This window comes from Serratia sp. PL7 (assembly GCF_945957435.1).
In genome coordinates this window covers 228,769-277,339 of sequence record NZ_CAMFLB010000011.1, presented here as the reverse complement: position 1 = coordinate 277,339, position 48,571 = coordinate 228,769, and the positions used below count along the sequence as shown (strand labels likewise).

Sequence of the window (48,571 nt, the reverse complement as noted above, 5' to 3'; positions counted from 1 at the left end):
GAAGGCGCAGGCGCTGCTGAAGTAAGCGGCCTGGCGCAAGCCGATAAAAAAGCCGGTCATCGTGACCGGCTTTTTTTATGCCATCACCCGATGAATCTGCAAATATTGCAGCAGCATGATGGTCTTGCCGTCTTTAATGCGGCCGTCGGCGATCATCGCCACCGCTTCACTGAACGGCAGTTCGATCACTTCGATATCTTCATCTTCAATGCCGCCGCCGGCCGCGCGCCGCTCATCGTCATGGTATTCGGCGATAAAGAAGTGCACGATTTCAGTCACGCCGCCCGGCGACATGTACGCTTCGAAGATTTTCTTCACCTCGCTGACCTGAAAACCGGTCTCCTCCACCGCTTCGCGGCGCGCGCATTGCTCCGGAGAGTCGGCGTCCAGCAGGCCGGCGCAGGCCTCGAGCAGCATGCCGCTCTCGTTGCCGTTGACGTAGGTCGGCATGCGGAACTGATTGGTCAGCACCACCGTGCCCTTGGCGCGGTTGTACAGCAAAATGGTAGCGCCGTTGCCACGATCGTAGACCTCGCGCACCTGTTGCACCGAACCGCCGTTTTTGCGTTTCAGATCGAACGTGTACTTGTGCAGCACATACCAGTTGTCCGACAGCAGCTCTTTCTTCACATTCTCAATTTTCGACGACATAACCCTTTTCCCTTGCGTGACAACGTGAAGATCATACCGCGATTAGGCCGCGCCGCGGCAGACGATTTGCAACAAAAATCACATCGTCTCTCCGGGTAAACCAGGATTTAAAATACATCGTGGGCAGACGCAGACTCTGACAGACGAGTCAGGACGAATCGCATCCGCAAAGGCAAATCATCAGTGGAAACCGGGCCGCGGCTGAAAATCGGTGGGCATTTCGCTATTCATTTGATTACACAACGACAATTGTTCCCGTTTTGTTGACAACTTGATACAAATCGCGGTGCAATTTAGTTGCAAAAGTTATAGTTTTGCTTTCGAATGAAACTGGCGAAGCGCCTCACCTGAGAGAAAAGGATTCCGTGATTGCTTGTTAAACGTTCCGTGACCGGCAGCCTGGCCAGAGCGCTGTTCGGCATCGTGATCCTGTCGGTGCTCGCCACCGGGTTGGCGTTGACGACCGTCGCCGGCAGCCAGAGCGATGCCGAGGCGATCAACATCGCCGGTTCGCTGCGCATGCAAAGCTACCGCTTGGCCTTTGACCTCGACCGGCAGAACCCGGAGCTGGAGCTGCACCTGCAGCAATACCGGCAATCTTTGCAGGCACCCGCGCTGCAAAAGCTGGCGCGTTTTTACGTCCCGGCCGAGGTACGCAACCACTATCTGGCGTTGCAACGAACATGGCAAACGATGGAGCAGCAGATCCGCGACGGGCAGGCGGCCGCCTACCGGGCAGAGGTTGCCGGCTACGTCAACCGCGTCGATCATTTCGTTTCCGCTCTACAGCGTTATTCAGAGTTGAAACTCACCCTGGTGGCCGCCATCAGCGTACTGGGCTACGCCGCCATCATCGGTCTGGTGCTGTTCTGCATCCGCTTTATGCGCCGCCAGGTGGTCACGCCGCTGCAGCATCTGGTCGACGCCAGCCAGCGCGTGCAACAGCGCGACTTTCGCCACCCGCAGCTGGACGTGGCGCTGCCGAACGAACTCGGCGTGCTGTCGCAAACCTTCAGCGCCATGTCGGACGAGCTGGCCCGGCTCTATCAGTCGCTGGAGCTGAAAGTGCAGGAAAAGACCCAGCGCCTGCAGCAGGCCAACGAAACGCTGGAGGTGCTGTATCGCTGCTCGCAGGCGCTGAGCGTGCGCCAGATCGATCAGCAGGCGTTTGAAAATGTGCTGCGCATCGTGCGCCAAAGTGAACGACTGCGCTGCATCCGGTTGAACGTGGCGGACGACCATGGCCAGTGGCAACTGAACGAAGGAGAGCCGGCGCCGGCGCAAGCCTGGAGCGCGCTGTCGATCACTCAAGGCGATAAACTGCTGGGCGAATTGCGTTGGCAGCCCGAGGCGCAGCCGCCGCATCCTCACCTGATGCAGAGCCTGGCCAATATGTTGGGCCGCGGCGTCTACTTCAACCGCGCGCAAAAGCAGCACCAATATCTGTTGCTGATGGAAGAGCGTGGGACCATCGCCCGCGAGCTGCACGATTCGCTGGCGCAGACGCTGTCGTTCCTGCGCATCCAGCTGACGCTGCTCCGGCGCGCCGCCGACGATCCGGCGGCGCAGACGATTATCGATGATTTCGATCGCACGCTGGCCGATGCCTATCGCCAGCTGAGAGAATTACTGGCCACCTTCCGCCTCAACATTCAGGAGGCGGATCTGAATGCCGCGCTGGAGCAACTGTTGCAGCCATTAAAGGCGCTAACCCCCGCGCGGATTCAGTTACACTGTCGGCTGCCCTCGCAGGCGCTCAACGCCCAACAGCAGGTGCACGCGCTGCAGATCGTGCGCGAAGCGGTACTCAATGCCGTCAAGCACGCCGGAGCGAACGAGATCGCGGTGTGTTGCGAGGTCAATGCCGCAGGCGACAACGTATTCAGCATTACCGACGACGGTTGCGGCATCGCCAGTCTGGAAGAACCGGAAGGGCATTACGGCTTGACCATCATGAGCGAACGCGCGGCGCGACTGGGAGGAACGCTGCGCATCCGGCGCAGAGGCGGCGGCGGCACGGCGGTCTGCCTGACATTCTCGCCCTGACCTTGCGGCTGTTCACTCGGCGTTACGGTTGCCGCCGGGCAGAAGGCTGCCCAGAGAGGTTTGCGGTGCAGAATGCCGCTATTTTTGAAGAGACAGTCCCACTGTGAAGCACGCCTCCGGGCGCGTTTGAGTGGCTTTACTTGCTACAGGGAGCATATTTCATGGTGATGAAGCAATACCGAGTCATGATCGTTGACGATCATCCGTTGATGCGGCGCGGCATCAAACAGCTGCTGGGACTGGATGCGCGATTTGGCGTGGTAGCGGAGGCCGGCAACGGCAGCGAGGCGGTTGCGCTGGCACTGCAGCACGCGCCGGACGTGATCTTGTTGGATCTGAACATGAAGGGCATGTCCGGGCTGGATACGCTGCGGGCCCTGCGCGACGAAGGCGTGGACGCGCGCATCATCGTGCTGACGGTCTCCGATGCGCGCAGCGATCTGTATGCGCTGATCGACGCCGGCGCCGACGGCTATCTGCTGAAAGACAGTGAACCGGAACAGCTGCTGGAACACATCAGCGCCGCCGCCGAAGGGCAGAACGTGATCAGCGACGCCATGGCCGACTATTTGCTGGCGCGCGGCGAGCAACGCGATCCCTTCGCCGCCTTGACCGAACGCGAACTGGACGTCTTGCAAGAGGTGGCGCGCGGCCTGTCCAACAAACAGGTGGCGGCGCAGCTGCATATCTCTGAAGAAACCGTGAAGGTGCACATCCGCAATATACTGCGCAAGCTGGACGTGCGTTCTCGCGTGGCGGCGACGGTGATGTACCTGGAGTACAAAAGCCACTGATCGCCCCGCCCCGGCCAATACGCCGGGGCCGCTTACTCGATGGCGCTGAGCAGCGCCTGATGGTGCTGATGCACCCAGCTCTTGTTGAACGGCCCCCAGCTTTCCAACTGATAGAAACCGTCGTTGTTGCGCACGCCCTGCTGCACGAACTGCAGCTCGACGCCCATGCCGGGCAGCGCCTTCAGCACATCCTGCAACGTGCGGCGCGGCCAACCGGTCAGCGCCATCAACCGCGGCACATTGGGCCGCTCACTGTGGCTGATCAGCCAGCATAAATAAAGCCGACGGGCAAATACCGGGTTAATTCCCATGCCAAGCTCCTGCTGTAAGGTGAGTCCAGTTTTTACTTTCGGTTGCCTGCGGCGAAGACATGCGCAAGGCCTTTGATAGTAATAAAAATGTCTTAATAGCGTACAATTATCGGCGTCGGTGCATCCACGCCGTTTTCCGCTACCGTTATTTACACTATCTCCTTTTTTTCTCCACGCTTTCCTCGACTATCCCGAGTAAAGTGCAATAGCGCCGGAATCCTTCCCTGCCGCTGAAATGCATATTTCCGATGCGTTTTAAAGATAGAACAAGTCATAACGAGGTTCGCGCTGCATGGCCAATTTTTTTATTGATCGCCCGATTTTCGCCTGGGTGCTGGCAATTATTCTTTGCCTGACCGGGGCATTGGCGATTTTTTCTTTACCGGTAGAACAATACCCGAATCTGGCGCCGCCGAACGTGCGCATTAGCGCAACTTACCCAGGTGCTTCGGCGCAAACGCTGGAAAACACCGTCACGCAGATCATTGAACAGAATATGACCGGCCTCGACAACATGATGTATATGTCGTCGCAGAGCACCAATACCGGCCAGGCAACCGTCACGCTGACGTTCGAAGCCGGCACCGATCCCAACGAAGCGATGCAGCAGGTGCAAAACCAGCTGCAGGCGGCGATCAAACGTTTGCCGCAGGCGGTGCAGAATCAGGGGGTCACGGTGTCGAAATCCGGCGACACCACGCTGATGATGGTAGCGTTCGTCTCCACCGACAACAGCATGGACAAGCAGGACATCGCCGATTACATCGTCTCCAACCTGCAGGATCCGCTCAGCCGCATCAACGGCGTCGGCAGCATGGACGTGTACGGCTCGCAATACGCCATGCGTATCTGGCTCGATCCCAACAAGCTCAACAGTTACCAGCTCACGACCCAGGACGTGGTCAAGGCCATTCAATCGCAGAACGCCCAAGTGGCGGTCGGCCAGTTGGGCGGCACGCCATCGGTCGATAAACAGGCGTTGAACGCCACCATCAACGCCCAGTCGCAGCTCCAGACGCCAGAACAATTCCGCCAGATCACCCTGCGGGTCAATCAGGACGGCTCGCTGGTGACGCTGGGCAACGTCGCCACCGTCGAACTGGGCGGCGAGAACTACAACTACCTCAGCCGCTACAACGGGATGCAGGCCGCGGGCATGAACATCAAGCTGGCCTCCGGCGCCAACGAACTGCAGACCGACCAGTTGGTGAAGGACAAGATCGCCGAACTGTCGCAGTACTTCCCGCGCGGGCTGGAGGCCAAAGTGGCCTATGAAACCACCCCGTTCGTCAAAGCCTCGATCAAGGACGTGGTGAAAACGCTGCTGGAAGCCATCCTGCTGGTGTTCCTGGTGATGTACCTGTTCCTGCAGAATTTCCGCGCCACGCTGATCCCCACCATCGCCGTGCCGGTGGTGCTAATGGGCACCTTCGCCATCCTGTCCGCCTGCGGCTTCAGCATCAACACCCTCACCATGTTCGCCATGGTGTTGGCGATCGGCCTGCTGGTGGACGACGCCATCGTGGTGGTGGAAAACGTCGAACGCGTGATGAGCGAAGAAGGCCTGCCGCCGCGTGAAGCCACGCGCAAATCCATGGGGCAAATCCAGAGCGCGCTGGTCGGCATCGCCCTGGTGCTGTCGGCGGTGTTCGTACCGATGGCGTTCTTCGGCGGCACCACTGGCGCCATCTATCGACAGTTCTCCATCACCATCGTCTCCGCCATGGTGCTGTCGGTGCTGGTGGCAATGATCCTGACCCCTGCCCTGTGCGCCACGCTGCTCAAACCGATCGCCAAGGGCCACCACCACGGTAAGCGCGGCTTCTTCGGCTGGTTCAACCGCATGTTCAACCGCAACACCGAACGCTATGAGCGCGGCGTGGGGCGCATCCTGCACGCCAGCGGCCGCTACATGGTGATTTATCTGCTGTTGCTCGGCGGCATGGCGTTGCTGTTCATCAAGCTGCCGACCTCCTTCCTGCCGCAGGAAGACCGTGGCATCTTCACCGTACAGGTGCAGCTGCCGGCAGGCTCGACCCTGCAGCAAACGTCCAAAGTGGTGGAAAAGGTCGAGCGGTACTTCCTCACCGAAGAGAAACAGGATGTGTTGTCGGTGTTCGCCATCATCGGCTCCGGGCCGGGGGGGAACGGCCAAAACGTGGCGCGTCTGTTCATTCGGCTAAAAGACTGGGATCTGCGCACCTCGGGCGCCAACAGCTCGTTCGACATCATCGATCGCGCCACCCTGGCGTTCAACAAGATTAACGAAGCGCGGGTGATCGCCAGCAGCCCGCCGGCTATCACCGGCCTCGGCAACTCTTCCGGCTTCGATATGGAGTTGGAAGACCACGCCGGCCTCGGCCACGCCAAGCTGATGGCAGCGCGCGATCAGCTGCTACAGCTGGCCGGGCAAAACCCGCTGCTGTCGCGCGTGCGCCACAACGGCCTGGACGACAGCCCGCAGTTGCAAATCGATATCGATCAACGCAAGGCTCAGGCACTGGGCGTGTCTATCGACGACATCAACAATACCCTCTCCACCGCCTGGGGCTCGACCTACGTCAACGACTTCGTCGACCGCGGCCGGGTGAAAAAAGTCTACGTGCAGGCCGCAGCGCCGTTCCGCATGCTGCCGGATGACATCAACAAATGGTATGTACGCAACAGCGCGGGCGGCATGGTGCCGTTCTCGGCCTTCGCCAGCTCGCACTGGGAGTACGGTTCGCCGCGGCTGGAGCGCTATAACGGCAGCTCGGCGCTGGAGATCGTCGGCGAAGCGGCCAACGGCGTCAGCACCGGCACCGCGATGGCGGAAATGGAAAAACTGGTCAGCCAACTGCCGACCGGCTTCGGGCTGGAATGGACGGCGATGTCCTATCAGGAACGGCTGTCCGGCTCGCAGGCGCCGGCGCTGTACGCCATCTCGCTGCTGGTAGTGTTCCTGTGCCTGGCGGCGCTGTACGAGAGCTGGTCGATACCGTTCTCTGTGATGCTGGTGGTGCCACTGGGGGTGATCGGCGCGGTCGCCGCCACCTGGCTGCGCGGTCTGGAGAACGACGTCTATTTCCAGGTTGGCCTGTTGACCATCATTGGGCTGTCGGCGAAAAACGCCATTCTTATCGTCGAGTTCGCTAATGAGCTGAACCATAAAGGCCAGGATCTGATGTCGGCGACGCTCGACGCGTCCCGCATGCGTCTGCGGCCGATCCTGATGACCTCGCTGGCGTTCATCTTCGGCGTGCTGCCGATGGCCACCAGCAGCGGCGCCGGTTCCGGTAGCCAGCATGCGGTCGGCACCGGGGTGATGGGCGGCATGATCTCCGCCACCCTGCTGGCGATTTTCTTCGTGCCGCTGTTCTTCGTGCTGGTGCGGCGCCGTTTCCCGGGTAAAGCGCATCCGGCAACCACGCCGACCACTGAGGAGTAACAGGCAGCGCATAAAAAAAGCAGCGTCGGGTAACCGATGCTGCTTTTTTTCGAACGATAATCTCGTTCCCAAGGTGTTTCAGTGACGTTCCAATGACTCAACCTTGCCATCTGCTTCAACGCTGTGTCAGTTGCCCAACATCTCATCAATGAAGTCTTTCCAGTTTCCTAATTCACGATCAACCATAATACTTTACAACCTCAATTATTTGACGAAGCGGATTCTACGCTTGTTTTTTGACCATGTGAAGGGAAACGGGAACGATGCCGGGCCCGGAAATCGGGCTTAGCGCACATTTTCGTATTTATCTGATCAATGTGCAGTACAGCTATTCCCTTGTGATATCAATTTCTCCACGGTAGCGTGTAAAAGGTATAAAAATACGCCAAGGGAGCGCCGATCATGTCCACTTCTTTGTCTCTCTCGCAGTTGAAAACGCAGGGCCGCTATCAGGAAGCGACTGCGCTGGCGTTACGGCAACTGGCGGCCGAGCCGGAAGCGGCGATGTTACACTTTCAGCTGGCCTGCCTGTATGACGTTCAGGGCCTGGAGCAACAGGCCATTCCCTGCTACCTCGCGGCATTGGCTCGCGATTTGCCGCCCGCCCAGCGCCGTGAAGCCTGGCTGGGCCTCGGCAGCACTTACCGCGCCCTGGGGAAATACCCGGCTTCGCTGCGCGCTTTCGACGATGGCCTGACCGAATTCCCGCAGGCCAACGAACTAATGCTGTTTCGCGCCATGACGCTGTACAACCTGGGTGAAAATAAACGCGCCGTGGCCGATCTGTTATTGTTGCTGGCGGACACCTCGTCAGACCCCGGCATCCACGGCTATCAGCGCGCCATTCGGCACTATGCCGTCGATCTCAATCATATTGATTAGAGGAAAACCATGGAAATCATCACCGATATGAGCCGCCGCGCCATCGACTGGCAGCAGCTGTGTGAATTGCTGCAGGCCGCCGGGCTGGGCGAACGCGATCCGCATACGCTGCAACGCGTTTACCAACACAGCCAGTTTTGCTATTGGGGGTTTATCGGCGATGAGCTGATCGCCACCGCGCATGCCATCAGCGATTTGACCTCGGTTGCCTACCTGGCCGACGTGGCGATCGATCCGCGCTTTCAGGGACAGGGGTTGGGGCGCAGGTTGATGGACCGGGTGATGCAAGATCTGGCGCCGCTCGGCAAGATTTTCATCTATTCGGTGCCGGAAAAACTGGCCTTCTATAAAAAGTACGGCTTTCACGATTTGACCACCGGCATGGTGTTCGCTGAGGGCGCCGCCCTGCGGCGTTTGCAACAGGGAGGCTACGTACGTTAATCGCGCATTACAAGGTTTTGCTCATAAAGATACGGCAGGTCCCCGGCGGCAGGCACGCCACCTCCCCCATACGCTGCCAGCCATGTCGTTGATAAAAGTCCGGCGCCTGAAAGCTGATGGTGTACAACACGGCGGAAAGGCAACCGCGCCGGCGGCCTTCCTGCTCGAAACGGCGCAACAATTCGCTGCCCAGCCCCGCCCCGCGCAACGCTTCCGGCAGATAAAAGAGATCGAGAAACAGCAGCCCTAATGATGAGCGCCCGGTAATCCCCCCGAGAACCTCCCCACTATCGGGATCTTTTACCACCACGGCCAACGGCAGACGATCGCCGTAGCCGATATGTTGATCATTAAAACGGTCCAACCCCTCCGCGATACAGGACGTTATTTCCTGCGTTACCCGATCGGAAATTTCGATATGACATTCTTTCACGCCAGCTCTCCGTATCAATCATCCACGTTCGCACTCTGCTCACAGCTTAAAACATCGCATTTTCTTTGTTTAGAATTATCTTTGTCTCAATTTCCACGTTAATTTTCGCATGACTTCAGCGCCGACTTTACTGTCGCTCCAAGTAAAGCTTCTCATCGTGATAAAACCAAGAAAAATCTTAGTTTTTAACTCGTTAAACGCAATCTTCCGTCATTTAATGATCGTCAAAAACGATCGTTTTGATAATTTTGATAGTCAATATCTATGTTAATTCCTTTCAATTACCGAGGTATTAATAGAAGATGTCTATTCTATTAGCCTTACCTTGCTTAAAAATTCGGTTGAAAAAAAGATTTACTCTTTATAAATCATGCTAGTATATAACCTTCCCTTCAAAGCTCGCGCCCAGATAACGCTCATTCGTTTGCGGTGCAAGATAAGTTCAACATGAAATTATTTAGATTATTTCTTTTTTTATGTTTTAAGATATCAATCCTCACCGGGAAATAGAAAGTAAAGGACTATAATAAAATGGAAATTGATATTTTCAGCGAGTGTGCCTATACCACCGTCGGCATTCGACAACTCATTAACCAAACATGGGCGGAAAAACGCGCGCCGGCCGGCTTTAGCCGTAAAAGGGTCTGCTTTATCGATGTCACTATCGCCAATTTTGAAGCACGTTACCGCGATGAATATGCCAACCCCAATACCTACAAAATAATCATTATCACCGACTGCCTGCATGAGGTGGTGATTGTCGACAATAAGACCATTATATTATCAAACCTTATATCATTGAGTCGCTTCAGCCACCTGATCGGTGACTTATATAAGCGTTACAGTCACTATACCGAACCGCCGCAACTCTCCCAGCGCGAGTCCCTTTTCCTTTCGGAGTGGTCGACGGGAAAATCGCTGGCCGATATCAGCAATGCCATGAATATCAGAAATAAAACCGCCAATCATTACAAGTCGCGAATAATGAAAAAGCTCGGCGCCAGCAGGATAAAACCGCTGTTGCATATTACCCGCGTACGGTGTTTGACCGATCGTTTAAACATAAGAATCAATAAAGAGTAGTGACCGCCCCCCAGCTCCGCATTGGCGGCTGAATGCGTTCGCCGGCGTCTTTTAAAAGCACCGCTGGCGAAGGTCGCCGTTTCATCGCTTTGCCAACCTCTCTCTCCCTGGCGCCCAATCGTCTCTCGCGCGCATCGTTGTCTGGATCTCGCCGCCGCTTTACTGGCATTATCTCTGCTATCGCCGGGCGGCGAGAAGGCCTAAGACCGCGCCCGCCGCTCAGTATCGACTCGACGAGACAGGTAGCTTTACGCCATGGCAAATAAACCGCAACAGACAACGCTGACGATGTACGGCATCAAAAACTGCGACACCATCAAAAAAGCCCGCCGCTGGCTGGAAGATCAGGGCATAGCCTATCATTTTCACGACTACCGCGCCGACGGCCTGACCGAACAGCAACTGCGCGGTTTCGTCGCGCAGCTGGGTTGGGAGCCGCTGCTCAATACCCGCGGTACCACCTGGCGCAAGCTGGATGAAGCGCAGCGCAACGCCTGTGATAATGCCGACGCCGCCATCGCGCTGATGTTGGCGCAGCCGGCAATCATTAAACGTCCGCTGCTGGACGACGGCAACGGCCACGCCCTGCTCGGTTTTAACGCCGACACTTACCAACAATTTATCACCGAGGTTGCCGTATGACTTGCCCGGTTATCGAACTGGCCCAGCAGTTGATCAAACGCCCTTCCCTCAGCCCGAATGACGAAGGCTGCCAGCAGCTGATGATCGATCGCCTGCAGGCGATCGGCTTCACCGTCGAAGCAATGGACTTCGAAGATACCCAAAACTTCTGGGCCTGGCGCGGTGAAGGGCAAACCCTGGCGTTTGCCGGGCACACCGACGTGGTGCCGACCGGTGATGAAAAACGCTGGGACAACCCGCCGTTTGAACCGGCAATCCGTGACGGCATGCTCTATGGCCGCGGCGCGGCGGACATGAAAGGCTCATTGGCCGCGATGGTGGTGGCCGCGGAACGCTTTGTCGCCGCCAACCCGAATCACCGGGGTCGTCTGGCATTCCTGATCACTTCGGATGAAGAAGCCAGCGCCACTCACGGCACGGTTAAAGTGGTCGAAGCGCTGATGGCGCGCAACGAGCGGCTGGATTACTGCCTGGTCGGCGAGCCGTCCAGCACCGAGCGCGTCGGCGACGTGGTGAAAAACGGCCGTCGTGGCTCCATCACCGCCAACCTGCATATCCACGGCGTACAGGGGCACGTTGCCTATCCGCATCTGGCGGACAATCCGGTGCACCGCGCCATGCCGGCACTGAATGAACTGGTGGCGATCGAATGGGATCGCGGCAACGAGTTCTTCCCGCCGACCAGTATGCAGATCGCCAACGTGCAGGCCGGCACCGGCAGCAACAACGTGATCCCGGGCGATCTCTACGTGCAGTTCAACTTCCGTTTCAGCACCGAACTGACCGACGCGATGATCAAGCAGCGCGTGGAAGAGCTGCTGGAACGCCATCAGTTGAATTACAGCATCGAATGGCGGCTGTCCGGTCAACCGTTCCTCACCTCGCGCGGCGCGCTGGTGGATGCGGTGGTCAACGCGGTCGAGCACTATTCTGAATTGACGCCGCAGTTGCTGACCACCGGCGGCACCTCCGACGGCCGCTTCATCGCGCAGATGGGCGCGCAGGTGGTGGAACTGGGGCCGGTCAACGCCACCATCCACAAGGTCAACGAATGTGTCAACGCCGCGGATCTGCAGCTGCTGAGCCGCATGTATCAACGCATCATGGAGCAATTGGTCGCATGATCAACGCAGAGATGCTCACCGGCCGCTCAACCGAACACCTGGCGCCGCTGAGCGGGAACCACCGCCTGCAGCCGCAGGCGGTCAACGCCTTCCTGGCGATGCAGCAGGCGGCGCATGAGGCGGGATTCGATCTCCAGCCCGCCAGCACCTTCCGCGATTTCGACCGCCAGTTGGCGATTTGGAATGGCAAATTCTGCGGCCAGCGGCCAGTATTAGATAAGGACAGCCGCCCGATCGACGTCGCGACGCTATCGGCCGCCGAGCGCTGTGAGGCGATCCTGCGCTGGTCGGCCCTGCCGGGCGCCAGCCGCCATCACTGGGGCAGCGATCTGGACGTGTACGATCCGTCGCTGTTGCCGGAAGGGCAAAAGCTGCAGCTGGAGCCGTGGGAATATGAGGAAGGCGGTTACTTTGCGCCGCTCAACCAGTGGCTGACCGCGCATATGGCCGAATTCGGTTTCTACCGCCCCTTTACCGAAGACTGCGGCGGCGTGGCGGTGGAGCCGTGGCATCTGAGCTACCGGCCGCTGGCACAAGAGGCCGAACATTTGCTGACCCCGGCGCTGTTGCTGGCGGCCTGGCATGATAAGGAGGTCGCCGGTGCCGAATGGCTCGAACGCCATCTGCCCTCGATTTTTTCGCGTTTTATACGCAGTGAAGGAAAGGAGTAGCTATGCAATGGTTAGCTGATTACTGGTGGATTATCCTGCTGGTTCTGGTGGGGATGGTCGTCAGCGGCATCAAGGAACTGCGCCGCGTCGACGTTAAAAGCTATTTGGCCAACAAGCCGGAGATACCGCCGCACCGCGACAACAATGCCCAGTGGGATGACGAAGACGACTGGCCGAAAAAGAAATGACATCAGGGCGCTCATCGGCGCCCTGAATTTTTAGCGAAAGGCGATCAGCTCGCCGCGCTTGCCGGACAAGGCTTCGTCCCAGTAGCGCTGCGGCACATAATAATGCAGCCTTTCCAACGCGGCGTTCATCATGCCCTGGTTGATTGCGTGCCCGACGTTTTCCTCCACGTCCAGCGTGAAATCGGCGCCGTTGGTCCGCAACGCCTCCGCCGCCGCGTGAGCGTGTTGCACCGCGATCACCGCGTCCTCTTCACCGTGGATCAAATGCACCACGCTGTCGCCGAAAGCCCGCTCAGGCAGTTGCTCGAAACGCCCGCTGAACGCGACCACGCGCCCGGCCAGCCGGGTTTCTGCTTTCAACGCTTCCAGCGCCATGATCGCCCCCTGCGAGAACCCCACCAGCGCCGTGCCGGCATAGCCTACGCCGCTCAACTGCTGCCAATGACGCACCACGGCCACAAACTGCGGCATCACGTCTGCGATGCGGGCCGCGCGGTTCTCTTCGGTCACGTCCTGCACCGAAAACCACTGGCGCCCGGCGCCGTTGCCGAACGCTTCGGGGCCACCGATGCTCACCACCTGTGCCTGAGGAAAGTCTTTGGCGAAGTAGCTGCCGATCTCCCCCATCGCCACCGGGTTGTCGCCGACACCGTGAAACAGCAAGATCAGCTGCGCCGCCGGGGTCGCCGGGGTTTGGACAACGAAATGCTCATGTTTCATCGATGACTCCTTAATAGTAACCAAACCTGGTGCGGCGACAGTCGCCGCCGCACCGCTGACAGTGACTATACGCCGTTGAGAAATCGGGAAAATCGGGTTTTATTGAGCGAGTTATTCAATTTATTGCAACGACTGCGCCCAGTCGCGCCAGTAACGGCAGTGCTGCGCATTCAACTGTTCCAGCGCCTGCGCCGTTTCGTGCCGCCAGTGCCGCAGCAAGGCTTTCTGGCCACTTACGCCCGCCTGCTCCGCGCAGGCCGCCGGGGATTGCCGCCGTTGCAGATGGCCGCGCAGCGCGGGCAGAGGCAAATTGCTGGCCAACAGCAAACGCTGCAATGCCCCCAGGCTGGCCTCCAGCGGCCGATGGGCGAAAGCGAATCCGGCCAGCTCGCGCCAGTCCTCTTCGCCAAGCGGCGTGTCGCCGTCGTCGCCCGGGATCGCCAGCGCGAGTTCAATACGCTGCCGCAGCCAGGGCCAGTCGCGCGCCAGATGCTTGTGCGCCGCGTGCCGCAGCGCCTCTCCTTGCTCGCTCAGGGGCAAGATAGCCATCGCGGTATAGCAGCCGCTGCTGGCCTCCGGCTTGCTGCCGATGCGCACCAGCTCGAAACCGCAGGATTGCCAAAAGCGCCACAGCGGCTCGGTATAGCCGAAGCTGACCGACAGGAAGTCCAGACCCTGAGCCTGGCAGCGTTGCCGCTCGACCAGCTGACGCGCGATACCCTGCCGCCGCAACGCAGGCAGCGTCGCGATGCGGGTAATGCGCCGTGATCGCAGCGTCGGCGCCCACCACTGGCCGCCATGCGCCGCCAGCGACTGCGCCACCAGGTTGCCGCGCGGTCGGCGGCGGCCGGCCCACACGTCGTGCGCCAACTCGGCGCTCAACCCGCCTTCGTCCACCAGCCACACGGCGCCCACCACCTCCTGTTCGGCCTGCGCCAGCCCGAAATGCATACCGGGCGCATCCATCAACCTGCGCAAATCCAGCGGCGAGGTGCGGTAATGCGCGCTGCTTAGCAGAGCATAGAAACGCGCCAGCCGCTGCGGATCGGCGCACAGTTCACGCTGCTCCGCCTGGCTGTAATCGATCGCCTGGCCGTCCGCCGGCCAGGCGGGCAGCTCGTTGAACAACAGCGCATTGTCCGTTATCCGTTCCAACGCGTCCCCCTGTGCCCAACGCATCGGCTGTTGCAGGCTCAGCGCCTGATAGGACGGCAGCCCGGCGCAAAACTTCAGCAGAAAACCGCGGCCGGTGCCTTCATAGCCCTGCACCGTGGTGGTCAACAGCACGCGAGGAAAATAACCGATCAACTGCTGCAACAGTGGCGCGGGGATCGCCGCCGCCTCATCCACCAGCAGCCACCCCACGGCGCTGACGTCACCCTCACGACACTGCGCCAGCAAGGCATCGGGCGCCCAAAACTGCGCGCGCCCCTGCGCCCATTCCCCGGCCACCTCAGTGGCGGCGCGGCTCGGCCCGGTGATCCAGCAGGTCAGCGGCGACTGCGCCACCAGCATACCTGCCAGCGTCGATTTGCCACGGCCGCGGGCGGCGGTCAGCACCCACACGCCGGACTCGGCCTGCAGCAGCGCCGTCAAGATCGCCTGTTGTTCCTCGGTCGGGCGGCCATCCGGCGGCTGCCACCCTTCACGCGCCGGCAGCGCGGCCAGCATCAGGGGCTCTCCCTGCCGCCAGATCGTCACTTCGCTGTCATCGGCCAGATGCTGCTGCAGATGATGAATGAAATGCGGAGTGGTGATCGGCTGCGGACAATCGCTCCAGCGCAGGCTGTCGCCGTCCGGCTGCTGAGGCCATTGTCGCCAGGGGGGCGTCAACAGCAGCAGCCAGCTGCCGGCGCGCAAGGCGCCACTCAACGCCGCCAGCGCCTCTACGTCCAGCGAGTGACAGGCGTCGAACACCGCGTGCAGCCGCTCCTGCCCCAGCAATTGGCGCATCGCGCCGCTTGCTAAAGCCACCTGGCCGGGCGGCGGATTTTCCCCGACCCACGGCCAGTCGCCTGGCAACGTAGCCGCCAGCCGCTGCGCCTGTTCGCGGCACCAGTCAGGTTCACCGCTGAGCACCAGCAGGCGTCGGATGCCCTGCCGCCGCATAAGTTGTTGCGCTGCCTGTAACATAACGCTGTGTCTCAATCCGAAAAAATGCCGGAGTCAGGCTCCGGCACTTGAGGCGTTAACGGGATGCAAAGGTGTTGCAGGTATTGGGATCGCCGCTGTCGAAGCCCTGTTTAAACCAGGTATAGCGCTGCTGCGAGGTGCCGTGAGTGAAGCTGTCCGGCACAACGCGGCCCTGGCTCTGCTGCTGCAACCGATCGTCGCCAATCGCCTGTGCGGCGTTCAGCGCCGCCTGCAGGTCGCCCTCTTCCAGCATCTGCTGCTTCTCAGCGTATTTGCCCCACACGCCGGCAAAGCAGTCCGCCTGCAGCTCCATTTTCACCGACAGGCGGTTTACTTCCGCTTGGCTGGCGCCCTGCTGCATCTGGCGGACCTTCGGCTCGATGCCCAACAGGTTCTGCACGTGGTGGCCGACTTCGTGCGCCACCACATAGGCCTGGGCGAAATCACCGCCGGCACCCAGCTTGGTTTTCATATCCTGGTAGAAAGACAAATCGATATACACCGTTCTGTCACCCGGGCAGTAGAACGGCCCCATAGCCGCCTGACCGGTGCCGCAGCTGGTGCGCGTCACGCCGCGATACATCACCAGCTTCGGCGGTTGATAGGTTTTGCCCATGCGCTGGAAAATCTCTTTCCAGTTATCCTCGGTTGAGGCCAGCACCACCGAGGTAAATTTGGCCAATTCATCGTCTTTCGGGCTGATGTTGGCGCTCTGCTGTTGACCCTGCGGTGCGACGTTACCGCCGTTCAATAGCGGCGACAGATCGATACCGTAATAGCCGGCCACCAGCACCACCACCAGAATGACAATGCCGCCCTTGCCGCGCGGCACACGGAAGCCGCCGCCACCACCGCCCAAACCTGAAGATTGCCCGCGACGATCCTCAACATTGTCACTTTCCCGACGCCCTTGCCAACGCATAAATACACTCCAGATATTTCCCCTGCTCGTTGAAGTTGCACCGCGATCGTAAGCGCAAAGGCAGCTTCAAGCCTGAGTGGGATAGGTTTTAGTCATCTCGCATCCATCATTATAAATGGTCTGCCGCGGAGGAAATGTAGAAATTTTCTGGAAAAACGCAGAATAGCGGGACGATCCGGCCGGATCGCCCCGAATGGCGGTGCCAACGCTTAGTCGAGCTTCACGCCGATGCGGCGCGCCACTTCTTCGTAGGCTTCGATCAGGCCGCCCAGGCTTTGACGGAAACGGTCTTTGTCCATCTTGTCCAGGGTGTTTTTGTCCCACAGGCGGCTGCCGTCTGGCGAAAACTCATCGCCCAGCACCACTTCGCCGTTGAACAGGCCGAACTCCAGCTTGAAGTCGACCAGGATCAGGCCGGCGTCGTCGAACAGCTGGGTCAAGACCTCGTTGGCGCGGTAGCTCAGCTCACGCATGCGCGCCAGATGTTCCTTGCTCACCCAGCCGAAGGTTTCGCAGTAGGATTCGTTCACCATCGGATCGTGCATGGCGTCGTTTTTCAGGAACAGATCGAACAGCGGCGGGTTCAGCACCAGACCTTCTTCGATGCCCAGACGCTTCACCAGCGAACCGGCGGCGCGGTTGCGGATCACGCATTCCACCGGCACCATGTCCAGCTTCTTCACCAGCACTTCGTTGTCGGACAGCAGACGCTCCATCTGGGTCGGGATGCCGGCTTCTTCCAGTTTGCTCATGATGAAATGGTTGAACTTGTTGTTCACCATGCCTTTGCGATCGAACTGCTCAATGCGCTGACCATCCAGTGCTGACGTATCGTTGCGGAACTCCAACACCAACAGATCGGGATTCTCGGTGGTGTAAACGGTTTTTGCCTTTCCGCGATACAGCTCAGCTAGCTTTTGCATCTTACTTACTCCAGTGATGTATCCCCGTTGTCTCCCGAGCGCGGCCCGAAATTAGGGGGTATAGAATTGACCTAATGAATTCTTTGGCGTGCCGGACACTATTGTGCCAAACCTGCGACGCAAACGATACCGTATAGACAAAACAAAAAGGGGCCGAGGCCCCTTTTTGATTAGTTAACGCTGGTTTTACTGAAGGCAGACTGGAATGCCGCCACCAGTGCATCGTTTTTCGACTGGGTGAGCGGTTTGCCTTTCGGATCGATGAATTGCAGGCTGGTGCGGTTGTTGAGATCGCCGACCTGCAGCTTGTAATCCCCTTCCGCCAGTTCAGGATCCTTAACGCCCAACGCATCCCAATCGCTGCTGCTCAGGGACTTGTAGGTCACGGCGACGGTGCCCTGCGGACGGCTGCGGTCACCCACTTTCATCCCCAGTTTTTCGAGCGCCGGCGGCAGGCGATCCCACACAACGGTGTACGGGCCACGCACGACCAGCATCGGCAGGCCGGTGTCATCGGCGCCGCTCTGCACGTCCAGTGCGCCGAAGCGGCTGGCGGTCTGGCTGCTCGCCAGGTTGTCCTGCTTGTCCAGGCCTTCGATCAGGGTGTTGATCATCATGCCGTTGTAGCGCTGAATCTCAGATTGGTCGGTCACCTGCTCGCTCTTGCCCTGCTGCTGCAGGCCAACGCTTTTCACCACCAGCGCCTGCTGGTAGCCCTGCTGCTGCACGCTGATCTGATAACGGCCTTCGTACTGGTTGTCTTCGTCCAGACGGTTCCACTTCACCCAGTCGGTGGTCAGGGTCTGACCGGCGTCCTGGCGGGAAGCGATCGCGATGTTCTTCGCCTGCAGCAGGCTGACGACGCGCGACCACAGGTTCTGGTTCTGCGGGCTGTTTTCCAGCAGCAGCGTGCCGCTGTCGCCGGCGTATTGCGCGCGTGAACCGCTCAGCAGCGCCAACGGCTGCACCGGCGGACGAATGTCCAGCTGCTTGCCGACGTTGCCTTGCAGCTTCGTGGCGGGAACGTCATAGTTGCCGCTCTGCACCGGCAGGATCATGCCGGACGGCGCGTTCAGCGCCTTGAGCGGAGCCGCGTCGAGGTAGGCCTCGTCGCCGCTGACCTGGCGCTTGTAGCGCTGATCGCTGCTGCAGGCTGCCAGCATCATCACCAAAGAGATGCCCACTACTTTTGCTACCGTCGACTTTTGCAATGAATAAGCCATCAAATTTCCCTTAGAGTTACAGCAAACCGACGCTTTTCAGCGCGCGCTCCACCACCGGGCGGGCGGTTTCACTCAACGGCGTCATCGGCAGACGCAGCGTATCGGTTGCCATCAATCCCAACGCCTTACAGGCCCACTTCACCGGAATTGGGTTTGCTTCTACAAATAGATCCTGATGCAACGGCATCAAGCGCTGATTTAAGCGGCGCGCTTCGGCAAACTTGCCCTGCGCCGCCAGCGCGCAAAGTTCCGCCATCTCGCGCGCGGCCACGTTGGCCGTCACGGAAATCACCCCTTTGCCGCCCAGTTGCATGAAGTCCAGTCCGCTGGCGTCGTCGCCGCTCAGCAAAATGAAATCTTCATCGTCAACCAGCACTTGGATCTGACTAACGCGACTTAAGTTCCCCGTCGCTTCTTTTACAGCAACAATATTCTTGATTTTCGCCAGCCGAGCGATGGTCGGCGGCAGCATGTCGCAACCGGTGCGCGAAGGCACGTTGTACAGGATCTGCGGCAGCTCGGTGCTCTCGGCGATCGCCTTGAAGTGCTGATACAGCCCTTCCTGCGTCGGCTTATTGTAGTACGGCGTCACCGTCAGACACCCCACCACGCCGGTGTTGGCGAAGCGGGTGGTGAGCGCGATGGCTTCGGCGGTAGCGTTGGCGCCAGTGCCGGCGATCACCGGGATGCGGCCGTCGGCCAGCTCCAGCGTCTGCAGCACCACGTCAACGTGCTCGTCATGGGCAAGCGTTGCGGACTCGCCGGTGGTCCCTACGGAAACGATCGCCGCGGTGCCACTGGCTACATGATAATCGATCAATTTTTTCAGGCTCGCGCGATCGACAGCACCTTTGTCGTCCATCGGCGTAACCAGTGCAACAATACTTCCCGTAAACATTGGCCGTCCCCTCCACAAACAAGTCACTCATGGTACTTTTGCTGCCTATCCAAAAGCAAGCGCACAACCGCGTTGTAAGCGCTTGGCAGGCGGTTTTTTTTATGTTTACCATGGTAACCCCATTAAGCACGACAGGAAGCGCTATTTTGCCTCAGTCAGACGAACACTATCTCGTGATTACCGCGCTCGGCGCCGACCGCCCCGGAATCGTCAATACCATCACCCGCCACGTCAGCAGTTGCGGATGCAATATCGAAGATAGCCGTCTGGCCATGCTGGGGGAGGAGTTCACGTTCATCATGCTGCTGTCCGGCAGCTGGAACGCCATCACCCTGATCGAATCCACCCTGCCGCAAAAAGGCGCGGAGCTGGATCTGCTGATCGTGATGAAGCGCACAAACTCGCACGAAAGGCCGCCGATGCCGGCCACGGTATGGGTGCAGGTGGAAGTCAAGGACTCGCCACATATCATCGAACGCTTTACCGATTTGTTCGACTCCAGCCAGATGAATATCGCCGAGCTGGTCTCGCGCACGCAGCCGGCGGACGGCGACCTGCCACCGCAGCTGTATATCCAAATCACCGCCCACAGCTCCGGCGATCGGGATGCCTCAAATATTGAGCAAGCCTTCCATCGCCTATGTACAGAATTGAACGCGCAAGGCAGTATTAGCGTGGTGAACTATCCACAGCATGATGAGAAAGATGGAGAGTAGTGATGAGCCCATTGAAAGCCGGTGACACAGCGCCGAAATTTAGTTTGCCTGACCAGGACGGTGAGGAAATTAATTTGGCCGACTTCCAGGGACAGCGAGTATTGGTCTATTTCTATCCGAAGGCGATGACGCCGGGCTGCACCGTGCAAGCCTGCGGCCTGCGGGACAACATGGACGAATTGAAAAAGGTCGGCGTCGAAGTGCTGGGCATCAGCACCGACAAACCGGAAAAACTGTCGCGCTTCGCCGAAAAGGAGCTGCTCAACTTCACGCTGTTGTCTGATGAAGATCATCAGGTATCGCAACAGTTTGGCGTGTGGGGCGAGAAAACCTTCATGGGCAAGACCTACGACGGTATTCACCGCATCAGCTTCCTGATCGACGCCAACGGCAAGATTGAAAAAGTGTTTGATGATTTCAAAACCACCAATCACCACGACATCGTTCTGAGCTACCTGCAGCAGTAATTCTCACGAAGCGCAGCGGCCTGCTGCGCTTCGTTTCTTCCCTGTCAGCCGGCCTTGTCTTCCACCTCGACCCGCAGTTCATCGGGCCAGGCGTGAATCACCGCCTTCACCAGCGTCGCCAGCGGTATGGCGAAAAACACGCCCCAAAAGCCCCACATCCCGCCGAACACGATCACCGCCAGGATAATCACTAGCGGATGCAGGTTGACCGCTTCGGAGAACAAAATGGGCACCAACAGGTTGCCGTCCAACCCCTGTACCACCAGATAGGCGACGATCAGCGTCCAGAAATCGGCGCCGACGCCCCACTGGAACAGCGCCACCACCACCACCGGTATGGTGACCAGCACCGCGCCGATGTAGGGGATCAGCACCGAAAAGCCCACCAGCACCGCCAGCAGCAGCGAGTAGCGCATGTCCAGCACGGCGAACACCAGGTAGGTCGCCACACCGACAATCACCATCTCCAGCACCTTGCCGCGGATATAGTTGGTGATCTGCTGATTCATTTCGTTCCAGACCTGCCCCGCCAGGCCGCGATTGCGCGGCAGCACGCGGCGCACCGCGTTCAACAGTTGATCTTTGTCCTTCAGCAGGAAGAACATCATCATCGGCACCAGGATCAGGTAGATAGCCAACGTCAGCAGGCCGACCAGCGACGCCAGCGAGAATTTCACCACCGATTCGCCCATGCCGGACAGCCGGCTGCGCAGGTTTTCCGCCATCATGTCGATGATGCCGGCATCCACCAGCGCTGGATAACGCTTCGGCAGCGTCGCGGCGAAGTTATAGAACTGGTTGAGCATGCCCGGCAGATCGCTCATCAGATTGATGCCCTGCTGCCAAGCGGTCGGCGCGACGACAAACACCAGCAGCATGGCAACGCCCGCGAACACCAACAGCATGATGCTCGCCGCCCAGGTGCGCGAACAGCCGATGCGCTGCAGGCGCGCGGTCGGCCACTCCAGCAGGTACGCCAGCACGATGGCGACCAGCAACGGGGTCAGAATGCCGTGCAGAAAATAGAGAATGAGGAACCCGGCGACCAGGATCACCAGCAGCGCGATAGCCTGCGGATCGGTGAAGCGGCGGCGGTACCACTGTAATAACATCTCCAGCATCAGAGCGGGCTCCTCGAGATTTGGCGGGCGGGCATGGCGATTCCTGTGATGGGCCTGATTAAAGCATAGATAGAACGGGCGCACGCGAGGTGTGCAAAGCACTCAGAGTACTCAAAGTTCACCATACATCAACAGCGATTTGGCTGATTTTATCGCGCGGGCAGGCGATCGGCGCAAAAATCCGCAGACGCGGCGACAGGTTCGGTGAGCGGCCCCGAACGGGGCCGCGGAAGATTACAGCGAGGTACCGATAGAAAGGGGCGAACCGACTGCCAATGCGAACAACAACACACAGCCAATCGCGATCGCCGCCGCCAGATCATTTTTCATAGTCCCGTCCCCTGATACTTAAACTGGTTATCGTCACGAACTCTGTCGGTTCTTGCGTTGCGGCCTTTTCTGATGCACGTCATTAAAAACCCCCGCCGCAGCGGGGGAGAAAACGTTCTGGTGCATCAAGTGTTACAAGGAGGTCATGAGGGATTGCTAACCCTAAATGACTATTTCAAGCTAGGATTATTCTCAGAGCATGGCAAGCGATCGCGTCGAGGTTATCCGCACTTTGAGATAAACCTCATAAAAAAATCCCGCACGGCAGCGGGATGAAGGGATGATAACGTCATGAATTTTTTATGCGGACAATGAGGCGGTATTGTCGTCATTTGGCGACAATACCGCGCCGGCACGGTGGTCACAAGGGAAATTTGACCACGGTGAGGAAATCAGAATTTCGCCAATGCCCGCGGTCGTGCGCCAGTCAGCATCAACGAAAAAATGGGATTTTCATCAGACAGCCGTCGGGAAAAAACCGGTAGCATGGCCGATATCATCCCAAACGCCGTAGGGGGAAAGATGAACAGCAAACCGTGTGAATTTGATGAAGCCATCTGTCTGGCGATCGGGCGTGGCGTTTGCGAAGTCGTGAAGATAGGGGATGAAATCAGCGTCTTCTCCCTGTTGGAAGCGATCGAGAGCTTCATCGAACGGCAAGCGCTCAGCGAAAGCGAAATCGCGGCGGCGGACGACGCGCTGGATTTGATCACCGGTTTGGTCCGCCGCCAGTGCTGACACCCGTTACGAGGCGCAGCCGATGAGCCGTTGCTCTACCGTGACGCCGGGCATCATTTGCCGTAAACCGGCAATCAATTCGTCGCCCGCCTCGTGCAGCGCCGCCAACGGCATCGCCGGCAGGCTCTCCAGGATGAACCACATCCGCTCGGCCTCGGCGCTCAACCGGGTTCTGACCCCCTGGCGCCAGTTCCAGCGGCGGCAGGTCACGCCGCGATCGTCGCACCAAACCACCTCCCCCGCCTCCGGCGATTCATGGATCACCGCCCCCTCCTTGACGGTATCGAACAGTTCGCTGCCATCCGCGACGATCAGCCGCGGCTCGCCGACATAGGCCGCGATATTCTCACCCCCCACCGGCACCGCATAACGGATGCTGACGGCGTTATAGAGATCGACGACCGGATCGATGCTGGGCATCGTGCCGTCGCGCAGCGCGCGCTTGCGCAGGGCGTCGGCGGAACAGGGCGTACGCTTGGGTTTGGCGCCAAACTGCATGAAAACCTCGCGCCAGGCCGTGAGATGCGCCTCTGCCCAGGGTGCGTCTTCCTCGCCGAGGGCGCGACAGGCTTGCGCCAACGCTAACGCCCCCACGTCCGGATGGGCTATGGGAGCCGCAACCGCGGTAATGCTTAACGCCCGGAAACCGGGTGCCAGCGCAGCGACGGCCGGATCGATTGACGGATCGACTAAAATCATTAAATAATCCTATATTGACCATTTTATTGCATAATATTGACCGATGAACAAAAAAGTCAACAGACCGACCGAGTTTGGCGCCGACGTGCAAACCGTCAGCGAAGCGGTGTCACATCGCATCAAGCAACAGAGAAAAAGCCAAAAGCTATCACTGGACGAACTGTCGCGCCGGGCGGGCGTCAGCAAAGGCATGCTGGTAGAGATCGAGAAAGGCGCCGCCAATCCCAGCATCGCCATCCTGTGCAAGCTCGCGGCGGCGCTGGGTCTCTCGGTGGCGGACATCGTCAACGTCACCCGCGCGCCCGCCGCCTACCTGATTGAAAGCCAAGATATTCCCACGCTGTGGCATGGCGATAGCGGCGGCTCGGCCCGTTTGCTGGCGGGCACCCAAGGCCCGAACATGATAGAACTGTGGCGGTGGGAAATGGCGCCCGGGGAATCCTATGCATCGGGCGGCCACCCGACGGGCACGTTTGAGCTGCTGCACGTTGAGCAAGGCGTCTTAAGCCTTGCCGTCGAACAAACCAAGCTCAGAATTGCGCCGGGCTGTTCGGCGGTCGCCAGAACGGACGGCCCGCACCGGTACGCCAACGAGGGCGAAGACACGCTGATTTTCACCATGACGGTCGCCGAACTGCACGCCTGAACGGCGGCCCTGACCTGAACGCTTTCACAGGAGAAGAATCATCATGACAACCCCTGCCCCACTTGTCTGGCAGCGTGCGGACTATCTCGTCAGCACCGATCCCGCCCTGCTTGATCTCGATGCCATCCACGCTTTTCTGACCCGTTCGTCATGGGCGGAGGGAATCGATAAAGAAACCGTCCGCCAGTCCCTCACCCACAGCCTGTGCTTCGGTTTGTATCACGAGGCCAGGCAGATCGGTTTCGCCCGGCTGGTCACCGATTACGCCACTTTCGGCTATCTGTGCGACGTGTACGTGTTGGAGACGCATCAAAAAAGCGGGCTGGGCCTGTGGCTGGCGGAATGCTGCCAGGCCCATCCGCTGATGGCGAAGCTGAGGCGAATCATGCTGGTCACCAGCACCGCCCCCTGGCTCTATGAGAAAGTGGGCTATTCGGCCATCAACCACCCCGACTTTGTCTGGCAGATCGCCCGGCCGGACATCTATCGACGGTAATGCTATTTCAGCGCCTGCTCGGCCAGCAGCCCGAGCGCGATGACGATCATCGCCGCGCCGGAGATGCGCCCCACTATCTTCGCAGCCTGCGGGCGCGTGCGCAGTACCGACTGCGAACCGAATCCCACCAGCAGATACACCAGGCCGCAGCTGATCAAATGCACGACGCCCAACGCCAGCATCTGCATCGGCACCGACCATTCGGCTCGGGCGTCGGTAAACTGCGGCAGCAGCGCCAGAAACAGCAGAAACACCTTGGGGTTCAAGCCGCTGACGCACACGCCCTTGCCGGCCCAGCGCAGCCAGGAATCGGAACGCTGATCTTCACCGGCGCCGGGCACTGGCGGGTGCAGCAGCATGTTGAAACCGATCCACAACAGATAAGCCGCCCCCAACAGGGTGAGCGCCGTCAGCGCCAGCGGGTTGCCGACCAGCAGCGCGCCGACGCCCGCCACCACAATCGCAATCATCAGCAGATGGCCGAACAGCAAGCCGGCGACGGCGGGCACCACCACCCGGCCGCGAATGCCCGCCGAGATCACATAGGCCCAATCCATACCCGGCGTGATCACCAATAAAATCGACACCGCCCAAAAAGCGGCGAACAGAGCGAGCGTCATGCCGGCGCCCTCTCAGACGCGCCACGCCACACCAAACAGAGAACCATTGCCTTTCCTCGTGGAAGAAGAACGGCCTCCGCCTGCCGCGGTGGCCGTCAAAACCGTTCAACAGATGGCAAGAATATCCTCAAGGCGTTAAAATGTGCTTTCAATTACTTGCCTGAAATCGGCATAAGCGGGGAAATTTTTCCAAATGGATAAGATTGATCGCAAGATTCTTGCTGAACTGCAGGTCGATGGCCGTTTGTCGGTAACCGAGCTGGCCGAGCGGATCGGTTTGAGCGTGTCTCCCTGCCACCGCCGGGTGCGGGCATTAGAGGAGTCCGGGGTGATCAGGGGTTACCGCGCCCAGCTCGACCCCGGCAGCCTGGGCTATAACTTTTCCGCCCTGGTGTTCGTCACCATGCGCGAAGGCGATCGCCGCGCCGTTGAAACCTTCGAAAACGCCATGGTGGACATTCCGCAGGTGGTGCAGGCACAGCGGCTGTTTGGCGATCCCGACTATCTGCTGCACGTGATCGCCCGCGATCTGCCCGCCTTCCAGCAGCTTTACGACGAGAAACTCTCCGCTCTGCCGGGCGTGCAGCGCCTGAGCTCCACGCTGGTGATGAAAACCGTGGTGCCGGAGCGCTCGTTCCTGCCGCTGGGCAAATGACGACGGGAGCGTTACCGCTCCCGTTTTCTCTTTTCTTTAAGGCACAATCACGAAATCCGGATTGGCGACGGCAAACAGCGCCTCGCGATCCGCCGCCGGTGGGTAAATCCACTGCGTGTTGATCTCCTGCTTAATCTTTTTGCCTTCCTCACGGGTAAAGCGCACCTGGCGCTCCCAGCCTTCGGTATACAGCGCGCCCCAGGGGCCCAGATCCAGACAGGTCACATACTTCGGCTGGCTGTAAGGGTGCGCCGGCAAGCCCGTCAGCTCCGCCGCCGCATTGTGGCCGGCCACGCGGCCAAGGCTCAGCGCATGCTGGCAGGTCATCAGGTTGTGGTTACCGAGATCGTCTGTCGCCGCCTTCACCGTATCGCCGGTCACGAAAATGCCCGCCGCCGCCGGCGCGCGCAGGAAGGCATCGCCGATCACCCGTCCGCTGCCGTCGCGCTCGCCGGGGATCTGCTCGGTCAGCGGATGCGCTCGCACGCCCGCCGCCAGGATCACCGTGTTGGCGGCGATGCGCTCACCGTTCGACAGCATCACCCCCTCGGCGTCGATGGCCGAGACGCGCAGGCCGGCCCGCGCTTCCACGCCGCACTCCGCCAACGCCTGGCGTATCACCGCCCCCGGCTCCGCCCCCATCCCGGCGCCCACTTCCGGGGCGGTATCGACGATCACAACGCGCACGTTCTCGTCTTTGCCCAGCGCATCGCGTAGCCGCTGCGGCATCTCCGCCGCGCTCTCCAGCCCGGTCAGCCCCGCGCCCACCACCACGGCGGTGTTGCGCGCCGGCGTCGAGGGTTTGGCCGCCAGCGCGTTGATATGGGCGCCCAAACGCTGTGCGCTTTCCAGCGTATCGACGTTGAAGCCGTATTCGGCAAAGCCCGGCACCGCAGGCACGGACAGCCGGCTGCCGGTGGCCCACACCAAACGATCGTAGGCCAACTCAAGGGGTTCCCCCGTCGCCTGCGCCACCGTGAGCGTTTTAGCAGCGGCATCGATACGCTCTACCATCCCGGCCAGGTGGCGCACACCGACGACGGCGAGCTGCGCGGAAATGTCCGGGTTCATGTTTTCCAGCACGGCCTCATACAGGCGTGGCCGGATGGTAACGGTTGGCGTCGGTGAAACCATGAGCACCTCGATATCGTCATGCTTACCGGCAAGGGTAATGGCGCGCATGGCGGACACGGCGGCCCAAAAACCGGCAAAACCGGAACCGGCAATCACTATTTTCTGCGTCATGGGATGACTCCTTCATACAGGGTTAACCGGGCGACAAGGCTGCCCGCAGTTTTTTCGGATGAACGATGCCGTCCCGCTCCCGTAACAGGGTGCAGAAGGCCCGCCCGCCCCTTCCGAAGAGGCGGGAAAAAGTGTGTTTCGTTTTAAGGAAAGGCGGTGGTTAGGTCTTGGCGCGCGCCGTTTTGCCGCTGCGCGCGGTGCGTTCCGTCATGCGCTCGTCGAGCCAGAGGTTGACCTCGCCGAAGAAGCCTTGCGGCGCTTTGCGGCCAAAACGGGCGGCGACGGCGCCGAGAGTCTGCGCCGCCAGCGCATCGCGCATCGCCTTCTCCGCCTGCAGCATCACCGCATGGATAGCGCATTTGCCGGAGACCGCCCAATCCGGCGGGGAGTCATCGAACACCGCGCAGCGCCCGCGCACCTCCTGGCAATCGAACAGCGGCTTGTGCCCCTCGATAGCGTCGATGATCGCCAGAAAGCTGATCTCGTCCGCCGGGCGGGCCAGCCGGTAGCCGCCGCGCACCCCTTCGCTGGCGGCGACGATCCCCGCCTTTTCCAGCTTGGGGAAAATCTTGGCCAGAAAGCTGGGTGAGATCCCTTGCAGCTCGGCGAGTTCGCGGCTGCTGAGCGCCCGCTGGTTATCGCCGACCAGCCACAGCAGGCAGTGGATGCCATATTCAACGCTGGTTGTGATGTACGCCATATGTCCGTTTTCAACCGTCAATGAATCTTCAATAACGCAGACTATATGAGTCTGCGTTTATCTTGTCAATAAAACGCGGATCAACTTTATCCGTGTTTTATTGACAATGCAGGCCACCGGCGACGCAGAAAACGCCCTTCGAAATGAAAAATAAAACTTTTTTGCCCGATTCGCGCCCGGCTAACGTTTCCTTGTTGCCAACGGCTGACTATGATGTGATGGGCACCGCCGCCGCGGTTTGTGAGCCGCCGCACTTTCACGCGGATTGCGCCGTGGGAATAAAGAACTCTTGTCTGCTGCTGACGTCTTAGAAATGATTATTTAAGGGAAACGCCTGACTATGACCAACCGGTTGACCAAAACCGCGTTAGCGGTGCTGCTGCTCGGCACGCTGAACGCCACCGCCCTGGCGCCAGCACAGGCGGAAAGCCAGGACCAGTTGCCGGATATGGGCACCTCCGCCGGCGGCACCCTGAGCATCGGACAAGAACTGGCGATGGGCGATTTTTACGTGCGCCAACTGCGCGCCAGCGCCCCGCTGATCAACGATCCGCTGCTAATCCAATACATCAATCAGCTGGGCAACCGGCTGGTGGCCAGCGCCTATTCGGTGCGCACGCCGTTCCATTTCTATCTGGTGCGCAACGACGAAATCAACGCCTTCGCCTTCTTCGGCGGCAACGTGGTGCTGCATTCCGCCCTGTTCCGCGTCAGCGACAACGAAAGCCAGCTGGCTTCGGTGCTAGCGCACGAAATCTCGCACGTCACCCAGCGCCACCTGGCGCGCGCCATGGAAGATCAGCAGCGCAACGCCCCGTTGACCTGGGTGGGCGCGCTTGGTTCCATCCTGCTGGCGATGGCCAACCCGACCATGGGCATGGCGGCGCTGAGCGGCACCATGGCCGGCACCCAGCAAGGCATGATCAGCTTTACCCAATCGAACGAACAGGAAGCCGATCGCATCGGCATTCAGGTGCTGCAGCGCGCCGGTTTCGATCCGGAAGCGATGCCCGACTTCCTGCAGAAACTCTCGGATCAGTCGCGCTACGCCTCCAAACCGCCGGAAATGCTGCTAACGCACCCGTTGCCGGACAGCCGCCTCTCCGACGCACGCAACCGCGCCAACCAGATGCCGAAACACATCGTGCAGTCCTCGCAGGATTACCTGATGGCCAAGGTGCGCGCACTGGGCATGTACAGTTCGGAAGGCTATGGCCTGAACGAAGAACTGCTCGGCTCGCTCAGCAAGGGCAACGTGCGCGAACAGGCGGCCGCCAAATACGGCCGCGCCATCCTGTTCTATGAAGCGAAAAAATACGACGACGCGCGCAATATCATTCAACCGATGCTGGCGCAGGATGCGAAAAACGTCTGGCTGATCGACCTGATGACCGACATCGATCTCGGCCAGAAACGCGCGCCGCAGGCCATCGCCCGCCTGCAGGCGGCCAACGCCGCCCAAAGCAACAATCCGGTGCTGCAGCTCAACCTGGCCAACGCCTATGTCGAAGGCAACCAGCCGGCGCAGGCGTCGAAGATCCTGAACCGCTACACCTTTGCCCATCCGGACGATCCGAACGGCTGGGATCTGCTGGCGCAGGCCAGCGCCGCACAAGGGCTGCGCGATGAAGAGCTGTCGGCCCGTGCCGAAAGCCTGGCGCTGAACGGCCGGCTCGATCAGGCCATCGGCCTGCTCAGCAATGCCAGCTCGCTGCAAAAACTCGGCAGCCTAAAACAGGCGCGCTACGATGCGCGCATCGACCAGCTGCGCCAACTGCAACAGCGCTTCCGCCAATACCAACGCAGCTGATTCAACAAGGAATGAACGCCATGAAAAACGTCACGATTTACCACAACCCGCGCTGCTCCAAGAGCCGTGAAACCCTGGCGCTGCTGGAACAGCACGGCGTCGATCCCAAGGTGGTGCTGTACCTCGAAACGCCCCCTACGGTCGATGAGCTGAAAAAGCTGTTGAAGGAACTGGGCTTCACATCCGCGCGCGAGCTGATGCGCAAAAAAGAAGATCTGTACAAGGAATTGAAGCTGGCGGACGACAGCCTGAGCGAAGAGCAGCTGCTGGCGGCAATGACGACGAACCCGAAACTGATCGAACGCCCGATCGTGGTAAAAGGCAGCAAGGCGCGCATCGGCCGACCGCCGGAGCAGGTGCTGGAGATTTTGTAATCGTCCGGAAAGTCTGTTATTGAACCGCAAAATACCAATAGCCCTGAACAGGGCTATTTTTAATTGTTTGTTATATAAATACTTTTCATCATCCCAGTCTTCTTCTACTGCTATGCTGCGCAAACGCCAAATCTCTCGGTGAAACAGCCGTTGACAATCGTCAACACCCCACCTACCCTGAGCGCATCACTGGACGAGCGATGAAAAAACACCCAGACAAGCACATTCAGGCGGCATTAGCTTACGCCCTTTCTCAGGGTTGGTATTTTCGGCCCAGTAAGGGGCACGCATTTGGTCGGCTACATTGCGCCTTTGTCGGGCACCAAGAACATATGATGAGCATCTGGAGCACGCCAAAAAACCCAGAGGTACATGCCAAACAGATTCGGCGCAAGGTCGATCACTGCCTGGCGCTGTCGCAGAAAAAATAACCGGAGAATCACCATGACGCTTTATCATTTCGCATTGACGCTGGGCGGGGTCACTGCCGATACCGCCGGGCTGGAGGATGCGCTGTATGCGGCGGGATGCGATGACGCGCTGATCTGTTTCTACGGTAAAGCCGTTTACCTGGAATTCGATCGAGAAAGCGATAACTTTGCGCACGCGATTTGCAGCGCCATCAGCGATATCGAGTCTGCAACTATTGGCGCCAAGGTGATATCGGTGGACTCCAGCCTGGTAGGGTTAAGCGATATTGCCGAGCTCACTGAACTGTCACGTCAGGCGATCGCCATGCTAAAAGACGGGACTCGCGGCCCCGGCGGCTTCCCTTCCCCCATTCAACGGCTCGGCGGAGCCTCACCGCTATGGCGCTGGGCTGACGTGGCGGCCTGGTTGGCACAGCAGGGGAAAATCGACCCACGGCTTGCAGACAATGCGCAGTGTCTGGAATACATCAATCTCGCTTTGCAACTGCGAAGCGATCGGCAACGCCAGCAGGTTGAGCATTATTGCACCCTGCTGGAACATGCAGAAAAACAGGCTTGATGGCTCGTTACAGCCCCAGGATCTCTTTAACGAACGGGATGGTCAGCTTGCGCTGGGCGGTGATCGAGGCGCGATCGAGCTGATCGAGAGTCATAAACAGCGTGCGCATCTCGCGATCCAGCCGTTTCAACAGGAAGCGGCCCACGTCTTCCGGCAGCTCGAAGCCGCGCAGTTTGCCGCGCAGCTGCAGCGCCAGCAGTTTCTCTTCGTCCGACAGTGGCTGCAGCTTGTAGATCTGCCCCCAGTCCAGGCGCGAAGCCAGATCCGGCAAACGCAGGTTCAGCTGACGCGGCGGGCGATCCCCGGTGATGAACAACCGGGTGCGGCCGGTTTCCAGGATGCGGTTGTAGAGGTTGAAGATCGCCATCTCCCACTCTTCGTCGCCGGCGATGCATTCGATATTGTCGATGCAGACCAGCGCCAGCTGCTCCATGCCGTCCAACACTTCAGGCACGAAGTAAGCGCGCTTGTCGAGCGGCACATAGCCCACCGCTTCGCCTTTCTGCGAAAGCTCGGCGCAGGCCGCATGCAGCAGATGGCTGCGCCCGCCGCCTTCACGCGACCAGAAATAGATATAGCTGCCATGTTCCTGACGGACGGCGGATTGGATCGCGGCTAATAGGGATGGGTTCTCGCCCGGATAAAAACTGGCGAAAGTTTCATCATCGGGAAGATAAAGTGGCAGTGAAAGCTGTGCCGGCGTATTCAGAGAAGCACCTCAACCAAAACTGGCAGAAAAACGTGGGCAGTTTAACACAGAAAACGGGCGCTGTTGAACCGGCAGGATCTTATGCCGCAATAGTGAACAATGCCTAAGCGCCGCTTGATCGGCGGCGGCACCCGTCGAGGCAAGAATTATCCGATATCATTCCCTAACTCCATGCCTGCGCAGGTTAAATTTGTAATTTAAGTAAAATCTGACCTAGTATAGGTAGGCTAAATGCAATCACCATCAACAAGGTTTCTGCAAGGATATAGACGATGAAAGTATGGAATAAAGTGCTGTTGGCCTCCTTTATCGGGTTGTTGGTTGCCGGCTGTGATGACTCGTCCAAGGTTGACGCCAACCTGGATAAAGCCAAAGACAGCGCCGAGCAGATGAAAGACGCCGCCCAGAAAAAAGCGGACGATCTGACGGACAAAGCGAAAGCGACGGCGGATGAAATCAAAAAAGAGGCCGCCACTCAGGCGGATCAGCTGAAAGACAAAGCTTCGGCGATTAAAGAAGACGCCGCCAAGCAGGCGGACGCCATCACCAACGACGCCAAGGCCAAAGCCGCCGCGATCAAAGACGACGCAGGTAAACAGAGCCAGCAGTTGGTGGATCAGGCCAAGGCCATCAAAAACGACGCCATCAACGGCGCCAACGATCTGACCGAGCAGGCCAAGGCGAAGACCGAAGCCATCAAGAACAGCGCCGAAAACAAAGCGCAAGAGTTGAAACAAGAGACCGATGCGGCGGTGAACGGCAATACTCAGCCGGCCACCCAGCAGTAAGCTATTCTCAGCCACCAAAGAAAGGAGCAGTAAATGGGGATTATTTCCTGGATTATCTTCGGCCTGATCGCCGGTATTTTGGCTAAGTGGATCATGCCCGGCAAAGACGGCGGCGGCTTTATTCTGACCGTCGTGCTGGGGATCATCGGCGCCGTGGTCGGCGGCTATATCAGCACCTTCTTCGGCTACGGCAAGGTTGACGGCTTCAACTTCGGCAGCTTCGTGGTGGCGGTTATCGGCGCCATCGTGGTGTTGTTCGTGTACCGCAAAATTCGCAGCTAAGGCGAATGCCATAAGTCAAAAGGGCAGCCCCTGGGCTGCCCTTTTCGTTACTTCTGCTCCGCCGATTCGTCCGGCGCGTCAAGCACCTCTTCTTCCTTGCGGAACAGGCTGATGACCTTGAACAGTAGGCTCAGGCCGATCCCCACGATGGTCGCCAGCGCCATGCCTTTCAGCTCCGCCGCGCCGATGTGCACCTTGGCGCCGCTCACGCCGATGATCAGGATCACCGAGGTTAAAATCAGGTTTTGCGCTTTGTTGTAATCCACTTTGGACTCGATCAGCACGCGAATGCCCGAAGCGCCGATCACACCGTACAGCAGCAGGGAAACGCCGCCCATCACCGGCACCGGCACCGCCTGGATCGCCGCCGCCAGCTTACCGATGCAGGACAACAGGATCGCCAGCACCGCCGCGCCGCCGATCACCCAGGTGCTGTAGACCTTGGTGATGGCCATCACGCCGATGTTCTCGCCATAGGTGGTGTTCGGCGTGGAGCCGAAGAAGCCGGAGAACACCGTCGAGATGCCGTTTGCGAACATCGAGCGGTGCAGGCCCGGATCGCGGATCAGGTCTTTTTTCACGATGTTGGCGGTCACCACCAGGTGGCCGACGTGCTCGGCGATCACCACCAGCGCCGCCGGCAGAATGGTGAAGATGGCGAACCACTCAAAGCGCGGGGTGTAGAAGGTCGGCAGCGCGAACCAGTGCGCCTCGCGGATCGGGGTCAAATCCACCACGCCCATGAAGAACGACAGCGCATAGCCCACCAGCACGCCGATCAGGATCGGGATAATCGCCAGGAAGCCGCGGAACAGCACTGAACCGAGCACCGTGACCGCCAGCGTCACCAGCGAAATGGTGATGGTGGTCGAGTCGGCGCTGGTGCCTTCCGCCGGCAGCAGCCCCGCCATGTTGGCCGCTACGCCCGCCAGCTCCAGCCCGATGACGGCGACGATCGCCCCCATCGCCGCCGGCGGGAACATCACGTCCAGCCAGCCGGTGCCGGCCTTTTTCACGATCAGCGCCACCAGGCAGAACAGCACGCCGCACATGATGAAACCGCCCAACGCCACTTCGTAACCGAGCGGCAACAGCAGCAGCACCGGCGAGATAAACGCGAAGCTGGAGCCGAGGTAGGCCGGGATCTTGCCTTTACAGATGAACAGATACAGCAGCGTGCCTATGCCGTTGAACAACAGCACGGTCGCCGGGTTGATCTTGAACAGGATAGGCACCAGCACGGTGGCGCCGAACATGGCGAACAGGTGCTGGAAGCTGAGCGGAATGGTCTGGAGCAGCGGCGGGCGCTCGCTGACGCCGATGGCGCGACGGGTCATGTGTGCTTTTCCTCGGTTTATTGGTTTTATAGGTTTTAGTCAAAAAAAAGCCGACTCGTTAAGTCGGCTCAAATGTTTACTTAGTACCAAATATCTTGTCGCCCGCATCGCCCAGGCCAGGCACGATGTAGCCCTTGTCGTTCAGACACTGATCGATGGAGGCAGTATACAGCTCAACGTCCGGATGCGCTTTCTCCAGCGCGGCGATGCCTTCCGGCGCCGCGACCAGGACCAGCACCTTGATGCTGTGGCAGCCGGCTTTCTTCAGCAGATCGATAGTGGCGATCATCGAACCGCCGGTGGCCAGCATCGGGTCGACGACCAGCGCCATGCGCTCTTCGATGTTGGAAACCAGCTTCTGGAAGTACGGCACCGGCTCCAGGGTTTCTTCGTCGCGGTATACGCCCACCACGCTGATGCGCGCGCTCGGCACGTGCTCCAGCACCCCTTCCATCATGCCCAGACCTGCGCGCAGGATTGGCACTACGGTAATCTTTTTCCCTTTGATCTGATCCACTTCAACTGGCCCGCACCAGCCTTCGATGGTGACTTTTTCCGTCTCCAGATCGGCGGTCGCTTCATAGGTCAGTAAACTACCCACTTCTGAGGCCAGCTCACGGAAGCGTTTGGTGCTGATGTCATTTTCGCGCATCAGGCCAAGCTTGTGTTTTACCAGCGGGTGTTTCACCTCAACGATCTTCATCATTTTTCTCCTATTAAGGTGGTTGCGGCCAAAAAAATCGCGGGATTATACCTCCTTTTTTTCGCCGCGCCACCCACAATAGCCCGATCGGGATCAACAAAAGTTTGAATATCAGTATAGATGACGAAAAAGCGGAGCCGGTTCACAAGCCGCTCGCAAACGTTTGCCTGCGCTGTTAGAATTGCCGCGCCTTATTCCGGAATCAACATCGGAAGCACAGTTTTCAAACCGCAAATCGTCGTGGGGAATCGCGCAGTGACCGACAAAACCTCTCTCAGCTATAAAGACGCAGGTGTCGATATCGATGCAGGCAACGCATTGGTAGATCGCATCAAAGGTGTAGTTAAACAGACCCGTCGCCCGGAAGTGATGGGCGGTCTGGGCGGGTTTGGCGCCCTGTGTGCGTTGCCGCAGAAATACCGCGAGCCGGTGCTGGTTTCCGGTACCGACGGCGTGGGCACCAAGCTGCGTCTGGCGATGGATCTGAAACGCCACGACACCATCGGCATCGATCTGGTGGCGATGTGCGTCAACGATCTGGTGGTTCAGGGCGCCGAGCCACTGTTCTTCCTCGACTACTACGCGACCGGCAAGCTGGACGTGGACACCGCAGCCAGCGTGATCACCGGCATCGCCGAGGGCTGCAAACAGTCCGGCTGTGCGCTGGTGGGCGGCGAAACCGCTGAAATGCCGGGCATGTACCACGGCGAAGACTACGACGTGGCCGGTTTCTGCGTCGGCGTGGTCGAAAAAGCCGAGATCATCGACGGCAGCAAAGTGCAGTCCGGCGACGCGCTGATCGCCCTGGGCGCTTCCGGCCCACACTCCAACGGCTACTCGCTGGTGCGCAAAATCCTGGAAGTGAGCAACACCGATCCGACCGCCACTCAGCTGGAAGGCAAACCGCTGGCCGACCACCTGCTGGCGCCGACCAAGATTTACGTGAAGTCCGTGCTGGAGCTGATCGAGAAGGCGGACGTACACGCCATCGCTCACCTCACCGGCGGCGGCTTCTGGGAAAATATTCCACGCGTGCTGCCGGAAGGCATGCAGGCGGTGATCGACGAAGCCAGCTGGCAGTGGCCGGCGGTGTTCACCTGGCTGCAGCAGGCCGGTAACGTCAGCCGTCATGAAATGTACCGCACCTTCAACTGCGGCGTAGGCATGGTCATCGCCCTGCCGGAAGCCGAAGTGGAAGCGGCCATCGCGCTGCTGACCGCGGCAGGTGAAAAAGCGTGGAAAATCGGTAAACTGACCGCCTCTTCCGACGAACAACAAGTGGTCATCAACTGATGAAAAAGATCGTGGTGTTGATCTCCGGCCAGGGGAGCAATCTCCAGGCGCTGATTGACGCCTGCCAGCAGGGCCGCATCGCCGCCGAAATCGTGGCGGTGTTCAGCAACAAGGCGCAGGCTTATGGCCTGCAACGCGCCGAAGCGGCGGGCATCGCCGCCCAGGCGCTGGATGCCAAGGCCTACGCCGATCGCACGGCGTTCGACGCCGCGTTGGCGGACGCCATCGACCAGCACCAGCCCGATCTGGTGGTGCTGGCCGGCTACATGCGCATCCTCAGCCCGCAGTTCGTGCAGCGTTATGCCGGCCGCATGCTGAACATCCACCCTTCCCTGCTGCCGAAATACCCGGGTCTGCATACCCACCGTCAGGCCATCGACAACGGCGACAGCGAACACGGCACCTCGGTGCACTTCGTGACCGAACAGCTCGACGGCGGCCCGGTGATTTTACAGGCCAAGGTGCCGATTTTCGCTGACGACGAAGAGGATGACGTGGTTGAACGGGTGCAAACCCAAGAACACACGATCTATCCGCTGGTGGTGAGCTGGTTCGTCGACGGTCGCCTGGCGATGCGCGATGGCGCCGCCTGGCTGGACGGCGAACGCCTGCCTGAGCAGGGTCATGCCGCCGACTGATGCGCGCAGCCTGAACCTTGCCTAAACGGCGCCCACGCGGCGCCGTTTTTTTTCGCCTTCATCCATTCTGTGAAGTTATACTTTGCACAATTTCACGGCACAGAGGAGCCCACATGTCCAGCACTGCCAGCGTCAGGTTACGCCCATTGGAACGGGACGATCTGTCGTTCGTCCACCAGATGGACAACAACGCCAGCGTCATGCGCTATTGGTTTGAAGAACCCTATGAAGCCTTTGTCGAGCTTTCCGATCTCTACGACAAACACATCCACGATCAGAGCGAGCGCCGCTTTATCATCGAGCACGAAGGCGCCAAGGTCGGCCTGGTAGAGCTGGTGGAGATCGATCACATCCACCGCCGCGCTGAGTTCCAGATCATCATCGATCCTGCCCACCAGGGCAAAGGCTACGCCAGCACCGCCGCCCGTCTGGCGATGGACTACGGTTTCTCGGTGCTGAACCTGTACAAGCTGTACCTGATCGTCGATAAGGAGAACCCGAAGGCGATCCACATCTACAGCAAGCTGGGCTTCAACGTGGAAGGCGAGCTGATCGACGAGTTCTTCGTCAACGGCGAATACCGCACCGTGCTGCGCATGTGCATTTTCCAGCCGCAATACCTGGCGAAGTTCAAAACGCCCAATGATAAGCCGCTGGTGAAGTGACAATTTGCGAGAAAAAAGAGAAAACCCGCCCAGGCGGGTTTTTTATTGGGAAATAAGCGGCTAGTATTAATGCATATTATTTTATCGTCAGGAAATAGCCTGATGAATACGAAAATAAATAATATTTCCCGAGATAATTAATCGAACAATAATTAATAGTAAGAATTACCCTCTGCCTCTACAAAGGAAAAATGCCATGACGACCGTCTCAAACCTGCTGCTTTTTATCGGCCTGGCGATGCTCGCCATCGCCGCCGGCCTGAATACCTATAGCGGCTACGCCTCCGCAGATCCCAATAGCACCCCGCTGTTTTCCTCACTCTGGTGGACGCGTTGGTTCCCGCTCTATGCCTCGGGGGCTGCGTTGCTGCTGGTGGGGGTAGTGTTGCGGGTTTCGGGACGGGGACGATAAAAACAGAAAACGGCTCCGAAGAGCCGTTCATATGGGTGTTAGATTTCCGTCAACCGTGGCCTATAGTGGTACTTTTTACCTTGGCTCATTTGCATGAGCAAAGCGTGCCTAACCTCAAACTGTTGGGAGCGGTGAGGTTACTCAGGCTTCTCAAGCAATCCAAGCAACTCCATATCATAAAGCAAATCGCTTTTTTCATCTTCGCCAATACCTTGAATTAGAGATTCAAGGTTTGTTTTTTCCAAAATGGAAGAAATTGAGTTTCGGTAATTATTCTCAACATCTTTTGGCCCTCTACCGGCTATAAGGATGAGTGTAAACACTTTCAGCATTAACATTTCCACAGGCGATAACTTTGCATTTTCGTATTGATAAGATGCATACCCTATTTCTTCAATACCGTACTCCCAGGTCGTACCATTTTTATTAAAAGCATTAATGTGACTTCTACAACAGCTATAAAAGCAATCTAAATACTCAGCTCGCAATTCTTCATAAGTCATGCGTTCTTCATCCATCATTTCAATCTCCCAGGGATCAGCATTACGTCGTTATTGTCGAGAACCTCTACTTTTATTCCAGGGTATTTTTTCTGAAATTGTTCTACGACACCCAAGCAGCTATCACATGCAGCACGTTCAGTGAAAATGGTGACTCTCCCCTCAGCTGATACATTGTTACCTAACTTATCAGCCAGGTTGTCCAGAATTTTGTACTCTGAATCTGTATTCCTAGATATGAGGATACCATCAGAACTTTTAATGGTTTCATATTTAAAGTTTTGGTTTCCATCACCTATGAAACTTTTTTCTGCTTTAGCTATCCTGCTGTGTGCCGCAAGTGTTTTCGGCATACCAGGAACATCGATTTGTGCAACAGCTGCATTTCCTTTTTTTCGGATTTTTTCCGCAAATGGCGCCCTAGCATCCAGCACTTGCTGCCTGAACGCAGCCGCCTGTTGAACGGTCTTCTCATTGACCAGATACCCTTTCCAGGCGCTGGTTGGGCCTACCAATTTGGATGACAGGTATTGGTTGCCGACGTTTGCTTTACCCATACCGGCAAATGTGCTGGCAATAGAGACCGCCATCACCGAGGCATTCACCCAGTCCGGCGACCACCCGGTCAACTTGCTGATTTGTTCTATCTGCTGGTTGCGAGCAAACAGCTGGCCGTCGGTTATCTGGTCGCCCAAATCATACGTGAATAACTTTTCGCTGTCATAGCCGGCAAACGCCGGATAGTTGCCGAAGCGCTGACGCTCTTTTTGTACCCAGTAGTTGGCGATGAGACCGTCTTCATCCCGCGTTGACGGGTACTTATTCATCAGGGCTTCAAACTGCTTGCGTTCGTCTGAGTTCAACGCCTCTTGCGTGGTGCAAGCTACTTTTCGGCATGAAGCCGCCATCAGACGCGCTTCTTTTTCCTTGTCGCCCTTAGCCAACTCTTTAATCGCGTTGAGTTCTTCCTGATGCAGCTGTCGATTGAAGCGTTCGACAAACTCCCCCGCATTTGCACCGCTGGTGGCACCTGCGGCTTTGGCAGTTACGATGGCCCCTGCAAAGGCGCCCGCTACGCGGCTGATCTGAGCCTGACGCTCTTGCCAACCTTCACTTCTGACCAGATTATCATTGATGATCACCCCAGCCAGCTCCGCCGCCAGCGCCCCGGCCGCCGCGCCTTTGGCATTGCCCTTGCCGATTTCTGCGGCCACGCCCGCCAGAACGGCATGGCTTACGGCCCGGCCCGGTATATCGAGAACCTGACCGTTATCCCCAATCAGGTTGGCGCCCTCGGCCTGAACCTGACTGCCGATGTTCGCCAGCAGCGCATTGGTCAGGTTGTCTTTGAAACTGCCGCCATTAATGGCGGTATTCAGGCTGGAGCTGATGACCGATTGCCCGGCCACCCGCTGCGCCACCTTGCTCCAGTCGCCGTTGCTCAGCTGCGGCAATTTGACGTTGTTCGGGTTAAGCGGTTTGCCCGCCGCGTCCTTACTCCAGCCCATCGCGCTGTCGAAGCCGTTGAGCGCGCCGCCGATCGCCATCGCCGTGGCGGTCGCTTTGACGTTTTCATTTCGGCCCAACGCCTGCAGGGTTTTCGACAGGTTGCCCTGATTCTCCACCAGCGCGACCGCCGCCTGAGAGGCCAAAGAAGACATACCAGCGGTGACTGCGCCGCTGGTTATCGCCCCGCCGCCTACGGCGCCGGAAACGCTGGAAGCCGCCGTAGCCGCCAATGAACTGCCCGCGGTCACCGCCGCGGCCGCAATGGCGATCACCGCCGCCACCGCCGGGTTCAGGTGCTGGCTTTTGTAATCCCAGCTGTCGTAAGCGTCTTTGACCTTGCTCCACTGCACGTCGTTGCGCTTGTTCAGATCTTTGACCCAGGTGGTGCCCGGCGTATTGCCCAAGGCGTCGATGGCGCTTTGCAGCGCCTGCCCGTTTTTCACCTTCACATCGGCGCTGACGCCCTTGGCGGCTTCCACGGTCAGGGCTCCACCGGTATGAATGCTCGGCAGCACCCACTTATTGTCTTCGTAGCCTTTATTGGCCTGCTTGATAAAGAAGCCTTTCGAATTGCTGACGGTCTGTTCGAAAGAGGTGTTTTTCACCGCGCGGAAGTTAACCTGGCCATGCGTGCTGGTCAGGCGCGCGTTTTGCCCGGCGGCGATTTTACTGGCTTCATAGGTGCTGTCGTCGCGGCTCATCAGCGTGATATTGCCGGCGGCGGTAAACTCGGTGACCTTGTTGGTCACGTCATGGCGGGTCTGCTTAACCTCGGTTTTCTTGCCCCACCATTTGCGTTTCTTCTCGGTTTTCTCGTAGTGGCTGGATTCCTCCATCGCCTGAGCGTAGAGATAGCCACCCTTGGCGGCGATATCCATATTGCCGGCGCGCATGGCTTCAGCCTGGTTGTGGGCGTCGACCTGAGCTTTTTGTTTGGCCTCGTCAATGCCTTTGCTTTGGGCTTCCTGGCGCGCAGCGGTCAGCTGGTTTTGTGCCTCGTTTTTTGTTTTGTTGCCTTGATTAATTCGCAGCTCTGCCTGCGTGACATCATTTCGAGCAGCAGCCAGACTACTTCTTGCAGCACTAAGTTCTCCTTCGCGCTGCGCTACGAATTTATCCCAACTCCCTACTTCAGCAGACCAACCACTGCCATATTCGTGAGGTGGGTTATTACGCATAAACTCATCCCGCCTTTCCTCAGCATCTCTGACGGCAGCCTCTGCTTGCTGAACGAACGAAATTCTTTGCGTAACAATATGTTCAGCATTTGTTTTTGCCTGCAGTGCCTGATTAATTTGCTGCTGCGTATTTCGAAGCTGCTGCTCGGCAATGGCTATCCGGCTTCCCCAATCCGTCACCGCTACCGGTGATTTCCAGTTCGCCCCTAATCCTTTAACCACCAGCTTGGTCGCCTGGAATAGAATGCTGCCGCCGGCAATCACCGTCATCAGGCCACCGGCATTCAGCTCGGTACCTTGCTGGGTACGGGTTTCGGTGAACTCGTTGCCGCTCTCGCGGTAAGTGTGGTTTTGCACCGCCTCGAAGCGCATATCGCCGCCGGAGGTCAACGTCATGTTGGCGCCGGAAGTCAGCCTGGCGCCGTAAGTCAGCAGTTGGTTATTCGCCGACGCGGTCAGGTTTTTCCCGGCGCTGAGGGTAGTGACCACATGGCGGTCGTCTTTGTTGTTGTCGTTAGCGGCATCAATGGCGGAATAGGCCAGGTTCGACAACCATAGATTCTGCCCGGCCAGCAGCGTGATATTACCGTTGGCGGAAAGCGCGCCGCCCTGGGTGCCGATGTCGCGGGCCGAGTTAATCAGTAAATTGCCGCCGGCGTGTACCCGGCTACCCAGTTCAGGCGTGCGGGAAGATGGGAACAAGCGACTAAATTGCTCCCCCAATTCGCGATAGTTCAGATCGGCATTATGGCCGGCCAACAGCGTGACATGTTTACCTGCTTTAATGTGCGTCCCGCGCAACGCCAGATAACCGCCGCTGTTGAGCAGCACTGAACCACTGGCGTTCAACTGTCCGGCATTTAGCAGTTGGTTGAACTGCGTTTGTCGTTGTTCAGGAGATAAATTCTGCGCTAAACGATCGTTATTCAACGCCTCGTCATTTCTGACAATCGAAACAGTGCCGTTCGCCGTCATTGCAATATTTTGGCTTTGCGGCGCGAAGTGCGTGTTACGTAGATAAATACCTTGCCCGGCATTTAAGGTTAAGTCCCCGGCAGCATTCAATTGGCTCAGCCAGCGGGCACCATCGACGCCGAAATAGCGTGGGCTAGGTACAGTGTGCACTTTGACGTTGCCGTTGCGGCTGGTCAAAGTGACATGATGTCCCTTCAGATAGCTTTGACGGGCATCCAGCTCATTCACTGCTGCAACGTTCAGACTCTTGCCCGCAGTTAGCTCAGCACCGTCGGTGTAAAACACATCATCGGCAACCACAGTCAGGTCGTTACGCGCGTTTATTTTATCGGTACTGATAACACGTCCCGCATGCAGCACAATGTTGTGAGCTACCAGTGAGTCAGGCCGTCCCGAAGCCACCACCTCACTAAGCTGATTTCCCTCCGGCGTCGAAGTTTTAATTTCTATCTGATTTTTAAAATCCGCAACCAAATTGCCGCCCGCCAACATGGCTGAGGCCGGATAGCCAGAAGCCGACCAGCTCTTTTGCCCGCCTTTTCTGACATAAATGACATATTCCGGGATCGACGATTTCTGATCCTGCCATTTATGTCCCAGAACAACGTTAGGATTCGGCACCTTCGGTTCGAACAGTGCATAGTCGTTCATGTCCCCCGTCATTTCACTGCGCACGCCCAGATTATTACCAGTTAAAATCAGATCGTTAGTCGCTTTTATTGTGCTGACGTGGTTCCAAAGCTCCGACGCATTAATGTAGGCATTCTTCCCCGAAATGATTTCTGCGGGACGGCTGTCGGTCACTACGGTAAAACGCGCGCGTTCACTGTTAACCCAGGGCGTTTTTTTGAAATCGACGTGTCCCAACCAGGTGAAATTTTTATCTTCAAAGTCCGCCAAATAATCAAAAAATTGGTAATCGAATTGCCCCTCGTACACACCATCAGCCAACCAACGATCGATATCCTTGTTGTCCTTCGGCGCGTTGTTGGAGGAAATGGCGAACTGCTGGCGAACGTTGTTCAAACTCTCCGTGCGTATCACTAAATCGCCGCTGTTGGTCAGGATTTTCGCCGAACGGTTCTCGACGGATTTAGCCTTGTTGCCCTGAGCATCCTTTTGGATCCACATATTTTTATTGGCGTGCAACTTGGCGTTTTCCCCAGCGTTGCGGATATGGTCGCCGAAGATGCGCATATCGCCGCTGGTGCTGGTTTGCCCGTCATTCACCAGCGTCGTTGCTGCCAGCGTGGCGTTGCCGTCCGCCTGCACGACAGCACCCCGCGTAATGTGCAATCCCTTGGCGCTGACATTGAGGTCACCCTTGCTGTGCGTGGTGCCGTTAAGCACCAGGTTACCGTTAACGCTCAGCGTAATATCCCGCTGTTTGCTGGTGAGGTCTTTCAGGTTCACCCCCACCCCATCCTCGTTGGCCACCAGGCGGATTTTGTTGGCGTACATGCCGCCCAGCGCTTTGGTATCCACGGCCAGTTGGGGCTTAGCGCCTTCACCGGCGATCGGTTTGATGCTGCCGTCCTTGAAGCTGATGCGGTTGGCGCCCTGAGTCAGAGACAGATTTTGTGCATTGATTTTGCCGTTCAACTCGGTGGCGCGGCTGATGATATCGACATAGTCGGCGCCGCTGCCGTCCAGCCCTTTACCGCCGATGGTGACGCCGCCTTTTTTCACCTCCAGCACTTCCAGCGCGCCCTGCTTGTCGAACTGCGGTTTGCCGGTGGTCAGCGTCACGCCCGGCGCGTTGATAAAGCCGCAGCCGTCGCAGGTGATGCCATTCGGGTTGGCGATCATCACGTTGGCCTTGTTGCCGAATACCTCGAGTTTACCCTGCAACTCGGAACGACTGCCGCCGATCACCTCATTGATGATCAACTCCGCCGGTTTTCCCTTCAGGTAGGTGTTGCCCTGCGCGCTGTAGATCTCCACGCCCAGCTGCGTTTTGCCGCCGTGTGTGGCGTTATTCAATACGGCACCCTGTGGCCCAACGTTGAAATCTTTATAGGTGTTGTGGGAGATGCCCGCACCGTTCGGCGTAGCGATATTCACCACCGGTACGTTGCCCGGCTTGATAACCACCTGCGTATTGCCGTTAGCGGCGGTAATGCCGGCGGCGAACGCCGGGTGCAACGGCTGGAAAGCCGTCAGGTAGATCAGCAAATAGCTGGCGCCCCGCGCCAGCGGATGATTGAGCTTATCCATATTCATCCCTTCGAAAGGATGTTGTTTTGAACGCCGAGGCGCTCCTGCTGTGTGCTGGCGTTATAACGTGACGGTGGCTTGCCAGTAGGCCACCCAACGATCCGGTTGCAGGCTGTCTGGGTGCGTCAGCGGTTTACCGACGGTGACCGCCTGATTGAACCAGCGGCCGCTTAGCGTGGCGCCCAGCGCCGCCCCGACGACGCTGCCGCCGTCTATCTGCCCGGCGCGCCCCTGCAGCCAGCCGGCGTCTAACGCGCCGGTCAAAGAAAGCTCCCCCAGCCTCGGCAAGGTCTGCCATTGCAAGTTGAGTTCATTGCGCCAGTAGGCGCCGCGATTACCGGTCAGGTACTGCTCTTTAAAGCCACGCACCGAGTATTGCCCGCCGATGGAAATGCGCTCCCCGGCATACAGGTTGTCTGCGCTGGTTTGCCCATAGGCCGAGGTCAGGTAGTAGAGGGAGGGGGCGAGCGGATAGAAATAACTGGCGCCGAGGCCAAGCTTGCGGAACTCGCTGCGCGGCGCTCCGTCGCGCTCCGGATCGTCGGCGGTGGCGCCCAGCATGCGCAGCCCGCGGCTTACCGTCGGGTTCAGCGTCATATAGCCGCCGCCCGCGACCGCGCTGTAATTGAGGCCCAGGCTGGCAATGCTGAGCGTCGGGCTGCTGACGCCCAACCGTTCACCCGCCAGCTTATTTTCCGTGGTGCGCCGCGCCAGCCCGATATCGACGGCCAGCTTGCGTTTGCCATCCCGCAGCAACGTGCGGTTGGCGCCCAAACGCTGGGTCTGGTTATTGCCTTGATAGCGGTAAGCCGCGCCGTTGAATGGCACCTGCTGGAAAAAATCGTTCCAGGCGTACTGGTAGCTGAACAGCCAATAGCCATAGGGTAAGGTGACGCTGCCGTTCAGGCTGCGGCTGCGATGATGCGGGCTGAAATCGTTATTGCGCGCTGCGGAGAGCGACCACTGGTCGGCCAGGCGCAGCGGGTTGTCCAGCACCACGCCGGCATTCATCTGCCCGGTGCCGGTGCTTTTCTGGCCGCTGTTATCGGCGCCGAAAGAGAAAGAGACCGGCGCGCGCGTGGCGCCACGCAGCAAAACCACGTTGGAAAAGCCGGGTTGCTCGCCAGGTTGAATATCGATAGTCACCTGTTGCGACGGCAGGCGGTTGAGCTGCTCCATGCCCTGCTCGATATCGCGCAGATTCAATACGTCACCAACCAGGTCGGGAAACGCCATCTTCAACGCCAGCGTCTGCTCACCGTTTTGCGTGATGGACTCGATTCGCCCTTCGCTGGCGCTGACGGTCAACACGCCGCGGGAGATATCCTGCTCCTGCAGCCAGGCCTGCGAAGTGACATAGCCGCGTTGCAGATAAGCATTGGTGGTTTCGCGCACCAGACGGTTGATGTGCTCCAGCGTCAGGCAACGCCCCTGATACGGGCGCGCCAGGCTTTCTTTTACCGACCAGGAAAGATGTTCGGCGCCCTGAAAAACGATCTGCCGCACCGTTTGGCAAACCGCCCCTGCGGCGGCCGGCACAGGCAGCGGTAACGCTGGCAATTCAACGTTATGTTGCAGCGCCTCGCGTTGCTGCTGCGCCTGCTCCAGCAACGTTTTCTGCTGTTGGGTAATGCTGTCGCGGTCAGCAGGGCTGGTGATTTCCGCGCACCACGCAGAACTGCAAAACGCCAAGAGCACAGGCCAAATCCTCAGCTTCCATGCACACATTTAAACACATCCATTTACGTTAACTTACACACCTTAGCGAAGTATATACAATTTACGCCGCAAATCAACGATAATGAGAATCAATTACATTTAATCAAAGTCACAATGTGACAAAAAATGCAGATATGCCACGACCACTGCGTCTTATTAACCAGAGTGCATTTAATTAAAATTAAAATTAAAAAAACAAATAATAAAAGCAAATAAATTCAATATTAAAATAACACATTCAATATCGACAAAAACAAACGAGCAGAGTTTACAAAGTTAACTCGCCATTTTATCTTGGTAGTTCTATTCGCATAATTAATTCATAAAAAAATAGTTATTAATTAACCAATAAAGAAAAACAATATCGGGAATAGCCTCATGTTTAACCGTGATATAGAACTGTTTATTCGAGATTACGTTAATGATATCAAAGCCGGCAGCGCTGCGCTGTTTGCCGGCGCCGGACTGTCCATCCCCGCCGGCTTCGTTAGCTGGAAAGAGCTTATCGGCGATATCGCTTATGAACTGGAGCTGGATATCGAAAAAGAGAGCGATCTTATTTCTCTGGCGCAATATCACCTCAATGAAAAAGGCAACAGACATAAGATAAATCAAAAAATAATTACAGAATTCGCTGAACAGGCGGAAGAAACAGAAAACCACCGGATTATCGCCAGATTACCGATAGCGTCACTTTGGACCACTAATTACGACGACCTGATTGAAAAAACCTGTGCCCGTTATAATCGCGTCTGCGACGTCAAAACCACGCCGGAAAGCCTGACTAATAACATTCATAAACGTGATGTTGTTTTATATAAAATGCATGGTGACTATAGAAATCCCAACCAGGCGATTATCACCCGCGAACAATACGAAACTTACTCCCGTACACACCTTCCTTTTATCAACATGCTGATGGCAGAGCTGACTGCCAAAACCTTCCTGTTTATCGGTTTCAGCTTTGAAGACCCCAACCTGCAATATGTATTGAGCCGCCTTTACGCGCAGTACGGCGAAGGGCAGAGAAACCACTACTGCATCATGCGGCGCGTCCAGCTCGGCGACAGCGGCAGCGAGGATCAGGCGTCTTGCGATTACAACAGCCGCAAACAAGGCTTGATGATTAACGATCTGCGCCGTTACGGCATTCAAACGCTGTTGGTGGATGACTATCGGCAAATCACTGACCTGCTGTATGCCATCGAAACGCAGTTCAAGAAAAGCACGGTGTTTATCTCCGGCAGCGCCGACAACTACCAGCCCTATGCCCGTGAAGAGTCCATCCAGTTCATACATCGTCTGGCGCGCCTGCTTATCCACAAACAGTATCGCATCGTCAACGGTTTCGGCTGGGGCGTAGGCACAGCGGTGATCAACGGCGCATTGGAAGCCATTTACGACAGCCAAGGAAAAATCAGCGAAAGCCAGCTGGTGCTGCGTCCTTTCCCCCAATTCGCCAGCGGCGGCATTACCCTACCGGCACTTTGGCACGAATACCGTCAGAACATGATTTCGCTCAGCGGCATCGCAATCTTTTTGTTCGGCAACAAACGCAACGCCGAAGGCGAATACGTGCTGGCCGACGGTTTATTGAAAGAGTTCCAGATCGCCACGGAACAAGGCTGCGTCTGCATTCCTATCGGTTGTACCGGCAGCGCATCTGCCGAGATCTACCGAAAAATCAAGGAGGAGATGAAAGAAACCCTCTACTACCGCAACCCCGCCGCCATGAATCTGCTGGATCAGCTTAACGAACCGGGCAGCCTGGCGGAGAAGAAAAAAAGCCTGTTGGCGCTTATCGATATCATTACTAAGGATAACCCCCGATGACCAGAAAATGTTTTTACAGTTTCCATTATGAGCCGGACAACTGGCGCGCTTCTCAGGTACGCGAAATGGGCTCGCTGGAAGGTAACCGGCCAGCCACGGATAACGATTGGGAGGAAGTGAAAAAAGGCGGTGACGCCGCCATCGCCGCTTGGATCAAGGGCCAGTTGGACAATCGCAGCTGCGCCGTGATTCTCGCCGGTAAAGATACCGCTGATCGCAAATGGATTAATTTCGAAATATGCGAGGCTTGGAAAAAAGGCATGGGCGTGCTGGTGGTGTATATACACAATTTGAAAGACAGCGCCGGCGACCAAACCACGAAAGGTAAAAACCCGTTGGATCACATCAAGCTGGGTGACGCAAAGCTTTCCACAATCGCCAAAGCCTATGATCCGCCTTATTCGACCAGCACCAATGTCTATAACCATATAAAAGACAATTTGGCTGAGTGGGTAGAAGAAGCGATCCGCATTCGTAAAAATTACTGACGCCCCTGATAGACAAAAGGCTGCACGGTTGTGCAGCCTTTCGTTTGTTCATAGCCCAAACGGCCTCAACCATACCGCCCGGTAATATAATCCTCGGTGCGGCGCTGGCGCGGCGACGTGAAAATGGCGTCGGTGTCGTTGTACTCCACCAGCCGCCCCTGATGAATAAAGGCGGTGTAGTCGGAGACGCGCGCCGCCTGCTGCAT

50 protein-coding genes (1 of these 50 cut by a window edge) are annotated in these 48,571 nt (G+C 58.0%); 28 read left to right on the top strand and 22 right to left on the bottom strand.

Annotation, left to right across the window (positions count from 1 at the left end):
- Positions 1 to 75: 75 nt before the first annotated feature.
- Positions 76 to 651, bottom strand: coding sequence for a GDP-mannose pyrophosphatase NudK (gene nudK / locus N6G83_RS33295; protein ID WP_025303814.1), 576 nt, complete (start codon positions 649 to 651; stop codon positions 76 to 78).
- Positions 652 to 1,020: 369 nt separating this feature from the next.
- Here nudK and narQ point away from each other — a divergent pair, with 369 nt between their 5' ends.
- Both narQ and N6G83_RS33285 read left to right on the top strand, forming a co-directional pair.
- Positions 1,021 to 2,697 carry a nitrate/nitrite two-component system sensor histidine kinase NarQ gene (gene narQ, locus N6G83_RS33290; RefSeq protein ID WP_025303815.1) on the top strand — a complete coding sequence of 559 codons (1,677 nt, stop codon included), beginning with the start codon at positions 1,021 to 1,023 and terminating at the stop codon, positions 2,695 to 2,697.
- A 161-nt stretch (positions 2,698 to 2,858) separates the two neighbouring features.
- Positions 2,859 to 3,491 carry a response regulator gene (locus tag N6G83_RS33285; RefSeq protein WP_025303816.1) on the top strand — a complete coding sequence of 211 codons (633 nt, stop codon included), beginning with the start codon at positions 2,859 to 2,861 and terminating at the stop codon, positions 3,489 to 3,491.
- Positions 3,492 to 3,523: 32 nt separating this feature from the next.
- Here N6G83_RS33285 and N6G83_RS33280 read toward each other — a convergent pair whose 3' ends face one another.
- Complete coding sequence (locus N6G83_RS33280) at positions 3,524 to 3,802, bottom strand: helix-turn-helix domain-containing protein (RefSeq protein WP_004941750.1); 279 nt, start codon at positions 3,800 to 3,802, stop codon at positions 3,524 to 3,526.
- Between the two features lie 292 nt (positions 3,803 to 4,094).
- On the opposite strand from N6G83_RS33280, the gene acrD reads away from it, so the two are divergent.
- Complete coding sequence (gene acrD, locus N6G83_RS33275) at positions 4,095 to 7,229, top strand: multidrug efflux RND transporter permease AcrD (protein ID WP_025303817.1); 3,135 nt, start codon at positions 4,095 to 4,097, stop codon at positions 7,227 to 7,229.
- Between the two features lie 126 nt (positions 7,230 to 7,355).
- On the opposite strand, the gene ypfM is transcribed toward acrD, so the two are convergent.
- Entirely contained in the window at positions 7,356 to 7,415 is a 60-nt protein-coding gene (ypfM, locus tag N6G83_RS33270; RefSeq protein ID WP_100396732.1) for a protein YpfM, read from the bottom strand.
- A gap of 216 nt (positions 7,416 to 7,631) precedes the next feature.
- Here ypfM and N6G83_RS33265 point away from each other — a divergent pair, with 216 nt between their 5' ends.
- A complete protein-coding gene (locus N6G83_RS33265; RefSeq protein WP_025303818.1) occupies positions 7,632 to 8,111 on the top strand; it encodes a tetratricopeptide repeat protein in 480 nt (159 codons plus the stop codon).
- 9 nt (positions 8,112 to 8,120) lie between these two features.
- Positions 8,121 to 8,552 carry a GNAT family N-acetyltransferase gene (locus N6G83_RS33260; protein WP_167324504.1) on the top strand — a complete coding sequence of 144 codons (432 nt, stop codon included), beginning with the start codon at positions 8,121 to 8,123 and terminating at the stop codon, positions 8,550 to 8,552.
- 7 nt (positions 8,553 to 8,559) lie between these two features.
- Here N6G83_RS33260 and N6G83_RS33255 read toward each other — a convergent pair whose 3' ends face one another.
- Positions 8,560 to 8,985, bottom strand: coding sequence for a GNAT family N-acetyltransferase (locus N6G83_RS33255; RefSeq protein ID WP_025303820.1), 426 nt, complete (start codon positions 8,983 to 8,985; stop codon positions 8,560 to 8,562).
- A gap of 531 nt (positions 8,986 to 9,516) precedes the next feature.
- On the opposite strand from N6G83_RS33255, the gene N6G83_RS33250 reads away from it, so the two are divergent.
- From N6G83_RS33250 to N6G83_RS33230, 5 genes are all read left to right on the top strand, one after another.
- Positions 9,517 to 10,068, top strand: coding sequence for a LuxR C-terminal-related transcriptional regulator (locus N6G83_RS33250; RefSeq protein WP_089181196.1), 552 nt, complete (start codon positions 9,517 to 9,519; stop codon positions 10,066 to 10,068).
- Between the two features lie 255 nt (positions 10,069 to 10,323).
- Positions 10,324 to 10,710, top strand: coding sequence for an ArsC family reductase (locus N6G83_RS33245; RefSeq protein ID WP_025303822.1), 387 nt, complete (start codon positions 10,324 to 10,326; stop codon positions 10,708 to 10,710).
- On the top strand, positions 10,707 to 11,834 hold the full coding sequence (dapE, locus tag N6G83_RS33240; RefSeq protein ID WP_025303823.1) for a succinyl-diaminopimelate desuccinylase: 1,128 nt from the start codon (positions 10,707 to 10,709) through the stop codon (positions 11,832 to 11,834). The genes N6G83_RS33245 and dapE overlap by 4 nt, the downstream gene beginning before the upstream one ends.
- Positions 11,831 to 12,505, top strand: a complete 675-nt coding sequence (locus tag N6G83_RS33235; RefSeq protein WP_025303824.1) for a M15 family metallopeptidase — start codon at positions 11,831 to 11,833, stop codon at positions 12,503 to 12,505. Before dapE ends, N6G83_RS33235 begins: the two co-directional genes overlap by 4 nt.
- A gap of 2 nt (positions 12,506 to 12,507) precedes the next feature.
- Positions 12,508 to 12,693, top strand: a complete 186-nt coding sequence (locus tag N6G83_RS33230) for a YpfN family protein (protein ID WP_004941720.1) — start codon at positions 12,508 to 12,510, stop codon at positions 12,691 to 12,693.
- 30 nt (positions 12,694 to 12,723) lie between these two features.
- On the opposite strand, the gene ypfH is transcribed toward N6G83_RS33230, so the two are convergent.
- From ypfH to dapA, 6 genes are all read right to left on the bottom strand, one after another.
- Complete coding sequence (gene ypfH / locus N6G83_RS33225; RefSeq protein ID WP_260516054.1) at positions 12,724 to 13,413, bottom strand: esterase; 690 nt, start codon at positions 13,411 to 13,413, stop codon at positions 12,724 to 12,726.
- A 120-nt stretch (positions 13,414 to 13,533) separates the two neighbouring features.
- Positions 13,534 to 15,546, bottom strand: coding sequence for a tRNA(Met) cytidine acetyltransferase TmcA (locus N6G83_RS33220; protein ID WP_260516056.1), 2,013 nt, complete (start codon positions 15,544 to 15,546; stop codon positions 13,534 to 13,536).
- Positions 15,547 to 15,601: 55 nt separating this feature from the next.
- Positions 15,602 to 16,468 carry a neutral zinc metallopeptidase gene (locus N6G83_RS33215; RefSeq protein ID WP_043140420.1) on the bottom strand — a complete coding sequence of 289 codons (867 nt, stop codon included), beginning with the start codon at positions 16,466 to 16,468 and terminating at the stop codon, positions 15,602 to 15,604.
- Between the two features lie 209 nt (positions 16,469 to 16,677).
- Positions 16,678 to 17,391 carry a phosphoribosylaminoimidazolesuccinocarboxamide synthase gene (purC, locus tag N6G83_RS33210; protein ID WP_019453889.1) on the bottom strand — a complete coding sequence of 238 codons (714 nt, stop codon included), beginning with the start codon at positions 17,389 to 17,391 and terminating at the stop codon, positions 16,678 to 16,680.
- A gap of 170 nt (positions 17,392 to 17,561) precedes the next feature.
- Positions 17,562 to 18,614 (bottom strand): outer membrane protein assembly factor BamC, encoded by a 1,053-nt coding sequence (bamC, locus tag N6G83_RS33205; RefSeq protein ID WP_025303828.1) that lies wholly within the window; start codon positions 18,612 to 18,614, stop codon positions 17,562 to 17,564.
- Between the two features lie 16 nt (positions 18,615 to 18,630).
- Complete coding sequence (gene dapA / locus N6G83_RS33200; RefSeq protein WP_033644005.1) at positions 18,631 to 19,512, bottom strand: 4-hydroxy-tetrahydrodipicolinate synthase; 882 nt, start codon at positions 19,510 to 19,512, stop codon at positions 18,631 to 18,633.
- Positions 19,513 to 19,622: 110 nt separating this feature from the next.
- Between dapA and N6G83_RS33195 the strand changes: the two genes are divergently transcribed.
- Both N6G83_RS33195 and bcp read left to right on the top strand, forming a co-directional pair.
- Entirely contained in the window at positions 19,623 to 20,228 is a 606-nt protein-coding gene (locus tag N6G83_RS33195) for a glycine cleavage system transcriptional repressor (protein ID WP_369783268.1), read from the top strand.
- Between the two features lie 2 nt (positions 20,229 to 20,230).
- Positions 20,231 to 20,695 (top strand): thioredoxin-dependent thiol peroxidase, encoded by a 465-nt coding sequence (gene bcp / locus N6G83_RS33190; protein ID WP_025303830.1) that lies wholly within the window; start codon positions 20,231 to 20,233, stop codon positions 20,693 to 20,695.
- 44 nt (positions 20,696 to 20,739) lie between these two features.
- On the opposite strand, the gene N6G83_RS33185 is transcribed toward bcp, so the two are convergent.
- A complete protein-coding gene (locus N6G83_RS33185) occupies positions 20,740 to 21,816 on the bottom strand; it encodes an AI-2E family transporter (protein ID WP_025303831.1) in 1,077 nt (358 codons plus the stop codon).
- A gap of 852 nt (positions 21,817 to 22,668) precedes the next feature.
- Here N6G83_RS33185 and N6G83_RS33180 point away from each other — a divergent pair.
- Entirely contained in the window at positions 22,669 to 22,884 is a 216-nt protein-coding gene (locus N6G83_RS33180; RefSeq protein WP_025303832.1) for a hypothetical protein, read from the top strand.
- 6 nt (positions 22,885 to 22,890) lie between these two features.
- Here N6G83_RS33180 and N6G83_RS33175 read toward each other — a convergent pair whose 3' ends face one another.
- Positions 22,891 to 23,583 (bottom strand): B3/4 domain-containing protein, encoded by a 693-nt coding sequence (locus N6G83_RS33175; protein WP_099817659.1) that lies wholly within the window; start codon positions 23,581 to 23,583, stop codon positions 22,891 to 22,893.
- A 43-nt stretch (positions 23,584 to 23,626) separates the two neighbouring features.
- Here N6G83_RS33175 and N6G83_RS33170 point away from each other — a divergent pair, with 43 nt between their 5' ends.
- Positions 23,627 to 24,229 (top strand): helix-turn-helix domain-containing protein, encoded by a 603-nt coding sequence (locus N6G83_RS33170; RefSeq protein WP_043140438.1) that lies wholly within the window; start codon positions 23,627 to 23,629, stop codon positions 24,227 to 24,229.
- 43 nt (positions 24,230 to 24,272) lie between these two features.
- The gene (locus tag N6G83_RS33165) at positions 24,273 to 24,725 is read left to right on the top strand and encodes a GNAT family N-acetyltransferase (RefSeq protein WP_025303835.1); all 453 of its coding nucleotides are present in this window, start codon (positions 24,273 to 24,275) and stop codon (positions 24,723 to 24,725) included.
- Positions 24,726 to 24,727: 2 nt separating this feature from the next.
- Here the strand turns inward: N6G83_RS33165 and N6G83_RS33160 are convergent, their stop codons facing one another.
- Positions 24,728 to 25,345: a LysE family translocator gene (locus tag N6G83_RS33160; protein ID WP_025303836.1), complete on the bottom strand. Its 618-nt coding sequence runs from the start codon at positions 25,343 to 25,345 to the stop codon at positions 24,728 to 24,730.
- 193 nt (positions 25,346 to 25,538) lie between these two features.
- On the opposite strand from N6G83_RS33160, the gene N6G83_RS33155 reads away from it, so the two are divergent.
- The gene (locus N6G83_RS33155) at positions 25,539 to 26,000 is read left to right on the top strand and encodes an Lrp/AsnC family transcriptional regulator (protein ID WP_019452433.1); all 462 of its coding nucleotides are present in this window, start codon (positions 25,539 to 25,541) and stop codon (positions 25,998 to 26,000) included.
- A gap of 36 nt (positions 26,001 to 26,036) precedes the next feature.
- Here N6G83_RS33155 and N6G83_RS33150 read toward each other — a convergent pair whose 3' ends face one another.
- Both N6G83_RS33150 and N6G83_RS33145 read right to left on the bottom strand, forming a co-directional pair.
- Positions 26,037 to 27,245 (bottom strand): NAD(P)/FAD-dependent oxidoreductase, encoded by a 1,209-nt coding sequence (locus N6G83_RS33150; protein WP_142591427.1) that lies wholly within the window; start codon positions 27,243 to 27,245, stop codon positions 26,037 to 26,039.
- Positions 27,246 to 27,405: 160 nt separating this feature from the next.
- Entirely contained in the window at positions 27,406 to 27,945 is a 540-nt protein-coding gene (locus N6G83_RS33145) for an RrF2 family transcriptional regulator (protein WP_025303838.1), read from the bottom strand.
- Positions 27,946 to 28,285: 340 nt separating this feature from the next.
- Between N6G83_RS33145 and N6G83_RS33140 the strand changes: the two genes are divergently transcribed.
- From N6G83_RS33140 to N6G83_RS33125, 4 genes are all read left to right on the top strand, one after another.
- A complete protein-coding gene (locus N6G83_RS33140) occupies positions 28,286 to 29,755 on the top strand; it encodes a tetratricopeptide repeat protein (RefSeq protein ID WP_025303839.1) in 1,470 nt (489 codons plus the stop codon).
- Positions 29,756 to 29,775: 20 nt separating this feature from the next.
- Entirely contained in the window at positions 29,776 to 30,129 is a 354-nt protein-coding gene (gene arsC, locus N6G83_RS33135) for an arsenate reductase (glutaredoxin) (protein ID WP_049296087.1), read from the top strand.
- A gap of 200 nt (positions 30,130 to 30,329) precedes the next feature.
- On the top strand, positions 30,330 to 30,560 hold the full coding sequence (locus tag N6G83_RS33130; protein WP_060434427.1) for a hypothetical protein: 231 nt from the start codon (positions 30,330 to 30,332) through the stop codon (positions 30,558 to 30,560).
- A 13-nt stretch (positions 30,561 to 30,573) separates the two neighbouring features.
- Positions 30,574 to 31,119: a helix-turn-helix transcriptional regulator gene (locus N6G83_RS33125; RefSeq protein WP_025303842.1), complete on the top strand. Its 546-nt coding sequence runs from the start codon at positions 30,574 to 30,576 to the stop codon at positions 31,117 to 31,119.
- Between the two features lie 7 nt (positions 31,120 to 31,126).
- Here the strand turns inward: N6G83_RS33125 and hda are convergent, their stop codons facing one another.
- A complete protein-coding gene (hda, locus tag N6G83_RS33120; protein WP_025159568.1) occupies positions 31,127 to 31,828 on the bottom strand; it encodes a DnaA inactivator Hda in 702 nt (233 codons plus the stop codon).
- A gap of 272 nt (positions 31,829 to 32,100) precedes the next feature.
- Here hda and N6G83_RS33115 point away from each other — a divergent pair, with 272 nt between their 5' ends.
- Both N6G83_RS33115 and N6G83_RS33110 read left to right on the top strand, forming a co-directional pair.
- Positions 32,101 to 32,616 carry a hypothetical protein gene (locus N6G83_RS33115; RefSeq protein WP_016926729.1) on the top strand — a complete coding sequence of 172 codons (516 nt, stop codon included), beginning with the start codon at positions 32,101 to 32,103 and terminating at the stop codon, positions 32,614 to 32,616.
- 33 nt (positions 32,617 to 32,649) lie between these two features.
- A complete protein-coding gene (locus N6G83_RS33110; protein ID WP_016926728.1) occupies positions 32,650 to 32,898 on the top strand; it encodes a GlsB/YeaQ/YmgE family stress response membrane protein in 249 nt (82 codons plus the stop codon).
- Positions 32,899 to 32,945: 47 nt separating this feature from the next.
- Here N6G83_RS33110 and uraA read toward each other — a convergent pair whose 3' ends face one another.
- On the bottom strand, positions 32,946 to 34,235 hold the full coding sequence (gene uraA, locus N6G83_RS33105) for a uracil permease (protein ID WP_016926727.1): 1,290 nt from the start codon (positions 34,233 to 34,235) through the stop codon (positions 32,946 to 32,948).
- Positions 34,236 to 34,311: 76 nt separating this feature from the next.
- Positions 34,312 to 34,938, bottom strand: a complete 627-nt coding sequence (gene upp, locus N6G83_RS33100) for a uracil phosphoribosyltransferase (RefSeq protein WP_004941642.1) — start codon at positions 34,936 to 34,938, stop codon at positions 34,312 to 34,314.
- Between the two features lie 255 nt (positions 34,939 to 35,193).
- On the opposite strand from upp, the gene purM reads away from it, so the two are divergent.
- From purM to N6G83_RS33080, 4 genes are all read left to right on the top strand, one after another.
- The gene (gene purM, locus N6G83_RS33095) at positions 35,194 to 36,231 is read left to right on the top strand and encodes a phosphoribosylformylglycinamidine cyclo-ligase (protein WP_260516063.1); all 1,038 of its coding nucleotides are present in this window, start codon (positions 35,194 to 35,196) and stop codon (positions 36,229 to 36,231) included.
- Positions 36,231 to 36,869 carry a phosphoribosylglycinamide formyltransferase gene (purN, locus tag N6G83_RS33090; RefSeq protein WP_260516065.1) on the top strand — a complete coding sequence of 213 codons (639 nt, stop codon included), beginning with the start codon at positions 36,231 to 36,233 and terminating at the stop codon, positions 36,867 to 36,869. Before purM ends, purN begins: the two co-directional genes overlap by 1 nt.
- A gap of 113 nt (positions 36,870 to 36,982) precedes the next feature.
- Positions 36,983 to 37,534 carry a spermidine N1-acetyltransferase gene (gene speG, locus N6G83_RS33085; protein ID WP_004941631.1) on the top strand — a complete coding sequence of 184 codons (552 nt, stop codon included), beginning with the start codon at positions 36,983 to 36,985 and terminating at the stop codon, positions 37,532 to 37,534.
- Positions 37,535 to 37,730: 196 nt separating this feature from the next.
- On the top strand, positions 37,731 to 37,946 hold the full coding sequence (locus N6G83_RS33080; RefSeq protein WP_043140451.1) for a hypothetical protein: 216 nt from the start codon (positions 37,731 to 37,733) through the stop codon (positions 37,944 to 37,946).
- 137 nt (positions 37,947 to 38,083) lie between these two features.
- Here the strand turns inward: N6G83_RS33080 and N6G83_RS33075 are convergent, their stop codons facing one another.
- From N6G83_RS33075 to N6G83_RS33065, 3 genes are read right to left on the bottom strand one after another with little or no spacing between them, the layout of a single operon-like run.
- Positions 38,084 to 38,467 carry a hypothetical protein gene (locus tag N6G83_RS33075; RefSeq protein ID WP_141998659.1) on the bottom strand — a complete coding sequence of 128 codons (384 nt, stop codon included), beginning with the start codon at positions 38,465 to 38,467 and terminating at the stop codon, positions 38,084 to 38,086.
- Positions 38,464 to 44,325: a DUF637 domain-containing protein gene (locus tag N6G83_RS33070; RefSeq protein WP_260516068.1), complete on the bottom strand. Its 5,862-nt coding sequence runs from the start codon at positions 44,323 to 44,325 to the stop codon at positions 38,464 to 38,466. Before N6G83_RS33070 ends, N6G83_RS33075 begins: the two co-directional genes overlap by 4 nt.
- 60 nt (positions 44,326 to 44,385) lie before the next feature.
- A complete protein-coding gene (locus tag N6G83_RS33065; protein WP_197825268.1) occupies positions 44,386 to 46,053 on the bottom strand; it encodes a ShlB/FhaC/HecB family hemolysin secretion/activation protein in 1,668 nt (555 codons plus the stop codon).
- A gap of 369 nt (positions 46,054 to 46,422) precedes the next feature.
- Here N6G83_RS33065 and N6G83_RS33060 point away from each other — a divergent pair, with 369 nt between their 5' ends.
- Together N6G83_RS33060 and N6G83_RS33055 are read left to right on the top strand one after the other, a co-directional pair.
- Positions 46,423 to 47,877, top strand: coding sequence for an SIR2 family protein (locus tag N6G83_RS33060; protein WP_260524102.1), 1,455 nt, complete (start codon positions 46,423 to 46,425; stop codon positions 47,875 to 47,877).
- Positions 47,874 to 48,365, top strand: coding sequence for a TIR domain-containing protein (locus N6G83_RS33055; RefSeq protein WP_049296092.1), 492 nt, complete (start codon positions 47,874 to 47,876; stop codon positions 48,363 to 48,365). The genes N6G83_RS33060 and N6G83_RS33055 overlap by 4 nt, the downstream gene beginning before the upstream one ends.
- A 65-nt stretch (positions 48,366 to 48,430) precedes the next feature.
- Here N6G83_RS33055 and pstB read toward each other — a convergent pair whose 3' ends face one another.
- On the bottom strand, positions 48,431 to 48,571 hold the final stretch of the coding sequence (pstB, locus tag N6G83_RS33050) for a phosphate ABC transporter ATP-binding protein PstB (RefSeq protein WP_019452422.1). 672 nt of this gene lie beyond the right edge of the window; 141 of the gene's 813 nt are visible here — the last part of the coding sequence; the start codon falls outside the window, past its right edge; its stop codon occupies positions 48,431 to 48,433.

Bases quoted from the DNA above. Each gene is read 5' to 3' on its own strand.
- nudK (WP_025303814.1), bottom strand. From the start codon at position 651: ATGTCGTCGAAAATTGAGAATGTGAAGAAAGAGCTGCTGTCGGACAAC.
- N6G83_RS33285 (WP_025303816.1), top strand. From the start codon at position 2,859: ATGGTGATGAAGCAATACCGAGTCATGATCGTTGACGATCATCCGTTG.
- N6G83_RS33280 (WP_004941750.1), bottom strand. From the start codon at position 3,802: ATGGGAATTAACCCGGTATTTGCCCGTCGGCTTTATTTATGCTGGCTG.
- acrD (WP_025303817.1), top strand. From the start codon at position 4,095: ATGGCCAATTTTTTTATTGATCGCCCGATTTTCGCCTGGGTGCTGGCA.
- N6G83_RS33265 (WP_025303818.1), top strand. From the start codon at position 7,632: ATGTCCACTTCTTTGTCTCTCTCGCAGTTGAAAACGCAGGGCCGCTAT.
- N6G83_RS33260 (WP_167324504.1), top strand. From the start codon at position 8,121: ATGGAAATCATCACCGATATGAGCCGCCGCGCCATCGACTGGCAGCAG.
- N6G83_RS33250 (WP_089181196.1), top strand. From the start codon at position 9,517: ATGGAAATTGATATTTTCAGCGAGTGTGCCTATACCACCGTCGGCATT.
- N6G83_RS33245 (WP_025303822.1), top strand. From the start codon at position 10,324: ATGGCAAATAAACCGCAACAGACAACGCTGACGATGTACGGCATCAAA.
- dapE (WP_025303823.1), top strand. From the start codon at position 10,707: ATGACTTGCCCGGTTATCGAACTGGCCCAGCAGTTGATCAAACGCCCT.
- N6G83_RS33235 (WP_025303824.1), top strand. From the start codon at position 11,831: ATGATCAACGCAGAGATGCTCACCGGCCGCTCAACCGAACACCTGGCG.
- N6G83_RS33230 (WP_004941720.1), top strand. From the start codon at position 12,508: ATGCAATGGTTAGCTGATTACTGGTGGATTATCCTGCTGGTTCTGGTG.
- ypfH (WP_260516054.1), bottom strand. From the start codon at position 13,413: ATGAAACATGAGCATTTCGTTGTCCAAACCCCGGCGACCCCGGCGGCG.
- N6G83_RS33220 (WP_260516056.1), bottom strand. From the start codon at position 15,546: ATGTTACAGGCAGCGCAACAACTTATGCGGCGGCAGGGCATCCGACGC.
- N6G83_RS33215 (WP_043140420.1), bottom strand. From the start codon at position 16,468: ATGCGTTGGCAAGGGCGTCGGGAAAGTGACAATGTTGAGGATCGTCGC.
- purC (WP_019453889.1), bottom strand. From the start codon at position 17,391: ATGCAAAAGCTAGCTGAGCTGTATCGCGGAAAGGCAAAAACCGTTTAC.
- bamC (WP_025303828.1), bottom strand. From the start codon at position 18,614: ATGGCTTATTCATTGCAAAAGTCGACGGTAGCAAAAGTAGTGGGCATC.
- dapA (WP_033644005.1), bottom strand. From the start codon at position 19,512: ATGTTTACGGGAAGTATTGTTGCACTGGTTACGCCGATGGACGACAAA.
- N6G83_RS33195 (WP_369783268.1), top strand. From the start codon at position 19,623: ATGGTAACCCCATTAAGCACGACAGGAAGCGCTATTTTGCCTCAGTCA.
- bcp (WP_025303830.1), top strand. From the start codon at position 20,231: ATGAGCCCATTGAAAGCCGGTGACACAGCGCCGAAATTTAGTTTGCCT.
- N6G83_RS33185 (WP_025303831.1), bottom strand. From the start codon at position 21,816: ATGCTGGAGATGTTATTACAGTGGTACCGCCGCCGCTTCACCGATCCG.
- N6G83_RS33180 (WP_025303832.1), top strand. From the start codon at position 22,669: ATGAACAGCAAACCGTGTGAATTTGATGAAGCCATCTGTCTGGCGATC.
- N6G83_RS33175 (WP_099817659.1), bottom strand. From the start codon at position 23,583: ATGATTTTAGTCGATCCGTCAATCGATCCGGCCGTCGCTGCGCTGGCA.
- N6G83_RS33170 (WP_043140438.1), top strand. From the start codon at position 23,627: ATGAACAAAAAAGTCAACAGACCGACCGAGTTTGGCGCCGACGTGCAA.
- N6G83_RS33165 (WP_025303835.1), top strand. From the start codon at position 24,273: ATGACAACCCCTGCCCCACTTGTCTGGCAGCGTGCGGACTATCTCGTC.
- N6G83_RS33160 (WP_025303836.1), bottom strand. From the start codon at position 25,345: ATGACGCTCGCTCTGTTCGCCGCTTTTTGGGCGGTGTCGATTTTATTG.
- N6G83_RS33155 (WP_019452433.1), top strand. From the start codon at position 25,539: ATGGATAAGATTGATCGCAAGATTCTTGCTGAACTGCAGGTCGATGGC.
- N6G83_RS33150 (WP_142591427.1), bottom strand. From the start codon at position 27,245: ATGACGCAGAAAATAGTGATTGCCGGTTCCGGTTTTGCCGGTTTTTGG.
- N6G83_RS33145 (WP_025303838.1), bottom strand. From the start codon at position 27,945: ATGGCGTACATCACAACCAGCGTTGAATATGGCATCCACTGCCTGCTG.
- N6G83_RS33140 (WP_025303839.1), top strand. From the start codon at position 28,286: ATGACCAACCGGTTGACCAAAACCGCGTTAGCGGTGCTGCTGCTCGGC.
- arsC (WP_049296087.1), top strand. From the start codon at position 29,776: ATGAAAAACGTCACGATTTACCACAACCCGCGCTGCTCCAAGAGCCGT.
- N6G83_RS33130 (WP_060434427.1), top strand. From the start codon at position 30,330: ATGAAAAAACACCCAGACAAGCACATTCAGGCGGCATTAGCTTACGCC.
- N6G83_RS33125 (WP_025303842.1), top strand. From the start codon at position 30,574: ATGACGCTTTATCATTTCGCATTGACGCTGGGCGGGGTCACTGCCGAT.
- N6G83_RS33115 (WP_016926729.1), top strand. From the start codon at position 32,101: ATGAAAGTATGGAATAAAGTGCTGTTGGCCTCCTTTATCGGGTTGTTG.
- N6G83_RS33110 (WP_016926728.1), top strand. From the start codon at position 32,650: ATGGGGATTATTTCCTGGATTATCTTCGGCCTGATCGCCGGTATTTTG.
- uraA (WP_016926727.1), bottom strand. From the start codon at position 34,235: ATGACCCGTCGCGCCATCGGCGTCAGCGAGCGCCCGCCGCTGCTCCAG.
- upp (WP_004941642.1), bottom strand. From the start codon at position 34,938: ATGAAGATCGTTGAGGTGAAACACCCGCTGGTAAAACACAAGCTTGGC.
- purN (WP_260516065.1), top strand. From the start codon at position 36,231: ATGAAAAAGATCGTGGTGTTGATCTCCGGCCAGGGGAGCAATCTCCAG.
- speG (WP_004941631.1), top strand. From the start codon at position 36,983: ATGTCCAGCACTGCCAGCGTCAGGTTACGCCCATTGGAACGGGACGAT.
- N6G83_RS33080 (WP_043140451.1), top strand. From the start codon at position 37,731: ATGACGACCGTCTCAAACCTGCTGCTTTTTATCGGCCTGGCGATGCTC.
- N6G83_RS33075 (WP_141998659.1), bottom strand. From the start codon at position 38,467: ATGATGGATGAAGAACGCATGACTTATGAAGAATTGCGAGCTGAGTAT.
- N6G83_RS33070 (WP_260516068.1), bottom strand. From the start codon at position 44,325: ATGGATAAGCTCAATCATCCGCTGGCGCGGGGCGCCAGCTATTTGCTG.
- N6G83_RS33065 (WP_197825268.1), bottom strand. From the start codon at position 46,053: ATGTGTGCATGGAAGCTGAGGATTTGGCCTGTGCTCTTGGCGTTTTGC.
- N6G83_RS33060 (WP_260524102.1), top strand. From the start codon at position 46,423: ATGTTTAACCGTGATATAGAACTGTTTATTCGAGATTACGTTAATGAT.
- N6G83_RS33055 (WP_049296092.1), top strand. From the start codon at position 47,874: ATGACCAGAAAATGTTTTTACAGTTTCCATTATGAGCCGGACAACTGG.